At 47.4% G+C, this 57671-nt stretch carries 46 protein-coding genes and 1 CRISPR repeat array (2 of these 47 only partly in view); of the genes, 35 read left to right on the forward strand and 11 right to left on the reverse strand.

The genetic code is table 11. The features are described from left to right. From AB8599_RS18065 to AB8599_RS18150, 18 genes are all read left to right on the forward strand, one after another. A protein-coding gene (locus AB8599_RS18065) for a DEAD/DEAH box helicase (RefSeq protein ID WP_407334287.1) crosses the window boundary here: on the forward strand, positions 1 to 912 show its 3' portion. 453 nt of this gene lie to the left of the window's left edge; the window shows 912 of its 1365 coding nt (coding positions 454-1365); the start codon falls outside the window, past its left edge; its stop codon occupies positions 910 to 912. Positions 913 to 1023: 111 nt separating this feature from the next. Then, positions 1024 to 3492 (forward strand): EcoAI/FtnUII family type I restriction enzme subunit R, encoded by a 2469-nt coding sequence (gene hsdR, locus AB8599_RS18070; protein ID WP_407334288.1) that lies wholly within the window; start codon positions 1024 to 1026, stop codon positions 3490 to 3492. Positions 3493 to 3573: 81 nt separating this feature from the next. Beyond that, positions 3574 to 4896 carry an MATE family Na+-driven efflux transporter gene (locus AB8599_RS18075; RefSeq protein WP_407334289.1) on the forward strand — a complete coding sequence of 441 codons (1323 nt, stop codon included), beginning with the start codon at positions 3574 to 3576 and terminating at the stop codon, positions 4894 to 4896. A 42-nt stretch (positions 4897 to 4938) separates the two neighbouring features. Beyond that, the gene (locus AB8599_RS18080; RefSeq protein ID WP_407334290.1) at positions 4939 to 5298 is read left to right on the forward strand and encodes a hypothetical protein; all 360 of its coding nucleotides are present in this window, start codon (positions 4939 to 4941) and stop codon (positions 5296 to 5298) included. 94 nt (positions 5299 to 5392) lie between these two features. After that, complete coding sequence (locus tag AB8599_RS18085) at positions 5393 to 5746, forward strand: hypothetical protein (protein WP_407334291.1); 354 nt, start codon at positions 5393 to 5395, stop codon at positions 5744 to 5746. A gap of 280 nt (positions 5747 to 6026) precedes the next feature. Beyond that, the gene (locus AB8599_RS18090) at positions 6027 to 7541 is read left to right on the forward strand and encodes an N-6 DNA methylase (RefSeq protein ID WP_407334292.1); all 1515 of its coding nucleotides are present in this window, start codon (positions 6027 to 6029) and stop codon (positions 7539 to 7541) included. Beyond that, complete coding sequence (locus AB8599_RS18095; protein ID WP_407334293.1) at positions 7541 to 9283, forward strand: restriction endonuclease subunit S; 1743 nt, start codon at positions 7541 to 7543, stop codon at positions 9281 to 9283. The genes AB8599_RS18090 and AB8599_RS18095 overlap by 1 nt, the downstream gene beginning before the upstream one ends. Before the next feature lie 176 nt (positions 9284 to 9459). Then, on the forward strand, positions 9460 to 10170 hold the full coding sequence (locus AB8599_RS18100) for a DUF3800 domain-containing protein (protein ID WP_407334294.1): 711 nt from the start codon (positions 9460 to 9462) through the stop codon (positions 10168 to 10170). Further along, positions 10167 to 10646, forward strand: a complete 480-nt coding sequence (locus tag AB8599_RS18105) for a hypothetical protein (protein WP_407334295.1) — start codon at positions 10167 to 10169, stop codon at positions 10644 to 10646. Before AB8599_RS18100 ends, AB8599_RS18105 begins: the two co-directional genes overlap by 4 nt. Positions 10647 to 10811: 165 nt before the next feature. Then, a complete protein-coding gene (locus AB8599_RS18110) occupies positions 10812 to 11804 on the forward strand; it encodes a hypothetical protein (RefSeq protein ID WP_407334296.1) in 993 nt (330 codons plus the stop codon). Between the two features lie 21 nt (positions 11805 to 11825). After that, entirely contained in the window at positions 11826 to 12065 is a 240-nt protein-coding gene (locus AB8599_RS18115) for a hypothetical protein (RefSeq protein ID WP_407334297.1), read from the forward strand. 50 nt (positions 12066 to 12115) lie between these two features. Further along, entirely contained in the window at positions 12116 to 12553 is a 438-nt protein-coding gene (locus AB8599_RS18120; protein WP_407334298.1) for a hypothetical protein, read from the forward strand. Beyond that, entirely contained in the window at positions 12516 to 13034 is a 519-nt protein-coding gene (locus AB8599_RS18125; protein WP_407334299.1) for a hypothetical protein, read from the forward strand. The genes AB8599_RS18120 and AB8599_RS18125 overlap by 38 nt, the downstream gene beginning before the upstream one ends. 80 nt (positions 13035 to 13114) lie before the next feature. Next, on the forward strand, positions 13115 to 14332 hold the full coding sequence (locus AB8599_RS18130) for a TniQ family protein (RefSeq protein WP_407334300.1): 1218 nt from the start codon (positions 13115 to 13117) through the stop codon (positions 14330 to 14332). 437 nt (positions 14333 to 14769) lie between these two features. Continuing rightward, positions 14770 to 16413: a type I-F CRISPR-associated protein Csy2 gene (locus tag AB8599_RS18135; RefSeq protein ID WP_407334301.1), complete on the forward strand. Its 1644-nt coding sequence runs from the start codon at positions 14770 to 14772 to the stop codon at positions 16411 to 16413. A gap of 2 nt (positions 16414 to 16415) precedes the next feature. After that, a complete protein-coding gene (gene csy3 / locus AB8599_RS18140; protein WP_407334302.1) occupies positions 16416 to 17453 on the forward strand; it encodes a type I-F CRISPR-associated protein Csy3 in 1038 nt (345 codons plus the stop codon). 4 nt (positions 17454 to 17457) lie between these two features. Next, complete coding sequence (cas6f, locus tag AB8599_RS18145) at positions 17458 to 18060, forward strand: type I-F CRISPR-associated endoribonuclease Cas6/Csy4 (RefSeq protein WP_407334303.1); 603 nt, start codon at positions 17458 to 17460, stop codon at positions 18058 to 18060. 129 nt (positions 18061 to 18189) lie between these two features. Beyond that, positions 18190 to 18457: a CRISPR direct-repeat array (repeat unit 28 nt; unit sequence ATGAACCGCCGCATAGGCAGCTAGGAAA). A 987-nt stretch (positions 18458 to 19444) separates the two neighbouring features. Beyond that, complete coding sequence (locus AB8599_RS18150; RefSeq protein ID WP_407334304.1) at positions 19445 to 21436, forward strand: response regulator; 1992 nt, start codon at positions 19445 to 19447, stop codon at positions 21434 to 21436. Between the two features lie 54 nt (positions 21437 to 21490). Here AB8599_RS18150 and cqsA read toward each other — a convergent pair whose 3' ends face one another. From cqsA to AB8599_RS18165, 3 genes are all read right to left on the reverse strand, one after another. Next, positions 21491 to 22675, reverse strand: a complete 1185-nt coding sequence (gene cqsA, locus AB8599_RS18155) for an alpha-hydroxyketone-type quorum-sensing autoinducer synthase (protein ID WP_407334305.1) — start codon at positions 22673 to 22675, stop codon at positions 21491 to 21493. A gap of 365 nt (positions 22676 to 23040) precedes the next feature. After that, complete coding sequence (locus AB8599_RS18160) at positions 23041 to 24117, reverse strand: porin (protein WP_407334306.1); 1077 nt, start codon at positions 24115 to 24117, stop codon at positions 23041 to 23043. 449 nt (positions 24118 to 24566) lie between these two features. Beyond that, on the reverse strand, positions 24567 to 26456 hold the full coding sequence (locus AB8599_RS18165) for a sigma-54-dependent Fis family transcriptional regulator (protein ID WP_407334307.1): 1890 nt from the start codon (positions 26454 to 26456) through the stop codon (positions 24567 to 24569). A gap of 266 nt (positions 26457 to 26722) precedes the next feature. Between AB8599_RS18165 and AB8599_RS18170 the strand changes: the two genes are divergently transcribed. From AB8599_RS18170 to AB8599_RS18195, 6 genes are read left to right on the forward strand one after another with little or no spacing between them, the layout of a single operon-like run. Further along, on the forward strand, positions 26723 to 27802 hold the full coding sequence (locus AB8599_RS18170; protein WP_407334308.1) for an ABC transporter ATP-binding protein: 1080 nt from the start codon (positions 26723 to 26725) through the stop codon (positions 27800 to 27802). Positions 27803 to 27812: 10 nt separating this feature from the next. Beyond that, complete coding sequence (locus tag AB8599_RS18175; RefSeq protein WP_407334309.1) at positions 27813 to 28949, forward strand: ABC transporter ATP-binding protein; 1137 nt, start codon at positions 27813 to 27815, stop codon at positions 28947 to 28949. Continuing rightward, entirely contained in the window at positions 28939 to 29808 is an 870-nt protein-coding gene (locus AB8599_RS18180; protein WP_407334310.1) for a carbohydrate ABC transporter permease, read from the forward strand. The genes AB8599_RS18175 and AB8599_RS18180 overlap by 11 nt, the downstream gene beginning before the upstream one ends. Positions 29809 to 29811: 3 nt before the next feature. Continuing rightward, positions 29812 to 30609, forward strand: coding sequence for a carbohydrate ABC transporter permease (locus AB8599_RS18185; RefSeq protein ID WP_407334311.1), 798 nt, complete (start codon positions 29812 to 29814; stop codon positions 30607 to 30609). Between the two features lie 11 nt (positions 30610 to 30620). Then, a complete protein-coding gene (locus tag AB8599_RS18190; protein ID WP_407334312.1) occupies positions 30621 to 30893 on the forward strand; it encodes a DUF2160 domain-containing protein in 273 nt (90 codons plus the stop codon). A gap of 25 nt (positions 30894 to 30918) precedes the next feature. Beyond that, entirely contained in the window at positions 30919 to 32652 is a 1734-nt protein-coding gene (locus tag AB8599_RS18195) for an ABC transporter substrate-binding protein (RefSeq protein ID WP_407334313.1), read from the forward strand. 185 nt (positions 32653 to 32837) lie between these two features. On the opposite strand, the gene AB8599_RS18200 is transcribed toward AB8599_RS18195, so the two are convergent. After that, the gene (locus tag AB8599_RS18200) at positions 32838 to 35159 is read right to left on the reverse strand and encodes a response regulator (protein WP_407334314.1); all 2322 of its coding nucleotides are present in this window, start codon (positions 35157 to 35159) and stop codon (positions 32838 to 32840) included. Positions 35160 to 35241: 82 nt separating this feature from the next. On the opposite strand from AB8599_RS18200, the gene AB8599_RS18205 reads away from it, so the two are divergent. Next, on the forward strand, positions 35242 to 36024 hold the full coding sequence (locus AB8599_RS18205) for an amino acid ABC transporter (protein WP_407334315.1): 783 nt from the start codon (positions 35242 to 35244) through the stop codon (positions 36022 to 36024). A gap of 11 nt (positions 36025 to 36035) precedes the next feature. After that, the gene (locus AB8599_RS18210) at positions 36036 to 36716 is read left to right on the forward strand and encodes a flagellar brake protein (protein WP_407334316.1); all 681 of its coding nucleotides are present in this window, start codon (positions 36036 to 36038) and stop codon (positions 36714 to 36716) included. Positions 36717 to 36854: 138 nt separating this feature from the next. Here AB8599_RS18210 and hppD read toward each other — a convergent pair whose 3' ends face one another. The 3 genes from hppD to AB8599_RS18225 all read right to left on the reverse strand — a co-directional run bounded on the left by hppD (position 36855) and on the right by AB8599_RS18225 (position 39505). Further along, on the reverse strand, positions 36855 to 37928 hold the full coding sequence (gene hppD / locus AB8599_RS18215; RefSeq protein WP_407334317.1) for a 4-hydroxyphenylpyruvate dioxygenase: 1074 nt from the start codon (positions 37926 to 37928) through the stop codon (positions 36855 to 36857). Between the two features lie 201 nt (positions 37929 to 38129). Then, positions 38130 to 38489 (reverse strand): DUF2750 domain-containing protein, encoded by a 360-nt coding sequence (locus AB8599_RS18220; protein ID WP_407334318.1) that lies wholly within the window; start codon positions 38487 to 38489, stop codon positions 38130 to 38132. 113 nt (positions 38490 to 38602) lie between these two features. Next, the gene (locus AB8599_RS18225) at positions 38603 to 39505 is read right to left on the reverse strand and encodes a helix-turn-helix domain-containing protein (RefSeq protein ID WP_407334319.1); all 903 of its coding nucleotides are present in this window, start codon (positions 39503 to 39505) and stop codon (positions 38603 to 38605) included. A 187-nt stretch (positions 39506 to 39692) separates the two neighbouring features. On the opposite strand from AB8599_RS18225, the gene AB8599_RS18230 reads away from it, so the two are divergent. Further along, a complete protein-coding gene (locus AB8599_RS18230) occupies positions 39693 to 40592 on the forward strand; it encodes a DMT family transporter (RefSeq protein WP_407334320.1) in 900 nt (299 codons plus the stop codon). A 297-nt stretch (positions 40593 to 40889) separates the two neighbouring features. On the opposite strand, the gene AB8599_RS18235 is transcribed toward AB8599_RS18230, so the two are convergent. The 4 genes from AB8599_RS18235 to AB8599_RS18250 form a co-directional block, all read right to left on the reverse strand. Beyond that, on the reverse strand, positions 40890 to 41249 hold the full coding sequence (locus AB8599_RS18235) for a hypothetical protein (protein ID WP_407334321.1): 360 nt from the start codon (positions 41247 to 41249) through the stop codon (positions 40890 to 40892). Positions 41250 to 41449: 200 nt separating this feature from the next. Further along, positions 41450 to 42682 carry an ABC transporter substrate-binding protein gene (locus AB8599_RS18240; RefSeq protein WP_407334322.1) on the reverse strand — a complete coding sequence of 411 codons (1233 nt, stop codon included), beginning with the start codon at positions 42680 to 42682 and terminating at the stop codon, positions 41450 to 41452. A gap of 31 nt (positions 42683 to 42713) precedes the next feature. After that, on the reverse strand, positions 42714 to 43565 hold the full coding sequence (locus AB8599_RS18245; RefSeq protein WP_016959834.1) for a carbohydrate ABC transporter permease: 852 nt from the start codon (positions 43563 to 43565) through the stop codon (positions 42714 to 42716). Further along, a complete protein-coding gene (locus tag AB8599_RS18250) occupies positions 43565 to 44431 on the reverse strand; it encodes a carbohydrate ABC transporter permease (protein ID WP_407334428.1) in 867 nt (288 codons plus the stop codon). Before AB8599_RS18250 ends, AB8599_RS18245 begins: the two co-directional genes overlap by 1 nt. A 271-nt stretch (positions 44432 to 44702) precedes the next feature. On the opposite strand from AB8599_RS18250, the gene AB8599_RS18255 reads away from it, so the two are divergent. The 8 genes from AB8599_RS18255 to modF all read left to right on the forward strand — a co-directional run. Further along, positions 44703 to 45830 (forward strand): ABC transporter ATP-binding protein, encoded by a 1128-nt coding sequence (locus AB8599_RS18255; protein WP_407334323.1) that lies wholly within the window; start codon positions 44703 to 44705, stop codon positions 45828 to 45830. A gap of 132 nt (positions 45831 to 45962) precedes the next feature. Further along, the gene (locus tag AB8599_RS18260) at positions 45963 to 46979 is read left to right on the forward strand and encodes a substrate-binding domain-containing protein (RefSeq protein ID WP_407334324.1); all 1017 of its coding nucleotides are present in this window, start codon (positions 45963 to 45965) and stop codon (positions 46977 to 46979) included. 54 nt (positions 46980 to 47033) lie between these two features. Then, positions 47034 to 49181: an alpha-galactosidase gene (locus AB8599_RS18265; protein ID WP_407334429.1), complete on the forward strand. Its 2148-nt coding sequence runs from the start codon at positions 47034 to 47036 to the stop codon at positions 49179 to 49181. A gap of 49 nt (positions 49182 to 49230) precedes the next feature. After that, positions 49231 to 52350, forward strand: coding sequence for a beta-galactosidase (locus AB8599_RS18270; RefSeq protein WP_407334325.1), 3120 nt, complete (start codon positions 49231 to 49233; stop codon positions 52348 to 52350). Between the two features lie 116 nt (positions 52351 to 52466). Then, entirely contained in the window at positions 52467 to 52730 is a 264-nt protein-coding gene (locus tag AB8599_RS18275) for a glutaredoxin family protein (RefSeq protein ID WP_407334326.1), read from the forward strand. A 313-nt stretch (positions 52731 to 53043) separates the two neighbouring features. Next, positions 53044 to 53892, forward strand: coding sequence for a substrate-binding periplasmic protein (locus AB8599_RS18280; RefSeq protein ID WP_407334327.1), 849 nt, complete (start codon positions 53044 to 53046; stop codon positions 53890 to 53892). Next, complete coding sequence (locus AB8599_RS18285) at positions 53892 to 55970, forward strand: EAL domain-containing protein (RefSeq protein ID WP_407334328.1); 2079 nt, start codon at positions 53892 to 53894, stop codon at positions 55968 to 55970. The genes AB8599_RS18280 and AB8599_RS18285 overlap by 1 nt, the downstream gene beginning before the upstream one ends. Before the next feature lie 985 nt (positions 55971 to 56955). Continuing rightward, positions 56956 to 57671, forward strand: partial view of a molybdate ABC transporter ATP-binding protein ModF gene (modF, locus tag AB8599_RS18290; protein WP_407334430.1) — the 5' portion only. It continues 739 nt past the right edge of the window; the window shows 716 of its 1455 coding nt (coding positions 1-716); its start codon is at positions 56956 to 56958; the stop codon falls past the right edge of the window.

The following is a 57671-nucleotide window of genomic DNA, read 5'->3' on the forward strand; positions in this document are numbered from 1 at the left end:
CCGTGGCGTTCAAATGCATCCCCCATTGCATTAGCGGCCTATTCAAAAGCAGGTCACATACATTGTGACTTCACTTACGGCATGGCCGAAGCAATAGCAGACAAAATCTGTCGTCGTCCAAATATTGTATTGGTTGACAATAATGCATTAACCCTGACCCGCTCGGATGGAAGAACAGATCGCTTTGGCTCCATATGCGATTTTCTTGATGGTTCAGGAATGCCGTATCAAGCGCTTATTGGTAGCGAAAATATATTGCGCCATGTACTTAAGCTTGCAAGCGAAAAACTAGACCAGATAAGAGTAAGAACCCCTGATGCCGCTGGATTGGTCGTTGCTGCGAGCGTTCAACACGCAGAAGCTATTTCAGAATTACTGTGGCGTTCATTTAAGCAAAAGTCAGTCGTCGTCACTTATCGGCATGAGAAAGCGTCGAATACGATAAATAATTTCAGACACTCTGAAATACCATGGATAGTCAGTGTTGGCATGGTAAGTGAAGGAACAGATATCCCGAGGCTGCAGGTTTGTTGCCATTTAAGCCGCGTGAAAACTGAGCTGCATTTCAGGCAAGTACTTGGGCGAATACTAAGAATGAGAGTTGAAGACCAACCTGATGCTTGGCTTTACACCCTAGCGGAAAGTAACCTTACGCGCTTTGCCGAACAGCTAGTGGTTGATGTACCAGACTGTCACCTTCAGTTTGAGCGCGTGAACGACTTCCATGATGCTCAAGAGAACCGAAGTGGCCCTAAAACCCTTGAGAACCGAGGTGTCTTATTCGAAGAAATGCATGATGACATCACATTCGGTAACGGTCCGGAATCACCAAAATCGAGATATGACCCTATGACTCGGGATCTATTTGTTATGGGAACATTCAAACAGCGCGTGCTTGCCCATTATGTTTAGGGGCATCTTGTTTGGGTTCAATGTTTTAGAGTGACGCATGCATCAAACAGATCGCCTGACTAATAAACTTCGTTATAATGTTGGCATCCAGTAAGTTGTACAGTTGGCTTTATGACTCAAGGCTTCAAAAAATCAGCGCTTTCAGAAGCGGACATTATCAGCAAGTTCATTCTCCCTGCGGTTAAAAACGTCGGCTGGGATGACATGACTCAGATCCGTCAGGAAGTAAAACTTCGAGACGGAAAGGTCATTGTTCGCGGTCAAGCGGCAGCTCGGATGAAAGTGAAATCAGCGGATATTGTGCTCTATCATAAGCCAAGCATGCCGTTGGCCGTCATTGAAGCCAAAGCCAACAAGCATGAAATTGGCAAAGGGTTACAACAAGGGCTGGATTACGCCAGCTTGCTGGAAGTGCCTTTTGTCTTTGCCTCGAACGGTGATGGTTTTGTGTTTCATGACAAAACCAAACTGGGTACTCATGAAGAATCGCAACTAGAGTCAGCCATTCGCCTTGAAGATTTCCCTACGCCTCAACAGCTTTGGGATAAATACTGCCGCTGGAAAGGCTACAAATCGGAACATCTTGCTGTTATTACCCAAGATTATCATGATGATGGCAGTGGTAAATCGCCACGTTACTATCAGCTACAGGCCATCAATAAAACCGTCGAAGCGGTAGCGGCAGGTCAAGACAGAATTCTGCTTGTCATGGCAACGGGAACGGGTAAAACCTATACCGCCTTTCAAATCATTTGGCGACTTTGGAAAGCCAAAGCGAAGAAACGCATCCTGTTTTTGGCGGATAGAAACATCCTTGTGGATCAGACCAAGAATAACGATTTTCAACCGTTTGATACCGCAATGACAAAGGTAACAGGCCGACGTGTCGACCCTGCTTACGAGATCCACCTCGGTCTTTATCAAGCGTTAACGGGGCCAGAAGAACACCAAAAAGCCTTCAAGCAAGTTAACCCTGATTTCTTCGATCTCATCATCATTGACGAGTGCCATAGAGGTAGCGCGTCAGAAGATAGTGCATGGCGTGAAATACTGGAGTATTTCAGCTCCGCAACACAGGTAGGCCTAACCGCAACGCCAAATGAAAACGATGAAGTCTCAAACATCGAATACTTTGGCGAACCCGTTTATACCTATTCCCTGAAGCAAGGTATTGAAGATGGCTTTCTCGCACCATACAAAGTCATCCGTGTTGACCTTGATGTTGACTTAAAAGGTTGGCGACCAACCAAAGGACAAGTCGATAGAAACGGCGAGTTGATTGAAGATCGCATCTACAACCAAAAAGACATGGACAGAAACCTCATCATTGATGAGCGGACACAGCTCGTCGCAGAGACGATCACGAGCTACCTAAAGCGTACCGATCCCATGTCGAAAACCATCGTATTTTGTAACGACATTGACCATGCAGAGCGTATGCGTCGAGCGCTGGTAAATTGCAGCCCGGAACAAGTCGCCAAAAACGAAAAATACGTGATGAAAATAACGGGCGATGATGAGTTGGGCAAAGCGCAACTGGATAACTTCATCAACCCCAAGAAAAAGTATCCTGTCATCACGACCACCTCAGAGTTAATGACAACGGGTGTCGATGCCAAAACCTGTAAATTGGTGGTGTTGGACCAAGGCATTCAATCCATGACCAAGTTCAAACAGATCATTGGTCGCGGCACGCGTATTGATGACCGCTACGGCAAGTTGTGGTTCTCGATTTTGGATTTCAAAAAAGCCACAGAACTGTTTGCCGATGAACGGTTTGATGGCGAGCCTGTTCGCGTTAAAGAAGCGAATGCGAAAGACTTTGATGACGAGGTGGAGTTGGAAGACATCGTGAGTGGCGACGAAGCCATTGAAGATGCCAATGATCCCTTTGCGTCGGACGATATTGACCCAGACACAGTGGTGGATCCCACTCCGCCCTCTGGCTCGTACGATGAAAACACCGGTGATCCCCTTGACCCAATGGGCGGCGGTGATGAAATCTCAGAGCCTCGCGTGAAATATCATGTGTCTGGCGTTACCGTTGAGAAGATTGCAGAACGTGTTCAGTATTACGATACCGACGGCAAGCTCGTTACCGAATCATTCAAAGATTACACCCGCAAAACCATGGCAAAGCAGTTTTCCTCGTTGGATGAGTTCACCAAGAAATGGAACGACGCAGAGCGCAAGCAGGCCATTATTGATGAGCTCGCAGAAGAAGGCATCATTTGGGATGCCTTAGAGCAAGAAATTGGCAAAGAAATGGACCCTTTCGACATGATCTGCCACGTCGTTTACGACCAGCCAGCGCTCACTAGAAAAGAACGTGCAGAGAACGTCAAGAAGCGGAATTACTTTACCAAATACGGTGAAACGGCCCAGCAGGTGCTGAGTAATCTGTTGGAGAAATACGCCGATGAAGGGGTGCAAGAAATCGAGAATATCCATGTTCTCAAAGTGAAGCCATTTGATGAAATGGGCAGACCTTTAGAAATCATCAAAAAAGCATTTGGAGATAAAACCGCCTACCTTGCCGCCGTTAACGATTTAGAAGCGGCTATCTACCAAAGCGCATAAAAACCAACCCTTTTCTTCACAAGGCTGCATTTCACAATGCAGCCTTTTTCTGTCATATGACATTTAAAATAGGGAGATACAATGAACGTTCGAGCTGTAAGTGCTGTTAACTACAGATTGTTGTTCGTGTTGTTACTTTCAGGATTCATTCCCACCATTTATTCAACACTTAGGGTTCACTTTCTTGGCTCGTTACCTGATACATGGGCATTTAGTATTGCCGCTCAAATTGCTTGGCTTAATGTAGGGTATGAAGTCATCAACGAAGCCTTGCTGCTGCCGCTAGTATTCATACTTGGGCAAGTCATCAATGAAAAAATCAATGAACAGTTTTCACAACGTTTCTCTGGTGCAGCGGTCGTTTATTTAGCGGTGTACTGTTTGATGACGGTGGGCGTTTTCAGTTTTTCTCCTTGGCTGATATCAGCCATGCAACACAGCCCAGAGCTTCTCAAAGACACCACGGAATACATTCGTCTTGAAGCGGTCGCTATTCTTATTTCAAGCATTGCCGAGCTGTTTGTTTTAGCCTTGGTGCTCAAAGACGCGCAGAAGAAACTGTATGCATTTATTGCGTTAAAAACCGCGTTGATGATGGGTCTTGATACCTTATTTGTCAGCCAATTATCTTTCTCGCTTCAGCTTGGTATCAATGGCATTGCTTATACAAACATTCTGACCAACAGCATTTTATGCGCATTGGCGTTGTGTTGGTTCTACAGGCAAGGGGCAATAAGCCTTTCAATGGTTTTTCGTGACACTGCATGGATGAGATCATGGCTTCGAATTGGCATGAAGTCTGGGTTGGAATCTTTTGTCCGAAACGCCGCATTTATCATCATGGTTTTGCAGCTCGTCAATCAGGTTAAACAAGCTGGCACATTTTGGGTCACCAACCAGTTTATTTGGGGTTGGCTCCTGCTACCTGTCATCGCTCTGGGGCAACTAGTAAGACAGGATGCTGCATGCTCAAAGGGGCTTACTATAGCGAAAGTGAATGCTTATCTTATGCTGACTGGTGTCATCACTGTTGTATGGTTGATGAGTATTCCACTTTGGGAAGGGTTTATTGAGCATGTCATGGGAATTAGTGATTACCAGAACGTCTATCAATTGGCATTGCTTATGTTGGGCTTTTACGTGGTGTTTGCCTTCAACAATGTGATTGATAGTTATTTTTATGGCATGGGACGGACAGATCTCATGTTATATCAATCGCTGGCGGTAAATACGTTATTCTACGGCTCAGCCTTTATAGCTTACGTTCAAGGCATTTTCATACCGAACTTGCAGAGCATCGCGATGATGTTTGGGATGGGAATGACATGTGATGCACTCATTACGTTTGGTCTTTATCTTCATGTAAGGAAAAAGGAGACAAACCTGAAGTACAGCATGACGTAGGTTTAGTTTGCGAAAAAGTTCCGTTAAAGGTATCTGATTAAAATGAAAAAAATACTGAAAATATCACTGTTTTTCTTACTCTCAGTGTTTGTGGCCTTAGTGATTTTCTTTTTTGGTTTTTTAAAAATTGCGCCCGTGGAACATAATGCCGACGCGCAACTTGTTGGGGATATGATTTGGTACGAGGCACCAGATGGTGGCATCGGGTTTAAAATCCTTGAATCAGCCCACCCCAAATATCGGATAAAAATCACCATGAACTCGCCGGATGAGATTTATTACGAAGGTAAGTTTATTTATAAAGGCTCAGAACTCGATAAGGTAACGTTGATGGATCTTGGATCCTATTTTGGTGAAGATATCGACTTAACGAACGGTGAAAAGATGGTCCCCGCTCAATGACCACGAAGAGAGAGTTAGTAACTTTCATGCTTCTATCTGACTTGATCTATCTTTACTTCACCCACCTCACTTCACGCTAGATATACCAAATAACATGAAGAAAATACTAAAAATAGCGCTGTTTTTCTTGCTGTCGGTGTTTGTAGCCTTAGCGATTCTTTTCTTTGGTTTTTTTGAGGTTGTCACCTTACCCTCGTCTAATGCTCAATTGCTCGGTGACATGCTTTGGCTGTCTGAACCTGACTCTGTTGGCTTTAAAATCATTGAGTCTGCTCACCCTGATTACAACATAAAAATTATGATGGGCTCGCCCGACCAACTTCTTTATGAAGGGATGTTTACCTATACAGGTACAGAGTTAGATGAGGTTCAATTAACAGATATCTATTCTTATCTGGGTGAAGAGATTGGCTTAGCGAATGGCGAGGAGCTGCTTCCTGCTCAATGATCACAAACCGCGAGCGCCACTTCTCACGCACGCTTTTCCGCCAATGCGCGTGATGTGTTCGACAAATTCAGCGCTGTGATTTGTCATGCAATATGGACATTCAATAACCACCTGAATGTCCATGCCTTAATTTTTCTATCAATATCATTGATATATACCGCTTTCTTTGCCTGCGATGCTGCTATTTCAGGCTGTTTTTTCAACACGAATTCTCCTCTCAATGTGTCCCCGTTTTCGCTATAATTCCCCACAATTTCCGCCTTATAAAAGCAGTTAACTCATGTCTATCAGTTCCGTAATCAAATCTATTCAAGACATCATGCGCAAAGATGCCGGTGTCGATGGCGATGCACAGCGCCTTGGGCAAATGTCATGGCTATTATTCCTCAAAGTCTTTGATGCGCAGGAAGAAGAATTAGAGCTAGAACTGGATGACTACAAAGCGCCAATTCCAGAGAAGTACCTCTGGCGCAACTGGGCACAAGATGCGCAGGGCATTACGGGCGAAGCCTTGCTGGAATTCGTGAATGATGACCTATTCCACAAGTTGAAAAACTTCACCGCACCAGTGGATACCAACCCTCGCGGCTTTGTGGTGAAAGAAGCGTTTAGCGACGCATTCAACTACATGAAAAACGGCACCTTGCTGCGCCAAGTGATCAACAAGCTCAATGAAATCGACTTTACCGATTCAAAAGAACGTCACCTGTTTGGTGACATCTACGAGCAGATCCTGCGAGACTTACAAAGCGCAGGCAACGCGGGTGAATTCTATACACCTCGCGCCGTGACGCGTTTTATCGTTGACCGCCTAGATCCTAAGCTTGGCGACAACATCATGGACCCCGCGTGCGGCACAGGTGGCTTCTTAGCGTGTTCGTTTGACCACGTGAAGAACAACTATGTCGAAACAACGGCTGATCACCATACGCTGCAAAAGCAGATCCACGGTGTCGAGAAAAAACAGCTTCCGCATTTGTTGTGTATCACCAACATGATGCTGCATGGCATTGAAGTGCCGTCGCAAATCAAACACGGAAACACACTTAACAAACCGCTTTCAAGCTGGGACAGCAATATTGATGTTATCGCGACCAACCCACCGTTCGGTGGCACGGAAGAAGACGGCATCGAAAAGAACTTCCCCGCAGAAATGCAAACCCGCGAAACTGCAGACCTGTTCTTGCAACTCATCATTGAAGTGCTGGCTGAGCCTTCAGGTGACAAAGACGGCGGTCGTGCGGGCGTGGTATTGCCAGACGGCACCTTGTTTGGTGAGGGCGTAAAAACCAAAATCAAAAAGCTACTGACCGAAGAATGTAACCTGCACACCATTGTGCGCCTGCCAAACGGCGTGTTTAACCCTTACACGGGCATTAAGACCAACATTCTGTTCTTCACCAAAGGCAAGCCAACTAAAGACGTGTGGTTCTACGAGCACCCATACCCAGAAGGCGTGAAGAACTACAGCAAAACCAAGCCGATGAAGTTTGAAGAATTTCAGCAAGAAATGGATTGGTGGGGCAAAGAAGAAGACGGCTTTGCCAGCCGCGTAGAGAACAACCACGCGTGGAAAGTCTCGATTGATGAGATCATCGCCCGTAACTTCAACCTCGATATCAAAAACCCATATCAAGGCGAAGTGGTTAGCCATGACCCAGATGAACTGCTTGAAAGCTACCAGACTCAACAGCAAGAAATCACCGAGCTACGCAACCAACTGAAAGACATTCTGGGGAATGCCCTTTCTTCGTCGCAAGCAGTTTCATCGCAAACTGCGGATGAGGTGAAGTAATGTCTGCAGAAAAACTGATCACCGACCATATCGACATCTGGACGTCAGCCATCAAAGCAAAATCTGCTTCTGGTCGTGGCAGCAGCAAAAAGCGCGAGCTTTACGGCATTAAGAAACTGCGCGAGCTGATTTTGGAGTTGGCGGTGCGCGGGAAGTTGGTGCCTCAAGATCCAAATTATGAGCCAGCTTCAGTGTTGCTTGAGCGAATTGCCTCTGAAAGAGCTCGACTAGCAGTAGAAGGAAAAATCAAGAAGTCAAAGATTTTTAGTCCTGTGACAGAGCAGGAACAGGCATTTGATATCCCATCAAGCTGGCGTTGGTTAAAGTTAGGCTCTATTGGATACGATCATGGTCAGAAAAAGCCTGACTGCTCGTTTACCTACATTGACGTTGGTGCAATCAACAAAGAGATGGGTTTGATCGAATCTGCTGATATTCTTGAAGCAGAAGCGGCTCCCTCACGAGCAAGGAAGTTAGTAAAAGAAGGTACTGTAATTTACTCAACAATTAGACCTTACCTCCTTAACATCGCAGTTGTTGATAGGACTATATTTCCTGAGCCCATCGCGAGTACTGCATTTGCAATAATTCATCCGTTTGAAGGTATCTTAAGTTCTTTCGTATACAGATACCTGAGATCTCCAAGTTTTGTCAGCTATGTTGAGAGTGTCCAAACAGGTGTTGCATATCCAGCAATAAACGACAAGCAGTTCTTCAGCGGTGTTATTCCGATTCCTCCAACTGAAGAACAACACCGCATCGTCGCTAAAGTCGACGAACTGATGGCACTGTGCGACCAACTAGAGCAGCAAACTGAAGCCAGCCTTGATGCCCATCAGGTATTGGTAGAAACCCTGCTAGCGACGCTCACCAACAGCCAAGACGCCACCGAGCTGATGGCGAACTGGGCACGCATCAGTGAACACTTCGATACCCTGTTCACCACAGAGCAAAGCATCGATCAGCTAAAACAAACCATCTTGCAACTGGCAGTGATGGGTAAGCTGGTACCGCAAGACCCGAATGACGAACCTGCTGCAAAACTGCTTGAGCGCATCGCGGAAGAAAAAGCGCAGTTGGTGAAAGAGAAGAAAATCAAAAAGCAAAAAGCCCTGCCGCCAATTGCTGAGGATGAAAAGCCGTTTGAACTACCGAAGGGGTGGGAGTGGATTCGGCTTGGTGCGCTGACTTCGCTGGTAACGAGTGGCTCGCGAGGGTGGAATAAATACTACTCAGATAGTGGAGCAACATTTATTCGCTCTCAGGATATTAAGTACGATCGAGTCGAATTTGATAACCGGGCTTTTGTCGAGCTACCGCAGTCCACGGAAGGAAAAAGAACCAAGGTGGATCTTGGCGATATACTGGTCACTATTACCGGGGCCAATGTGGGTAAAGCGGCCGTAGTTGAACAAGAGCTGCCAGAGGCATACGTGAGTCAACATGTATCTCTAATCAAGCTGATGGACCAACGATTGTCGCCATACATTCATTTATGGTTGACCGGTTCGCATGGTGGTCGGCTGCACCTTCTAAGCCAAAGTTATGGCGACAAGCCGGGCCTGAACTTACAGAATATCAACGAACTTATAGTACCTGTAGCCCCCGAGGAACATCAGTTATTAGTCCTGACTAAAGTCGACCAACTGATGGAGCTTTGCGAGCGGCTAAAACAGCGCCTTTGCGATAGCCAGCAAACCCAGCTTCAGCTTACCGATGCGATTGTTGGGGAGGCGTTGTAGTACCTCCTTCGCATCAGCGAAACGGCAGCCACAAGGCTGCCGTTTTAGCTTTCTAATAAAAAACACTTCAACACCTTGATACTATGAATGTTAGCTACTTTTGATGAAGATGCATTGCCCATTTCGTGATACCTTATATGCATTCAAAAGCACACATTTTAATCTCTGGCAAAACGATGAGCGAAATCTACAACGTCTACTGCGACGAATCCTGTCATCTCGAAAATGACGGAATTGGTGTCATGGCATTGGGCGCACTTTGGTGCCCGCTTTCCAAACGCGCTGAAATCGCCAAGCGAATTCGGGAAATTAAAGTCCGACATGGATTAAAAGCAGAGTTTGAGATCAAATGGACAAAAGTCAGCAACAGCAAGCTGGCGTTTTACCTGGATATCATCAACTACTTTTTCGACGACGATGATTGTCACTTTCGCGGATTAGTTGTGCCAGACAAAACAGTTTTAGATCACCCTCGATTCGGCCAAGATCATGATGACTGGTACTACAAGATGTACTTTTTCATGCTCAAAACCATCTTCGACCCCCAATCAAAATATCGCGTATACATTGATATAAAAGACACGCTAGGCCACGAGAAAATTGAAAAGCTCCATGACGTTATGTGCAATAGCCATTACGATTTTTCCAAATCAATTATCGAGCGGATGCAACGAATTCATTCCCATGAGGCTGAGCAGCTTCAAATGGCGGACTTGCTGATTGGCGCATTAGGTTACTTGCATCGTGGGCTTGAAGGCAACAAGGCTAAGTTAGCCCTTATTGAACGAATCAAAGAGCGCAGCGGCTATAAGCTGACGCAAAACACCTTGTTACGAGAAAACAAGTTCAACCTGTTTGTCTGGACTGGACAAGGAGGCTTTGTATGACAACAGCATGGCTCCCAGATTTGGTCATGATGGAAGATTGCAACCACAACTGGGAACAGTACTTAGCAGCCATATACGGTTTCTTCGAAGCAGATTTTGTTCACTCTAAACCCGAGTTTCAGGGTAGGCGATTGGGCCTGAAGAGATACCCAGAATACGACGGCAAATCGGCGACATTCTGGCATATGACCAGTACTGGTGATGATGAAACAGAAAGGGTGCCAGATTTTAGGCGCTGTGAGCGCATTCGTTGGCCAAAACCCATCATAGTGAATGATCAACATGAAAGCCTGAAAGTATGGGCAGAACCCAAAGGCAAGAATCAACGGGTACACATTTGGTGTGAGGAAGAAGGTTATCTTGTGGTATTAGACGATCGCGGAGAATACATTTTACCTTGGACGGCATTCTATATAGAAAGAGAACATCAACGGAAAAAATACAATAAGCGCTGGGAAAAGTATAAAGATAAGTAACGATTTGAGAGGCTGGCCTCGCCCTCTGATGAGGACGGAGCCGTAACTCCTTCTACGCTTACACTCGCAAAGAGTTGGTAGATGAGATACGCGAAGTATAGGTACCGGCCCCTCCACAGTCAATCAGATTCGTGCTAATTGGTGCGAGCTCTCGAAGATAAAACAATGAGCCTCTATAACATATCAAACAAAAACCTAACCGCGTTAACCCAAACCACTTTTGCAGCCGAAGGGCTGCAAGAGCGTCAGGATTTACAAGAAGCCCTTAAAGGTTGCGTTGATGCCATTGCCCCTGACTGTTTGGTGATCTCTGAGGAGTTTTCCGACTGGGAAGATAGCCGTCGTCGTATTGATCTGCTGGCAATCGATCGCAACGCGAACTTGGTGGTGATTGAGCTGAAACGCGACGAAATCGGCGCACACATGGAGCTTCAAGCGCTTCGTTATGCGGCAATGATATCTACCATGACGTTCGATAAAGCCTGTGAGTACTTCGAGCAGTACATTGCCAAGGAAAGGCTGGAAATCAATGCCCGCGAAACCATTCTTGAGTTCGTCGATTTAGATGAAAACAGCCTTGATGATTTCGGTAACGATGTGCGAATCATGCTGGCATCTGCTGATTTTGGTAAAGAACTGACTACATCTGTCCTTTGGCTCCGCGACAAGGGCATTGATATCAGTTGTGTCCGCCTCACACCTTATCGCTATAAAGACGATGTGTTGATTAACGCAGAGCAGATCATTCCTGTGCCGGAAGTTGAAGCTTATCAAGTCAAATTCCGCGAGAAACAGGCAGAGCAGCGTACCAGTAAGAAAGGCCAGCGCGACTATTCCAAGTACCGCTTTAATGGTCAGGTTTATAACAAACGTAAGCTGGCTTTAGCGGTTATTACTCATTGGATTGAAGACCGTCGACCAGCTAGCCTCGTCGACATTCAAAATCACCTTTCTAGATTTAACCTTCCCAAAGCGGTAACGTTAGCGGATCTGATTGCAGAGAAGCATTTGAACCGTTACCACTCTTCTGAAGATGCTCTACTGACCCTCGCTTCCGATGAAGTCATCGCGATTTCTAACCAATGGGGCGACAATATCCCGAACTTGCTACAAGCCATGGCGCCATTTGGTTACGTGATTGAAAAGGTAGACAGTTAGCAAGCAGAAGGAAGGATGTTGATGTCTGAAACCGAATTTAAAAGTGGCACTCGACCGACGACTGTCATCGGATACCTCAATCGCAACAACCAAAAGAACCTTGGCACTCGCGGCGTCGCTGGCAATGATCATATGCAGGTGGCTTATAAGATGGCATGCGAGCAAGATGGTTGTGAGGCGGTGTATGGTGCCAATGGGTCTGACATTTTCCAACGTAAATGCCCTCGCTGCCAAGGTGGTAAGCCGGGGATTTCTTTTTAACCTTAATGGTTACAAACACCGTGTATTTAATAGGATATAACGCGTGGCAATTGAGCAAGGCATTTGGAAAATTGGCGACCGTTGTGATTGAGCTAAAACGGGATAAAACACCACGCGATGTGGTTGCCCAAGCAATGGACTATGCCTCGTGGGTGATTGATCTCTCCCATGATCGAATTGAAGACATCTACTTAAGTTTTGCCAAAGCCAATGATTTACCTAATCAAAGCTTAGAGTTGGCATTCCAAGAAAAGTTTGGTGTCGATATCAGTAATGTAGAGTTGAATAATTCTCACCATCTGGTGATTGTGGCCTCAGAACTCGATGCAAGCACGGAACGCATTATCAATTATCTCAATACCTACTCTCGTCTCTCCATCAATGCCGTTTTCTTTAGTGCGTTTGAGGATGCTGGAAACCAGTACCTAAGCCGTGCATGGTTTATGGTTTATGGACCCAGGGGAAACACAAGAGCGTGCTATTTCTAAGCAAGCAAAAGAACCTTGGAATGGAGAGTTCTATGTGTCTTTCGGGCATGACTATAACCGACACTGGGACGACGCGAAAAAATATGGATTTGTGGCCGGTGGTTATGGGCTTTGGTATTCCAATACCTTATCAATGCTGTCTGAGGGCGACCGCGTTTGGGTGAATGTTCCAAAGACAGGTTATGTTGCGGTGGGTGTTGTGACGGGTGAGAAAACCCGTTTAGAAGCATACCCGTTCCCTGAACATGGCGGCAAAACCCTTATTGAGTTGGATACTGCTGGAGATTATTCGGAGTGTGCTTCTCTGGATGATGACACTGCGCAATATCTGGTGCCTGTAAAATGGGAAAAAACGTTGCCATTGACCGCCGCTTTTTCTGAAGTCGGCTTGTTTGGCAACCAAAACACCGTGTGTAAACCTCGCGCTGCAAAGTGGGTGCATACAGTCGAACGCCTGAAGCAACAATGGGCAATTGATTAAAAATATCCGTGCTTCATTTGACAACACACCATTCTGTACCACACTCATAAACTTAGATATTCTAAGTTTATGAGTGTTCAATGGATTGGATAAATACATCTCCCCCGTATCCCGATGAAGCGCTGGAAAGCTATCTTCTGCGTTTGAGCCAAGAATTGGGCTTTCCAGAATATGCTGATTTTTCTGAAGAAACTTGGGCATTACTCGTTGAAAGCACTCCTGATGCTTTTGGCAGTTATCCGCTATCTCTCCATCAAGCCAATATCTACCACGCGAAGGTCGCCAGTAAGCTCCGAGCGCAGGGGCTATTGTTCATTGGGAGACAAAGAGGCGTCGAGGAATCAGAGCTACTTAAACTAGCGTTGATGCATTCCAAAACCGAGTTTTCCCCCAACTACAAAGCGGTGTTTCGGAATGGGATCGATTACCCCTTTGCACTCCTTCGGAAAAAGCACACGCCAGTTTGCCCTGAATGTCTTGCTGAAACCCCCTATATTCGTCAGCACTGGCAGTTCCTACCTCATCAGGTATGTCATCAACACCAAACGCGATTACTCTCTCACTGTCCTTCCTGTCACGCGCAGCTCGATTATCAATCCTCTGAGTCCATAACCTATTGCGAATGCGGGTTTGACCTTAACACAGCCAAAACGACCAAAGCAGAGCAAGATTTGGTGACGCTCAGCCAATGGTTAATGGGTGAGTACCTTGCCGAAGAAGGGATGTTTGCTTTACCGCTGGATATTTCGGCGCGTTACGGGTTACTACTTTGGTATACGCATCGCTATGGAGACGAGGAACACGTTGACTTAGCCGAGTGCTTTACCTATTTCAAAGCTTGGCCTGAACCACTTTATACGGAACTGGATCAGGCGTTGCAAAAAGCTGAAGCGGTGCGTGTTCAACCTTGGAATAAAACGCCACTGTCAGTGGTGTTTGGCAACCTGATAAAAGAAGCCCGTAACCTGCCGAGTCGTGATGTAAGCCGGAACCCCATCCTAAAAGCCATTGCTGCTTACCTTTCAACACTCGTTAATGAGCATGCTGGTCAACACGCTGATAACCCTTCCAATACGCTAGTCAGTACGTTAGAGGCATCAACGCTTTTAGGCTGCACGACAGATGAAGTGAACCGCTTGAACGATCATGGTTACCTTCAAACGGCTTTTCGACTGAAGCTGCATGAGAAAATCGAATCGTATAAGCCTATTTACCATTTGCGTGACGTGATGACGCTCAGGCTCACACACATGCAATCTTCAACCGATGGTCTCAATGTCTTTTTGCCGGAGTGGTAAGCATGGAAACGCTGCAATCTCTTCTATCTGAAGAAAACCTCAAGGCGAGAAATGCGCATATCAAAAAAGCATTCATGCCTTACACTGCGCCGATATGCGTTGATGGCGCTGAAGAGCAAACCGCTGTGATACTGCTCAATCTCGCTTTGTTGAACGCGAAGTGTGAAGACTATTTAGACGCTGATACCGCTAGACAGTTCCTGAAGAACGAAGACAACATAGGTAGGTCGCTCACGGCAATTTCCTGGTTTCACACCCATAACCTCAAGTACCCAGATTGCCGTGTAAGCGAACAAAAACTCCTATGCCTAAAGAGCAGCGAATACCCAAACTTGGTAAGCCACTATTCATCCACAACAGAGTTGGGCTGGGCCAACAACAGTAGTCGATACCAATATCCTCTTTGGCTACTGTCGAGTTTTATCTGGCAGGGGCAAGTGAGCTCTTTGCTCAATTTGATGATAGAAAATGATCCAACTTGGATGCCCTTGCTGGCCAAACTCGGGCTCACCAAAAAGAAGGCGTCTTTGTTCAGAAAAGTACTTGAGGAAAAGCTATCCCAATCATCTTTTCCTGAGTCGGTTCACCCGCTTTCAAAAAGGTTGCGTTTCCCTTGGAAAGGCGAAGAACTCACTATCACGCCGGTTGTTAATCATGGTTTCCAAACGGTGTTAGAACGCTATATTCGCTCACCGGAATGCAGATTCAACACAGCCAAAATATTGCTGCCGAATTCTGCAGCGATAGGGAGTCTTGCTGGTGCTCTTGGCGGAAACATGCGGCTGCTCAACTATCCCTTGGGCGTTCGTCCTCATTCAAAAAGAACGTTATCTTCGAGCCGGGAAAGAACACATAGCTTCTTTGACCACTTTGCCATGGTGAACAAAAAGACCAGTGCTTTGTTAGGTCGCCTGTCAGGGGAATCTCAGCTTGCGACACCCAAAAAGCAAATGCAGGTGAGGCGATATCAAATTCGGGCACTTCGGCGTCAGATTGGTGTTTGGCTGATGCCGTTAGTTGAGTTGAGAGACCACATCGAGGAAAGTGGAGAAGATTTCACCACAGAAGATACGCTAGCACAGGCTTTCGTTTTCAATGACCTCTCTGAGTTAGAAACACTGGCGTCTGGGTTAAACCAACGCCTTCAACTCACGTTGCAGGAAAGCAAATTCGGCTGGCGATATGCTTACCATCAAAAGTTGATGCCGCTAATGAAAAGACAGTTGCGGTGGATAATCAGAAGGCTAATTCAAGCACCGGATGGTACTCAAACAGATCAAGATGAGCAGTATATTTGTCTTTCAAGAATGCGGGCATTTGATGCCTCAATGATGGGCTCACCTTATCTCGCCGGAGCACCGTCCCTTACAGCTATCTGGGGATTCATGCATGCTTATCAGCTTAGGTTTATAGAATTACTTGATGCCAACCAAGATTGCCTGTTTGAGAGCTTTGCTATTTTCTTTCGAAGTGAATCTCGACATTACACCACCAAACTCACTGAGCTTTCGAAACCCCTCCATAAAAGAAACGTTTCTCCCATCAAGCGAACAACCCTTCGCTCTGAGTATGTGGCTGATCTTGAGTTTGATATGGTGATCAAGGTGAAATCTGAGGTTCGGATTTCAGATTACGCTAAGGCACTCAAAGCCGCTTTGCCCATCAACTTTGCAGGTGGCGGCTTGTTTCCTCCAGAGCTGGATATTTCTCGGGACTGGCTTTCTACATATCCCGAACGATCATCTCTTTTTCATCGCATTAGCCGTTTACCGAGCAGTGGTTGTTGGCTTATACCCGCCAAGGAAAGGCCACAAACACTTTCTGAACTGGATGCTTGCTTAAGCGCCGACCATACCCAACTCCCTTTGCACTGCGGATATGCGTTTTTGGAAAACCCCAAAGCGCGTCTCAACAGCCTCACAAAGCTTCATTGCTATGCGGACAATGTGATTGGTTTAGGGAAGCGCTTGAACCCCGTTGAAGTTCGTTGGGGCAAGCAGGATAACTTCTTTCGTCTTGCCTTCTGGACACTTACAGAAAATGACGCAGCTATTCTGATTGAAGGTGTAAAGGAGGACTAACTATGGAACGGTGTGAAAATTTATCTTATACGCGCTCACTTTCATCGGGAAAAGCGTATTTCTATAGACTTGGCGAGAAAGGAGAAATGTTACCTATCGACGTGGAGCAAACACGTATTCTTGGGCAAAACTCTGACTTCCAAAAGGGATACAAACCCGACTACAGCCCAAAACCAACCTCAGCGAGAGATTTTGGGTATGGCAATCCTCAGTTTATTGAAGCCTGCTATGTTCCCGTTGGGGCGGATGACATCTACTGTAGGTTTTCTTTGCGCGTACAAGCTAACACCTTGAAACCAAATGCTTGCTCTAACGACTCAGTTCGACAGGTGCTTGAAACGCTCTCAAAGCAATACAGCAAGTTCGGGGGCTTTAATGAGTTGGCGGAAAGGTATGCCAAGAACCTTTTAATGGGAACATGGCTCTGGCGAAACCGAGATTTTCGGAACGTTGAAATCGAAGTGAAGTGCGGCGACGATTCCGTTTTTTCTGTCAATCGAGCGCATCGTTTGCAGTGGGCTGAAAAGTGGCCCAAAGAGGCGCAAAGTGCCTTGAAAAAACTGACCAAATATATCAGCAAGGGCTTGAGCGATAAGTCAGACAGTTACTACATGGATGTAAGGGCAAAAGTCTCTGTGGGATGGGGAGATGAACTTTACCCAAGCCAAGAGTACTTGGATGAAAAAGTCGAGGGAAAACCAACCAAGCAGTTAGCGAAAACCCTTCTCCCTAAAGGGCAGCAAACCGCCTCTTTCCATGCTCAAAAAATTGGAGCTGCCATTCAGAGTATTGATGACTGGTGGGCACCTGACGCGGATGTTGCCATACGCATCAACGAATATGGTGCGCATCGTGAATACGGAACATCCCGCCGCCACCCGAGCACGCAACAGGATTTCTATGCATTACTTAAAGACGCAGACCTGTGGCTGGAAAAGCTCTCTGACACCGACAATATTCCTGATGAGGTTCACTACCTGTTAGCTGTAATGGTCAAAGGTGGTTTGTTTAATAACGGTCAGCCAAAGAAAAAGGGGTAGAACCATGAGTAACCGATACTTCTTCACTATTAAGTTTCTTCCAGCCCAGGCTGACTGCGCGCTTCTTGCTGGCCGATGCATTAAGACTCTGCACGGCTATATGGCAGTCAATGAAGCTGCGGCAAACAAAGTTGGTATCTGTTTCCCCAAGTGGAATGACAGAAACATCGGGAGTGTAATCGGGTTTGTCTGCAGCGATGAAACGACGCTAACAGGACTTTCCTATCAACCCTACTTCACGCTGATGCGTTCAGAAGGATTGTTCGAGATATCGCCAGTAAAAACGGTTCCCGAAGCAGCACCAGAGGTCAGGTTTGTCAGAAACCAAACTATCGACAAAAGCTTTCTGGACTCAAAAAGACGCCGTTTAAGACGCGCTGAAAAACGCGCAATGGAAGCAGGCCGAGATTTCACACCCGTCTCAGAAGAAGAAAGAACGTTCCTGCCATTTCACAGCATCCCCATGGGAAGCAAATCATCCGGAAAAGACTTCGTTCTTCAGGTTCAGGTTGAAGATGAGGAGAGGCCAAGCGTGGGTGGCTATAACATGTATGGCCTCGCCACCAACGTCGACTGGCGAGGAACAGTACCGCTAATCGAGGTGTGACCCTTTTCTTTGAGGACATACGACAGTCAAATAAAATCAGGAGGTTACAGAGGTGTCTCAAAAAAGGGTTTTTCAAGGAAAATCGCCCTTATGCCAGAAAAAACGCGGTGTCTGGGTCTATAGTTAACGATGAACCGCCGCATAGGCAGCTAGGAAATTTGTGTAAAAGAGAGCCCGTTGTAGTCCGTTATGAACCGCCGCATAGGCAGCTAGGAAACATGAGCGAGGTGGCTGGAAGGTTGTTGGCATATGAACCGCCGCATAGGCAGCTAGGAAAAACTGCAGAGAATATTGATATCGCCCCGCACTGTGAACCGCCGAGTAGGCAGCTAGGAAAGAACGAACCGACCCGACATCATTCCATAATGAGTGAACCGCCGAGTAGGCAGCTAGGAAAAAGGATCGCCGAGAAATCAGCCGTCAAATTAACGGAACCGCCGGGAAGGCAGACAGAAGACAAGACCACCATTTTGGTGGTCTTGTTGTTTTTATACTTCCGTAGCCCCTAAAAACTTTAGTGATACGTTTGTTTAAGTTTTAAACTGGCATTAGGCGCGTGTTTTCACCCCTCGAAATGATGTTAGAGAATGACCTGCAACTCTCAAATGGTCTCGCGCCACCGAAAATCTTGTAAATTTACTACTCGCAATTTGCCTTGGACTAATTTTATGAAGGCTTTTACATCAAACGCATGCAGACTTATGTTGCAAGCACTTAATTAAACCACTGTTTTATAGTGTGTAATTATGCTAACTTATTCTGCAAGCATCAATGCTTATCAATAGCACCATGCGCTGACATTTCTCTCGCACAAAGTGCAATGGTGAAGGTCTACAACAAAGTGGCCTATGTCGACTTGCTATTGTCAATGTCGAGGTGGGCCACTTTCATATCCCAGTAGCCTGAAATATTCCAAGTCAAGCGGTAAACCTATACGAAAACAAACATCAGGAACCAATGTGCGTTGGACATTTTAGATGATGCGAACCTGCTCAACGTGCCTCACCTTCCGACTAAATTGTCAGTACTTACTTTCACCTAACGCGCCAGTTATCTTGGCTAAAATGAAAAGGCAATGATTGTATAAATAATAAGACATCATTGCAGTCGCCGTTTGTATAGAGTTTCATCCATATGCCGAATTCGCATCTAACAAATTTTCGGCACATTTATATGAATTGAAATCAATTTTACGCCAGCACACTCACCATCGAAATGGTTAATTCAACTTCCCTGATCTATCAGCTAAGTCGATGAGAAAAAGAACCAAAAATTGTTGGCTGTTTTACGTTTGGACTAGGGCAGCATTTTTATCAAAAGCACGGAATCGTCATTTCGCAAAGTATATCAATACGCAGAGCCAAACCTGACGCTAGTGAGTTGGATGGGGTTAATTGGCTTTCCCGCTTATTACTTCATTTGGAGTTACTTATATCCGCAAGCGTACGAGAACTTGCCTCTGCGGCTGTTTTGCTGCCTGTTTTTCATCATTGTATTGGTGAGAAATAAATTAGGCTCTCCGCTGCAAGAGCATATGCACTGGTTCTATCAAATCGCGATTACCCTTGTCCTCCCTTTCTTCTTTTTCTATATGCTCCTGATGAACAATTGGTCGACCGTATGGCTACTTTCCTTTATGGCGGCAATATTTCTTCACATATTACTGGTTCATATTACTTGGGTGATGTTTGCACAAACACTCGCAGGCATCTCCATGGCAATACTCGGCGCATGGGCATCCAAGGGGTATCATCTCGAATTTTCAATGGATTGGACCTATATGCCCGTGTTCCTTTTCATCTATCTTTTCGGCAATCTGTTTTTCTTTCGCAATCAACAAGAGCACGAAACCAAAGTCTCCATTGCCAAGGTATTTGGAGCAGGTATCGCACATGAAATGCGCAACCCCCTAAGTGGCCTTTGCGCGACGATTGATTTAATACGCTCCACGATCCCAGACCCAGCAAACAGCAGTAAACCTATTTACCAACTTCGAGAGGAAGACGTACTGTTGCTCCGTGAAATCAGCAATGACGCGATGGATATCATTCGTGCTGGCAACGAAACCATCGACCTTCTGCTGACATCCATCGATGAAAACCGTGTATCTCGCGCAACATTTAAAAAGCACTCTGCTCAACATTTGCTAGCACATGCTGTCGACAGTTTTGGCTACAAAAGCACGACTGACAAATCGGCCATAGCGATAAAAAACACAGATACCTTTGAGTTTCTCGTCAGTGACACCCTATTTAAATACGTTATCTACAACCTGTTTAAGAATGCTTTTCATCACCGGTGTGGCGAGGCTTTTGCGATTGACGTATTTGTGGAGACAGATTCCGCTGAAAATCGAATTATCATTCGAGATAATGGCCAGGGAATACCTAAAGATGTCATCGACCAAATTTTTGAAGATTTTTACACCACAGGAAGAACGGGCAATTACGGCCTGGGGTTGCCATTTTGCCGGAAGGTGATGCGCTCCTTCGGTGGTGAGATAAGTTGTGATTCAGAATTGGGGAAATGGACGGCATTCACCTTGACGTTTCCCGCCTTACACACCGCAACTGCTCAGGATATAAAGCACAATCTGATAAAGCTCAAATCAATGCTGATGGTGAGTGATGAAGCTGACTTGCTCCAACGTGCAATGAAAATCAGCCGTTCAATGGGCTTTAAATTGCAAACCATGGATGTGTTACACGTCTTGCAAAAAAGCGAGTTCGAGTTCGAATATGATGTCATCGTCATCGACTTGGAAAGTGTCAAAGCCAATGGTGATATACTCAGTCATATTGAGCCTTTGCTTTCATTCTCTGAAGCAAAAATCGTCTACCTCCACCACGGCATGGCGATGGAACATCAATCGCACGCTGTTTACAACCCAAGATGGATTGAAGGGCTGGTATGGCGTTTAAGCGCGCCAGTCGTGATTGATCAGTTGCTCTTCGACACCGTTATTCCAGAAGCTAAGCCCTTGCCAAGCGAGGAAAAGCCTCTCACTCAAACCATCATGGTGGTGGATGACAGCGAAACACTGCGGCAACTCACGTCGATCATCTTGGAGAAACAGGGGTTTAACGTGATTCAATGCGCCAATGGAGACTGTGCCATCAAAACACTGACACAAGGTGAGCAAGCGGTAGATTTGATTCTCATGGATATCGAAATGCCAGTGATGGATGGTCTGGAAACATCGCGACGTATTCGCCACTCCACCCACGACTATGCAAATGTTCCTATCATTGCCCACACTGGCGACAATTCTGAAACCACATTGGAAAAGATCATCTCTTCAGGCATGACAGACTTCATTGTAAAACCGTCCGATCAGCACCAGCTCAGGGATAAAATTTCAGTCTGGCTGTCATAAAAAGCCCTGCTGAAACAGAGCTTTCTATCTGTGCCCGCTTGAACCACCGCCGTCTCAATAGAAACTGAGGCTCGGGTTCTCATAAGCCGCCTGACAGACTGCCAGGACATGATCGACTTCCCTAGAGGTCATCTCAGCACTCAAAGAAAAGCGGATAATCGCCTTATTCTTAGCCGTCGCGGGAGCACAGAAAACCGCCCCGAAAACGCCGTTGCTTTCCAGAAAATCCCTCACGTGTTCCGTGTTTTGCTCATCACCACATTCCAGCGAAATGATTTGTGATTCACTGCGGATCGTAAAGCCAATCTCCTGAAGACCGGTACGAAGTACATCTGAGATCTCAAATAATCGCCTTCGCTTTGCATCGCCTGTTCGTATCACATCCAATGTTGCATCAAGCCGTGCTACCTCCTGTGGCAATATCGTGGAACTGAATATCGCCGGAAACGACACAAAGGGCAGCGCAGTGATCAAACTCTTTGGGCCGAGCACTGCGCCTGCTCGGTAAGCAAACGCTTTTGCAAGGCTGGTCGTGACGAAATCCACTTGGTCACGCACTTCCATTTCATTAATTAAGCCTGAACCGTCTGGCCCATGCGTTCCGAGCGAGTGCGATTCATCGACCACCAGCGCACAATCAAACGCCTGAGCCACTTCGTAGATGGCGCGAAGCGGTGCGACAGTGCCAATAGTGCTATAGACCGAATCAACCAATATGATGCCAGGCCCGTGCTTTTTTATTTGTCGCTTCAAATTAGACACGCTGTTATGGATAAATGGGATGATCTGAGCACCCGCGATCCGTGCACCTTCCCACAAAGACATATGCGCGAAAAAATCAATATAGACGCGAGTGTTCGGTTCACAGATGGTTTGCAATAAGCCAATATTCGCCGCCCATCCTGATTGAGACAGTACACAGCCATCCATCCCCATAAACGTCGCTAGGCGATTTTCAAAATCCGGTTTGTGGTCTGCATCCTGAAGAAAAACGGCTGACATCACTACATTTTCATTGGACGCAGCGATGGCATCCAAATGGGCTTTCTGAATGTTTTTATCTAGGCTCAATGACAAGTAGTCATTACTTTGCATGATCACCGCCCCTTCTCCTGGTCGACGACTGACAGGTAATGGCCGGCGATTTTCATACGGCTCTGTCATATCACGTAAAAATGAGTTCAAACGTGCTTCGACGAAAGAAGGGAGTTTTTTTTTAATGATTGATTGATTTTCCATAAGCCTAGCCTCTTCCTGTTAAAGAAAAACGCCGAGTACGGCGCTTACTTATACCCAAAGCAACATAGAGATGCCGTAGATAAAAATGTGAGGCATCTTGGCATTGCCTGAATATATGGCTGATTATGAGTGAGGCTTGATTTCCAATAATTTCTAAGTTTGCGAATTTTCACATTTAATTGATAGAAGGGCTGTACGCTTCAGTAGGCAACAAAGAATTAGGTGGCCTTTGGTAACAATGTTTTTAGATTTTTAAACCCTTGGTTGAAATGATTTTACAATAACGTTATTTGCAACGAAAAAAGCCCAGCGCGAGGCTGAGCTTTAAAGACAGTGTGAAGTTTAAGCGTTGTTAAAGGTATGAATTACCAGTAAACACGAGCACCGATTGCGTATTTCATTTCGCTGTCAGCCGTTGCACCCGCCTTCACTTCCCAATCATTCTTGTTGTTTGTGAAACCAGCGGTTTTACCATCAGCAAAAGCCATTTCACCGTAAACACGGAAGAATGAGTTAAACTTGTGCACACCACCCAAGTAAACATTCGTTCCATCATCACTTTCGTCAATAGATTCATTCGTGAATTTAGCATCATATTCACTAACTTCATAACCACCATAGACTGATGATTTTTCAGATAATGCGTAGCTAAGGGCAACTGCGTAACCAGTGCTGTCTAGCTCAAGGTCGCTTACATCACTTTCGATGTTACTCACACCGTATTGTACACCTACGTATAAATCACCGAAGCTACGTTCAACCCAAATAGAAGTATACAGATCCTCTAAAGCACCAGAGGTAACTTCATACTTAAGGTCCTCTGTAACTTTGCCAGCGTCATCTTTCTTATATACTTTGAAAGAGCCATGACCTTGCTCTGCTCTAGAAACACCGGCTGTTACATCGAAGCCGGCAACATTCACTCGACCAAACAGTTCAAATACTTCTGGGTTAGTATCATCTTCGGAAAATGCATAACTTGCATCTACATAGAACGCTTCATTTTCATAGGTATATCGAACTGCACTATCATGCTTACCACCAGAGATCTTCCCTTGGACAACATGGCTACCGCCGTAAAAATATGAGTTATCAACACCAAAAAGATCATCGGCAGTTAAGTATTGCTTACCAATCTTAACTGTACCCCAATCACCGGTTGCACCGATGTAGCTGTAACGGTTTTTGAACTCGCTTGCTAGGCTGTATTCCAGAGCAGCAAGAACATCGAAATCTTCAGTGACTTTATATTGCGCTGCAACACCAGCTCGTGAGCTACCGTCATCCAATTTAATGTCTTTGTCTTCTTTCTTTTCTAGCTTCGCACGAAGCTGACCGAAAACTTCTACTGAACCTTCTTCAGTGCTCAATACTTCATAAGCGCTTACGTTACCAGCGAAAAGTACTGCTGGGATGACTACTGCCAAAAATTTCTTATTCATATACTACATCCTGTAATTCTTATCATCATTCCACTTGCAACGATGCTGCGAGATGAAAATTAACATCCTAGAAACACAGGGATCAACGATACATTTCCTTACAATCACAACGAATAGCAAACATATTGATTAAATTTCAATCAATATGAAGCAACTAATGAAGAGACACAGAAATGCATAAACAGTCATAGCTATGAGACTAATGGCTTATATCTAACGCATTTAATTCACTTCACACCAAAAGGTTATTCGGCCACACAAACAGCAAAAACGAACAAAAATTAGCCACAATGCGTAAATTTGCCTGAATAGATATTTGCGACTCACTTCTAGTATTTATAACTTTGTTAACGGAACTTTTTATCTAAACACGCGAGTAAGTACATGAAATACGTGCAACAAGGCACGAAAAAAGAAAGGAAAAAGGGGGATAACTCTCACCACAGCGACTATTTCAAGCCCAATGAACGCAATCGCTTGTAAATAGTATTTCGACTCACGCCTGTCAGTTGCGCGATGCGGGAGATATTGCCATCCGTTGAGGTATACAGCGCAGGAAGGCTATCGCGCCAGTTTGGCGGTTGCTCTGTCGGACGAACGACGTCATGTTCTGGCTTTAGGGAAACAGAAGGTGTTTGCACATCTAAAAAGAAATCATCCGGCAGATGTTGAGTCTGAATACGCTCACCCTGTGACAAAGCCAAAGCCACACGAAGTGTGTTGACCAATTGGCGAATATTTCCCGGCCACGGGTGCTGAGCAAATAACTTGAACACGGCACGATCGATATCTACATTGTGATCCGCAGAAAGCTCTGGCAACAATGCGTTAACCAAGGGTTCAATGTCTGAGCGTTCACTCAACGCAGGTAAGAACAAGGTTAATCCGTTTATACGGTAATAAAGGTCATCTCGGAATCGTTTCTCGGCTACCGCTGATCGCAACGACTCGTGGGTTGCACATATCACACGAAAATCGACAGGATAGCTTTCTGTGCTGCCCAGTGGGGTGACGGCTTTTTCTTGCAATACTCTCAACAATCGAGCCTGTACATGCAGCGGCATGTCACCAATTTCATCCAGCATCAAGGTGCCCCCATCTGCTTGACGAATATAGCCCATGCTGCCTTTCGCATTGGCACCCGTAAACGCCCCTTTTACATAACCAAATAGTTCTGATTCCACCAATTCGGCCGGGATCGCGGCACAGTTCACCGCCACCAGCTTTTTCTTGGCTCGGTTTGACGATGCATGAACAGCTTTCGCAAACACCTCTTTGCCGACACCCGTTTCCCCCTGAATCACCAATGGAATATCGCTGTTAACCACACTGAGTGCCTGCCGTATGGCCTTTTGCATTTGAAGGTCGCCGAGATCAAGGTGTGGCAACTGGCGCTCGTTTGGCGTAATGGCTTCCTGTTTTGCCGTTGGCGCAGGCGGAGCGGCCGAAAATGCCGGCGCGTGCACTGGAATGGGGGAACGTATTGCGCGCGTCATGGGCTGCTTTATCGCGCCAAACAGTCGGTATTTAGACAGACCAATAAAAGAAAGAGGGTGATTCTCAGGGTGCACAGACAGTTTCAGCGCGGAAATTCCCGTCACGTCCTCAATACTCAAACCTGCCAATGTTTGCCCCACGAGAAGATCAGCGCGTCGATTAGCAGCCACGATGTCTCCGCTTTCGTTAAACACCAATAACCCCGCCCATTGGCTCGTAAGGTTGTCGCTACTGGTGTTGAAAATAAGCATATGGTGATGATGACGATAAGTTGCGATGATCAGCTGGTTCTCAACCGCCTGTGTCATCACCTTTACCATGCCGTTAACATGAGAGGTGGGCAGATAGGCATCTGATGATATGTTTAATACACCTACAAGATGACGATCGCTGTTGTAAATAGGCGCTGCAGAGGCCGTCATATAACGGTTGGCGATCAAATAGTGTTCATCGCGCCCCACTGCCACGGCTTCGCCCGTTTGCAAAGCCGTTCCCACGGCATTCGTGCCATTGTACTTCTCTAACCAGCTTGTCCCTTGGTCAAACAGATGCTTTTCCATTTGGCTAACAAAACCCGGCCGTCCCCAGCGGCTCAACAAATTGCCATCGTTGTCTGCCAGCAGCACAAGGCTATTACTGTTCACCAAGATATTTTCATAGAAAGGCAGGACTTGCTCTTGAGTGGTCGAAATCAGGTCATTAGATCGATCACGGGCATCTTGCCACTGCCCCTGATCCAACTGAACGATTTCTGGCGTGCTCTTTGGTGACAGCCCAAGAGACTGACAACGACGCCAAGATGCCTGAATAATCTCATCATGAGAGTGAGCTATATCGCTCATTACAACTTCCTTCCATGCGCATTCGAACAGAAAAAGAGCGTTAAGCATTGTTCACATTTTGTTAACAGTCAACACAATGGTTAACACTTTTTCCACACAAAAAGCGTCCTCTCTTCTTTAAAGAATCTGAAAATCAATTAGTTAACAATTATTTAACTATTGGCATGGTTCTAGCGTATGTCATTCGGAATGTGATGAAGATGCGCGTTTTCGCAAAACGGTTTCTGCGCAACCGCATCAACCCAAACACGTATCAGGGAGCCTTCATGTCACTTGAACTAAAGAATGTCACAAGGATAAGTAATAACGAAGTGTGGCTGGACAACATCGATCTGCGTATCGAACCCGGCTCATTCAACGTTTTACTTGGTAGAACCTTGGCAGGTAAAACCAGCTTAATGCGATTAATGGCAGGGTTAGATAAGCCGTCTTCTGGCAAAGTGTTATTCAACGGCCAAGATGTCACGGGCGTGCCTGTTCGCGAACGTAACGTGTCTATGGTGTACCAGCAGTTTATCAATTACCCCAACATGACGGTGTATGAAAACATCGCCTCGCCGCTGCGCTTAGAAAAGCAACCTCAGCACATCATCAAAGCGCGCGTCCAAGAAATTGCTGAGATGCTTCACATAGAGACTTTTCTTAATCGCCTGCCGCTTGAACTATCAGGCGGCCAGCAACAGCGTACAGCCATGGCGCGGGCGTTAGTGAAAAATGCCGATTTGATATTGTTCGATGAACCTTTGGTGAACCTCGACTACAAGTTGCGCGAAGAGTTGAGACAAGAAATGCGCGAGTTGTTTGCAGAACGCAACACGATTGCAGTGTACGCCACCACGGAACCAAATGAAGCCTTGGCGCTGGGCGGCAATATTCTGTTAATGCATGAAGGTCAGGTGATCCAATCTGGCCCGACGGCAGAGGTTTACCACCACCCCGCATCCGTCACCAGTGCAGATCTGTTCGGCGAGCCACCCATCAATCTTATTCGAGGCAGCGTCGGTGACGGCAATGTCTCCTTTGATGAGCATATCCATTTCCCGCTTAATACCGATTTGGGCGAATTAAAAGACGGTCAATATCAGTTTGGCATTCGCCCTAACCATCTCAGTTTAGTTCCGCACAATGACGACGATCTCGAACTTTCCGTTGACGTTGAGCTCGCAGAGATCAGTGGCAGCGAAACTTTTCTTCATGTTCGCAACCGCGACATCAACATGGTGCTGCACCTACCCGGTGTTCACGACTACGCCGTAGACGCAAAAATCAGCATCTATGTGCCCACGCATAAGCTCTATGTCTTTGACCAGTCACAGCAGCTCATTCAATCTGCGCGCCGTTTGTGAGGAGCTAAACATGGCAGAAATTATTCTCGATTCACTGGCGCATTCATACTCGCCCTCACCGCAGGGACGAAGCGACTACGCCATCAGAAAAATGACACACACTTGGCGAAACGGCGGAGCCTATGCCTTGCTAGGCCCATCAGGCTGCGGTAAAAGCACCATGTTGAATATTATTTCCGGTTTGTTGACGCCTTCCGAAGGAAAAGTTGTGTTTGACAAGCAGGATGTTAGCCAACTTGCACCGCAGGAAAGAAACATCGCGCAGGTATTCCAGTTTCCCGTGGTGTACGACACCATGACGGTATACGACAACCTCGCCTTTCCCCTTCGCAACATGAAAACCCCCGAAGCCAAAGTGCGATCGCGTGTCAGTGAGGTCGCAGAGCTTCTCGAACTCACGCCCGTGTTAGACAAACGCGCCAGTAATCTCACGGCGGATGAAAAGCAAAAAGTTTCCATGGGGCGCGGATTGGTGCGCGAAGATGTCTCGGCGATTTTGTTTGATGAACCCCTCACGGTGATCGACCCACACCTGAAATGGAAACTGCGCCGCAAGCTACGCCAGATTCACGAGCAGTTCCACATCACGATGATTTACGTCACGCACGACCAGCTTGAAGCCGCCACCTTTGCCGAAGAAATTGCCGTGATGTATGACGGTACGATTGTGCAATTTGGTACTCCTCGCGAGTTGTTTGAATCTCCCAACCATACCTTTGTGGGCTTCTTTATTGGTAGCCCGGGCATGAACTTATTGCCCGTGAAAAGAACCGCTGATGGCAATGTCAGTTTTGAAGATATCTCGCTTCCGCTCACGCCAGAGCAACGCGATGTATTGGCCGCGACAGACAGTGACAACATCAAAGTGGGTATTCGACCTGAGTTCGTGCATTTGTGGCAGGAAAAGCGCGAGCATGCGTGGCAAGTGCCCGTGCAATACGTTGAAGATCTGGGCACCTACAAGATCGTCACCGTACGCTTTGGTAGCCAGACACTAAAACTGCGTATCGCAGAAGAAGCGCCCGTTCCGAAAGACCAGGCCTACATTAGTTTCCCCGCACAATGGCTAAAGCTGTATGTGGATGAATACCTGACGGGAGAGCCGCAACACGTGGCATTGGAAACGGGAGATCAAGATGCAGACTAAAACTGAAAACAACCGTGCGTGGTTGCTTGTCACACCCGTGTTTTTGCTGGTCGCCTTCTCTGCCATCATCCCATTGATGACGGTGGTGAACTATTCCATTCAAGACATTTTTGACCAAAACACTCGCTATTTTGTCGGCACAGAATGGTATAGAGAAATCCTCAATGATCCGCGCCTACACGATTCGCTAGTTCGCCAGTTTATCTACTCTTTTTGCGTATTAGCGATAGAAATTCCACTCGGCATCGCCGTGGCATTGACCATGCCCGCGAAAGGCTTGAAAGCCTCCATTGTGTTGATTGTTCTGGCTGTACCGCTGCTGATCCCTTGGAACGTAGTGGGCACAATTTGGCAGATTTTCGGCCGTGCCGACATCGGCTTGCTGGGCTGGTTTCTCAACAACATTGGTGTGAGCTACAACTATGCATCCGACCCCATAGACGCATGGATCACCGTGCTCGTGATGGATGTGTGGCATTGGACATCCTTGGTTGCCCTGCTGTGTTACTCGGGGCTTCGCGCCATTCCTGATGTGTATTACCAAGCGGCGAAAATCGACCGTGCATCCAACTGGGCGGTATTTCGCTATATCCAACTGCCCAAGCTAAAAAGCGTGTTGCTGCTGGGTGTTCTGCTGCGCTTTATGGACAGCTTTATGATCTACACCGAGCCCTTTGTACTCACGGGCGGTGGCCCCGGAAACTCTACCACCTTCTTGTCGCAAGCCCTGACCAAAATGGCAGTCGGTCAGTTTGATATTGGCCCTGCGGCGGCGTTCTCTATTATTTACTTTTTGATCATTTTGCTGGTTTGTTGGGTGTTCTACACCGCCATGACCCGCATGGACGCGAGGAATTAAGCCATGACAAAAAAATCGATTGGCCTCTCTGCCTATATCCTCTTTTTAATGCTGCCTATTTATTGGTTGCTGATGATGTCGTTCAAAACCAACGAGGAAATATTGGGCGGTCTCACCTTCTGGCCACAGGCTTTCACCTTAGATAATTACATCATTATTTTCTCAGACCCGAGTTGGTATAACGGGTACCTGAACTCACTCACTTACGTCACCATGAACACCGTGTTGTCGTTATCGGTTGCCTTGCCCGCCGCCTATGCGTTTTCACGCTATCGGTTCGTTGGCGACAAACACCTGTTCTTCTGGCTGCTCACTAACCGCATGGCGCCACCTGCTGTGTTCCTGTTGCCATTTTTCCAGCTCTACAGCTCGGTGGGCTTGTTTGACACCCACATCGCCGTTGCCCTCGCACACTGTTTGTTCAACGTGCCATTGGCCGTGTGGATCTTGGAAGGCTTCATGTCTGGCGTACCGAAAGAAATCGACGAAACCGCCCAAATCGATGGCTACAGTTTCCCGCGTTTCTTTGTGCTGATCTTTCTTCCCATGATCCGCTCTGGCATCGGTGTCACGGCATTTTTCTGCTTTATGTTCAGTTGGGTGGAATTGCTCCTGGCACGAACGCTCACGTCGGTAAACGCCAAACCCATTGTTGCCACCATGACCCGCACCGTGAGTGCGTCAGGTATCGACTGGGGCGTGTTGGCTGCCGCCGGCGTGTTAACCATCGTTCCCGGTTTATTGGTGATTTGGTTTGTTAGAAACCATGTCGCTAAAGGTTTTGCATTAGGACGTGTTTAAGGAGAAATACAATGAGTTGGATGGCCTGGACACTCCCAAGCGCCCTGTTTTTTATCACCATCGGCTGCATGTTGACAGCGATGACCGTACTCGAAGTACTTCGGCCTTGTGTAGAAAGGAAAGGATTTTTGCCTATCAGCACAACCCGAGGTGATCGATTATTTATAGGCCTGCTCAGCAGTGCTTATATCCACCTTTTCTTCATCGGCATGACAGACCTACCCATCTGGTATCCCTTCGGGATTTCCGTCGTATGGTTAGTGGCTGTGATCCGCTGGGGTTAGGGAAAAACGACAAAGGAGCGAAACTATGAAGCAATTGTCTGCTGTATCCAAGTGGACCCCTCTCGGGTTCATGATAGGGTTGTTACTGGCACCGGCGGCGCTCGCCGATCAGTACAGCGACGCAGCAACGAAGTGGGTTGATGATGAATTTACCCCTTCTACGCTTAACAAAGATGAGCAGCTGAAGGAAATGGCATGGTTCACGAACGCAGCCAAACCCTTCCGCGGTATGGAAATCAAAGTCGTATCCGAAACCATCACCACTCATGAATATGAATCGAAAGTGCTGGCAAAGGCTTTTGAGCAGATCACGGGTATTAAGGTCACTCATGACCTGATCCAAGAAGGTGATGTGGTTGAAAAACTGCAAACTGAAATGCAATCAAACCGCAGTATCTATGATGCTTACATCAACGATTCTGACCTGATTGGGACACACTTCCGTTACGGCAAAGTGTTCCCTATCAGTGACTACATGGAAGGCGAAGGCAAAGATGTCACACTGCCAACGCTGGATCTGAATGACTTCATTGGCCTCAGTTTTACCACTGGCCCGGACGGAAAACTTTACCAACTGCCTGATCAGCAGTTTGCCAACCTTTACTGGTTCCGCGCCGATTGGTTTGCTCGCGCTGACCTCAAAGCCAAGTTCAAAGACATCTATGGCTACGATCTGGGCGTCCCTGTGAACTGGTCAGCCTATGAAGACATCGCTGAGTTCTTTACCGTTCATGTTAAAGAAATCGATGGCGAGCGTGTTTATGGCCACATGGATTACGGCAAGAAAGACCCCTCCCTTGGCTGGCGTTTTACTGATGCATGGTTCTCCATGGCAGGGGCCGGAGACAAAGGCATTCCAAACGGTATCCCTGTTGATGAGTGGGGCATTCGTGTCGATGGTTGCTCACCGGTAGGGTCAAGCGTAGAACGTGGCGGTGCAACCAATGGCCCAGCGGCCGTATTCGCGACCACCAAATACGTGGATTGGTTACAGAAATATGCACCACCAGAAGCACAAGGCATGACTTTCTCTGAGGCAGGCCCCGTGCCCGCACAAGGATCGATTGCACAGCAAATTTTCTGGTACACGGCGTTTACCGCTGACATGACTAAGCCTGGTCTGGCGGTTGTGAACCCGGATGGCACGCCAAAATGGCGCATGGCACCATCGCCACGCGGTCCATATTGGGAAGATGGCATGAAGTTGGGCTATCAAGACACAGGTTCATGGACACTGATGAAGTCTACCGAACCTAAACGTCGTATGGCAGCTTGGTTGTATGCGCAGTTTACGGTTGCTAAAACCGTGTCACTGAAGAAAACCCTCGTTGGATTAACGCCAATTCGTGAGTCTGATATTAACTCTCAGGCAATGACCGATGTTGCACCGACACTTGGCGGTCTGGTGGAGTTCTACCGCAGCCCAGCGCGTGTGCAGTGGACGCCAACGGGCACCAATGTGCCTGATTATCCAAAACTGGCACAGCTTTGGTGGCAATACATTGCTGAAGCAGCAAACGGTGAGAAAACACCACAAGAAGCATTGAACGGTTTGGCCGCTGCACAAGACAAGGTGTTACAACGTCTTGAACGTGCCAACGTACAAGGTGAATGTGGACCTAAACTGAACAAACCTCGCGACGCAGAATACTGGCTGAACTTGCCAGGTGCACCGAAAGCGAAACTGCAGAACGAGAAGCCACAAGGGCAAACCATCAATTACGATGCACTGCTTGAAGAGTGGAAATCCGCGCTTTAACCGCATGATTGAGACCTCTCTTCGATAGAGTAAAGGTCGCAGCTAGAAACTAGAAACTAGAAACGCCCCAAGGGTTTTATCTGGGGCGAACAAAAGCAAAAACGCCTGCGAATTCGCAGGCGTTTTTTTGTTCATGATCACGGTTCAAACTCGTCACGAATGCGCGTGACTATCACTCGCCACCATTAGCTCGTTTGGGCTTTCTCTTGCATAGAGCCAGGCATGTACAATTTGATCATTTTCTCCAAATCGGCTTTTCTCACTGGTTTGGCAATGTAGTCATCCATACCGGATTTCAAACATTCATCCCTGTCTTGTGCTGTTGCATTGGCCGTCAGCGCAACAATGGGCGTCTGCGGCGCATAACCGTGCTCTCTCAACAACCTAGAAGCTTGATATCCATCCATGATGGGCATTTGGCAGTCCATGAAAATCAGATCAAAGCTGTCTTCTTGGCACATATCCAACGCCACTTTGCCATTTTCAGCCACAACAACGTCAACGCCTAAGCGTGATAACATCGCCTGAACAACACGCTGATTAACCAAGGTATCTTCCACAACCAACACACGACCGTCATAAGAATCCGATACTTCTACTTGTCGCGCGGGTAGCGTCTTATCCGTTTTCTCCCCCGTCATTGAAATCACACCAAACTGCGCTTGCTGATTTCGCAAAATGCGCGCCAAAATATTCTTCAAATCATTAAATTTATAAGGGCGTGATAAATAGCCTTCAATGTGAAAGCTCTCAAGCTTGACGCTGTCGTGCATCTCAGGTGCAGCCGTAATCATCATTAAGCTTGGGCAACGCTTACCAAACCGGTTACGCAATTTCGATGCGATAGAAAATCCGTCGGTGTTCGGCATTAATTTATCGAGAATGACGATCTTATATGGCCTTGACGTTTCAATACGCTCGGCGATCATCTCTTCTGCATCTTCAGGGTGTACACAGCAAGAAACCTGACATCCCATATTGCCGAGTTGCGCACTGGTAATACGCATATTCAGACGGCTATCATCTACCAGCAACATGGCGGAATCCGAAAACAGAAGAGAATCAACAGGAGTACCTTCAGGAATCGAGGCTCGCTCAAAAGACAGAGTAAAGTAGAAACGGCTTCCTTCGCCTTCCGTGCTTTCAAGCAATAAATACCCTCCCATCAATTCGACGATCTGACTTGAAATGGCCAACCCTAAACCCGTACCGCCAAAGGTACGGCTCATGCTGCCATCCGCTTGTTCAAACTTTTCGAAAATGGCGTCTTGTTTATCCGCGGGAATACCAATCCCCGTATCGCGAACTTCAAACAATACCGTGCATTGTCCACCCACATCATCTTGCTGCTTGATAGACACATGAATACTGCCGCGTTGGGTGAATTTCACTGCATTCCCCACCAAGTTAATCATGACCTGACGCAGACGCGCTGCATCTCCTATCAGAATGGGGGAAAGACTTTCATCAACATGGCAATCAAATTCGAGGTCTTTTTCTTTGGTTCGCAAGCGGAACAGGTGTTCAATGTCTCGGTTGAGCTCAAACAGATTGAGTTCAAGCATTTCAAGCTCAAATTTTCCCGCTTCAATTTTCGAGAAATCCAGAATGTCATTAATGATGTCGAGCAACGACAGCGATGAGGTTTCGAGCATGTCGATAAACTCTTGCTGCTCTTCGTCGAGCGTGGTGCCCTTTAGCAACGACGCCATGCCAATGATCCCATTCATCGGTGTGCGTATCTCGTGACTCATATTGGCAAGGAATTCACTTTTTTTCAGGTTAGCGTCTTCAGCGTGGGCTTTGGCTTCATGGAGATCTGCGCTGTATTCGCGCATTTTTTCTACTGTGGTGTTGTACTGAGTGTAAAGCGTGACCAACTCCTCACCGACTTTACTTTTGGGCGCATCGATGAGTTTGGGCATGTTGTCGATGTCAAACTTGGTCACGCCCTGAGAAATCCAAATCAATGGCCTCACCACATCGACGTAAACAATGAAGAACACCGTCCCCCCCAGAATTAAGGTCGAGCCACCTAAAAACAGTAGCAGCATGACAAAGCGTTCGGTAAGTGCGTTGTAAACACCTTGCAAACTGACTTCAATCTGGACAAAACCCAGTTCGTATTCGTTGCCGAACTGATTCTTAGTCAGTGGCCATTGATAGGAAATTTTAGGGTCTGGCGGACTTTTTCCTTCTTCAGCCACGAGCCGATCCGCATCAAAAACCCGAATATAGGTGATGTCGGGGTGTTGAAATATCCCCTTGGTAATCACGCGCACTTGGTCTAAATCTTCTTGCCACATACTGCCAACAATACTCGGCAGGTCCGTTTCTTTGACCAATAATGCATTTTCTCGTAGCTGCTCAGTACGAGATTGATAATCCAAATACAACGCAAATGCTGCCACTAAAAATGCCATAAGACTGCAGACAAATAGAATTCTGCCAACCAATCTGGCGGCCATACTGGAAGGCTGATGAAGATTCTCTTTTTGATTCAACATAGTCTAGGCTTATGGGTGTCTTATATATGGCTCATTGTTCTCTAATAATAGTCATAAATCACAAACTTGGATGACGATTACTATGTCCAGAAAAAATGTGTTTGCTTCTCTTCTGTTCTTAAAGCCCTTATGCATCTTGGCGGGTCTTCTACTCAGCACCAATGCCGCTGCATGGACGCTAGATTATTACGTTGTTCAAGACCAAGCTGAGCCGCTACAAATTCAAGACAATGGAAAACAGCACCGCGGCATTGTGACGGATATACTCTACAAAGCCCTCGAAGGGACAACGCATGAACTTCGTATCCATACCTATCCCTTCAACCGTATGATTGTTGAAATGACCCAGAACCAAGATACAAATTGGGTCAGCTATGGCAGCCCCCTGTGGGGTGACATGCAAGCAGCAAACCTGTCGTCACAACCTCTTTTTGAGGTTGAGCACAGCATTGTCAGCAATGCCAAGAATGTTTTGCCCTATCACTCCCCAAACGATCTCGATGGAAAAATCGCAGTATTACTGTTTGGGTTCAATTACCCAGGCTTAGATACAAAAATCGATAAAGGGGAAGTAAGTGAAGTGAGGGTGAAAAACCATGCCGCGGCATTTCGTGTGGTCGACCGACTCAAAGACACTGGTTTTTTTGTCGAAATGGACATTCGTATCAAATACCATTTGAAACGTCTCGGTTTTACCAATAAAGACTATACGCTGCAGACAATGAATAACCTGATCCCTAACTACAACATTCACTTAGCTTATGCTCCGGGTATTGACCCCGCAATAAGCAACTTCCTCGATATGCGCCTAAAGCAAATGGCGCAGAACAATGAGATAAAGCCCATTATCGACAGCTACCTGTAACGGAAACCGCTATGCAATCGTTAAAAACCGAAGGTTCTGACAATTTCTATCGACTGCTCGCCGTCGGCGCTAGATTGAACATTGAACTTTCTGATGACCCACGAAAAATGCAGGTAGCCTCTCGGCTTGTCGGCTATCGAAAAGACCAGTTTCTACTGATTGACTGCCCAACGGGCAATGACCCCATCATTGAGCGCTTTTACATTCCCAACAACGAAATCATTGTTCGCGCCATTACAGATAGCGAATTCAGAGACGTGATTGCCTTTCGTTGTTTTGTAATGGGAGTCATACAAAAGCCCATTCGATTGCTGATCATTTCCATTCCCGAAAACATTGCACACCGACAGATCCGACAAGAACCACGCATCGACACCAATATGCCGCTTCGCATCCAATGCAGTGAAGGTACTTTTAGCGGGAAAATGACCGACTATTCCGTATCCGGATGTTGCCTTGAAGTGACCGCCGACGAACACCTTCTCTTTGAAGATGAAACGCTAGAGATCTTCATTGATTACGGTAGCGACCTGAAAGGAAAAATCCAAGGCACTGTGGTGGCGGTGAATAACGATAGAAGCCCACCAACGGCGGGTGTTCGATTTGATGAAAGCGGATCAGCGCTTCGAAAAGAGTTCTTCTATCAATTGCTGTTTGATATCCGCAAGAATGACAAATCGTTGGATGTTTAACGTAACGTCAACGATAAGACACCAAACTTAGCGTAAACAGGCTGCCGGTTTCGACGAAACTGACAGCCAAATCCTCTTTTCTCGGCGTTCTAGCCGTTCTCGTTTCTCTTGTTTTCCGTATCGACTTCTTAAATGCGGCTAGCCCGCATCCAATACACCTCGACGGATTTGATCCAGTTCAATCGATTCAAATAAGGCCTGAAAATTCCCTTCACCAAACCCTTGATTGCCTTTACGTTGAATAATTTCAAAGAAGACAGGGCCGATCACGGTATCAGTAAAGATCTGAAGCAGAATGCCTGTACTCACATTGCCATCAATCAACACACGAAGGTCACGAAGTTGTTCAACACTCTCGTTGTGGCCTTCTACGCGCGCATTCACTTTCTCGTAGTAAGTGTTGGGCGTATCCATAAAGCGCATCCCACGTGCACGGAGAGTGTCAACGGTTTGATAAATATCATCGGTGCTTAACGCGATGTGTTGAATGCCCTCGCCGTTATAGGCGTCAAGGTACTCGGCGATCTGAGATTTATCGTCACTTGATTCATTGATAGGGATCCGAATTTTCCCGCAAGGGGCTGTCAGAGCACGAGACTTCAGCCCCGTCAGTTTTCCTTCGATATCGAAAAAGCGGATCTCTTTAAAGTTGGCAATTCGCTCGTAGAAATCTGACCATACATCCATGTTGCCTTTTTCGACATTGTGCGTGAGGTGATCAATCACCTTCAACCCAGCATCTGCGGCTGTCAATGTCTCCTGCCAATCTGGATAATAGTTGAAATCAATGTCGTAGATTTCACTGTCACCATAGCGATCAACTAGATATAAATACGAGCCCCCAATGCCATGAATGGCTGGAATGTTCAGCTCCATTAAGCCAACACGGGGCTCACAGGCTTGCGCACCTTGCTTCACCGCATAGTGCATCGCGTGGGCAGAATCTTTCACCCGAAACGCCATCGCATTCACACTAGCGCCATGCTGCTTCGCAAAACCTTCGGCTTGTGAATCATGTTCGCCGTTAACAATAAAATTAATGTCCCCTTGGCGATAAAGCCACACGTCTTTATGTTTGTGTTTGGCAATTTCAGCAAAACCCATCAATGAGAACAGGGTTTTCAGCTCAGCAATACCCTTAGGATTGGGTGCTGTGTATTCAACAAACTCGAAACCGTCCGTCCCCATTGGGTTAATGGTTGTATTCGTCATGCTCATTCCTCCAGCCAAGCTTGCCATTCGGCACATCGTTTGCCCTTTCAGTCGGCACCATGCCAAAAACTCGCCAACAAATTCACTAAAAGGAATAGCAGTCGGTAAGCAGAAACAGCAACGCAAGCGGGCGCTCCTGAAATCAACACGCTGTAAAGGAGGTTTTGTACAAGGAGATTGACAGTGCGCAGTCACGCACTGTTAATTGGGTAAGCTGGCCTGTAAATATCGTGCGACCATATCTGCCGCTTCGACTTCTTCACCGCAAAGATCGGTTCCCCAATCAGGCCCCAGCATCACCGCATCTTGCGCGAGATCCACCAGCCATTCGTCGATAAATTCAGAGATGGAAATAGACACGGGCGAGAAATCTTCCCACTCATCAACACAATGAATGGCCGCCGCCTCTCTTGAAGACCAAAACGGCATGACGTCAGTCTCTTCATAAATGGTCGAGTCACAAATCACCCAGCCATCTTTACACTGTAAACCCCATACCTCTCCGCGAGAGCGGGAAGTGGCAACGAACTGCTCTACGGGCGTCGCTTCAATGGTTGTCATGCCCTTTCTCCTGATATGCGCAAAGTCTTGTATTGAGCCTACAAATGGCAAGCTAACACTTCAATTTATGCAGTAGAAATGGGGGGTTGTGTATCAAGATTGAGGATTTGGTGTTAGTGGCGGCTAGATTGCTCTCGACGAAACGCAGCAGGCGTAGCGCCCACTCTTAATTTGAATTGTTGAGAGAGGTGTTGTTGGGATGAAAAGCCACATGCTGACGCCACATCAACCAGTGACAAGCTGTTTTGAGTAAGCAGGATTTTGGCCAACTCTACGCGACGAAACAGCACATATTGGTGCGGCGTACAGCCAAAACTGGTTTTGAACATGCGCGCAAAATGAAATTCACTTAGCTGAGTGAGTGTAGCCAAATCATTCAACGAAAACGCGGTTGACAGGTTTTCTTCCACATATTCAATCACTCGTCGCTGATTTTGAGGCGATAGCCCACCGGACGCAACAGCCAGTTTTAACGGTTGATGACAATATTGCCTGACCATATGCAGCAGCAACATTTGCTGCGCATGAGACAACATCAGCCTATCGGTGCTTTGTGACCAATCCAGTTTCAACATAGTTTGGCGAACCAGTTGACTGACAAACGGATCGTCAACGAATGTGCACTCTTTCAGCTCAATGTGGCGACCTTCTTTGTCGAACACCTGTTCAGCGAAGCGCTGCAAATGCGATTGTTCGAAATAGAAATGAAAGAAGCGAAAAGGGTCAGCGAATGCCCAGTCAGAGCGGTGATCTTTAGGCATCAAACACAGTTTGTCTTCGCCACCATAAAGATCGCCCGCGCCAGAGCAGCGCTTAGTGTTCTGACCACCGGAAACATAGAAACTCAAGGTGTGATGACCCGGCTTGTCATAGCTCGCACTGCCGTGGCTATTGCTCCACACGGCCGCCCCCAAACCATTATCCAACCAGACATCGCCATGCAACTTCGCCGTATTATTACGTAACACGTTGTAAACACGTTGCCTTTTCATTCCCTGAGGAGAATCTTTATCCATACCGCCCCTACTCCGTTATCTGTTCAATATATCTGCTGTTTTCCTCTATGGGTACTGAGTGCATGAGAAAAGCGCAAGAATCTATAAAAGCAGCAGGAATATGAAAGTCACCACGCTGACTTGGCGTTAGTGTGAAGGCATAAAAACAACAATGTCATCTGGCTAGTAAGAAAAGGAGTAGTGGCAAATGAATGCAATATTGTATGCAGTAACTGTGTTTATTTGGGGGTCAACCTGGCTGGCTATCGCATACCAGATCGGCGACACACCTGTCGCGGTCTCTGTTGGCTGGCGGTTTGGGTTGGCTTCCCTCGCCCTATTTTTCGTATTAATTGCGCGTAACGCACTTCCTAAACTCACCCGTGAAAACCACAAAATGGCGGCGCTGCTGGCCTTGTGTCTGTTTTCCAACAATTTCCTGTGCTTTTACGCCGCAACGCAATACTTGCCCAGCGGGTTGAATGCCGTGGTGTTTTCATTAGCACCCATCTTGAACGCATTGAATCTTTGGTGGCTTGAAAAACGTCGCCCGACAGGCACCTTTGTACAAGGCGCGTTAATGGGCTTTATTGGGGTTGTGCTCTTGTTCGGTTCGCAATTCCTAAGCGCAGACATGGATACCACTATTTTCGTTGGCCTGGGTCTTTCTTTGGTCGGCACTTACTTTTTCTCTATGGGCAATATGGTGTCCGCCCGCGCCCAGAAAAAAAGCATGCCGCTGTTGCCAACAACAGCGTGGGCAATGGGCTACGGCGCGATTTACTTGTTTACTATCGCACTGATTATGGGAGATTCGCTCGCCATCTCCACCACTCCCCTGTACGTTTCTGCACTGATATATCTCGCGATCATTGGCTCTGTCGTTGGCTTCAATACTTACCTTGCTTTAGTAGGGCGCATCGGCGCCGACAAAGCCGCTTACTGTACCGTGCTGTTCCCTTTGGTGGCCCTTTCTCTGTCTACCGTGTTTGAAGGGTATGAATGGACGTGGATGTCGATACTGGGCGTCGTGTTGGTTATTGCCGGAAACCTGCGTGTGTTCGGCCTACCTGAGCCTGTGAAGCGTTGGTATCTCGCCCACCGATAACCATACCCAAACGATCTGGAGTCGCTCGCACGGAGCGAGCTACTCTGCCGCAAGCTGAATCACCCACACCATACTGATCAACACAGGCCAAAGCCAAGTCGGTATGCCAAGTGTAAATCGGTTAATCGCGTGGGTGCTTTGTTCGTTTTGATTGTCCATGCGTTTGTCCTCGTTCTGTTCAACAAGGACAATTAAACCCGATCAAGCGGGTGTTAATGAGGAGGTTAAGTGGCATTGTGGTGAGCAATTGTGGCGAATTAAGGCAACCGCCGTGTTGGTTGGCAAAGAGTGTTACCACTACACCTTAAAATCGTAACTGCGTTCGCCATTTTGTGGTGTGATGGTTTTTTCTACTTGCTTCAGTAGTTGCTGTTGACCTTGGGTGTAGGCGGAAAACTTGGCCATTTTGGCTTCTTGATCAGCAACACGATCAATCAGACCACGATAGTCACCGCGCTGCGGGGCATCTTGCTCTGCTTTCTCCGCCCTCATTTTCTCAACACGTTCTTGGCGAAGCGTCTCAGCGCGTTCGCTCATCGACTGCTCTTTGGCTGACGTCACACCGTCATTACGCGCAGCATTGGCATCATCGCGTTCTTTCTGGCGAGATGTCATCAAGCTATTGTTCGAGTAACTGGTATTAATCAGATTTGGCATTGCATTTCCCACTTTCTAAGTTGCTGGCTATGTCGATGAATATCGGCTGTCAGCATTTTTGCCAACGTAATCTTAACTCTAGTACAGCCCCTTTCGAGTGGAAGCATTTTTCTGCTTAACATCACAAAAAAATAAGCAAGCATCGAGAGACTGATGCTTGCTTATTGCTATTAAAAACCCTTTATCTATCTGAAATATTTCTATTTAAAGGTACGCTGACGCGTTTTCTCTAACTTCTCTAAAATGGCATCAATGCGATCAGGGTGCACCATATATTGTTGGAAACCTTTCATGCCTTCTTTTGCCATTGCAGGGTCGGTATCACGGTCATAGAACTGTGCGGTGCCCTCAGCCGCACCCAACATCACCACCCCCGCGTTAAGGTACTCATCGTCTTTTGGCGTGGCTTTGTTGTTGGTCGGGATTTGCAGCATCGCTTCATTGATCATGGTTTGGATCTCAGGCGTTGCGACAAAGGCGAGGAACTTACGCGCATCTTCTTTATTTTTGGCTTTGCTCGGAATGTGCAAGGTATCCATTGGCGCATCTTCTGCCATGGGCACTTTCGGGTCGATCACCGGGAATTGGAAGAAACCCATGTTAGGACGCACTTCATCAGTGAAGTTTGCCGCTAAGAAATTCCCCATCAAATACATCGCCGCTTCACCGTTGTATAAAAATGGCTGCGCTTCTTGCCAAGAGTAAGAGGCGTGATTTTTAAGGTAGTAACCCGGTTCAACCAAATCATTCCACTTGGTAAACACCGCTTTTACTCGCGGATCAGTGTAAGGAATTTTGCCGTCCATCAGGTCGATATGAAAATCCAAACCATTTATGCGCATGTTCAAATAATCAAACCAGCCCGCCGCCGTCCACAAGTACTTAGTCCCGATGGTAAATGGCGTGACACCGTTGTCACTCAGTGTCTTCGATGCAGCCACCAGATCTTCCCACGTTTTCGGTACAGCGATACCGTATTTGTCGAACAGATCTTTACGGTAGTAGATGCCCCATTGGTAATAAGTATAAGGCACGCCATATTGTTTGCCTTTTATGGTCATGGCTGGCACTGCGCTGGCAAAATCTTTTTTCATGCCGTTAGCTGCCCAGAGATCACTGACATCTTCAAACAAACCGCGATCGACAAAAGTTTTCATCCGGTTACCCGCGTACCAAAACACCACATCCGGCGGAGAGGTCACCAGCCAGTTACGGATTGTCGTCTTGTACGCCTCGTGATCATACAGGTTATATTTCACCTCTATGTCTGGGTTTTCTTGTTCAAACTTGGCGATCACTTCTGCCCACGCTTTTTTCGGCGCGGGATCAGAGGCATCCGAATTGATGACCAGCGTCCCAGCCGCAACCGAGCCACTTAGCACAAGCAATAGGGAGCACAGTGCGCCCAACCCTTTTTTCGTAAGTGTTCTCATTTTTGTCTTCCTTATTGTCGTCAAACCGAGATCAGCCTTTTGTCGCACCCAGCGTTAACCCGGCAATAAAATGTCGCTGCATGGTGAAGAACAAAGCCACAGGAGGAAGTGCAGCAATGACCGCCCCCGCTGACATGTATTGCCACGATGCGAGCCACTGTCCTTGCAATGCATTTAGCCCTGCAGTAACCGGGCGAACCTCATCGCTTTGCACCAGCACTAACGCCCAGAAAAAGTCGTTCCATATAAAGGTAAAGACCAAAACGGACAAAGCAGCCAGTGCGGGTCTCACCAAAGGGAGAACCACATACCAAAAAATGCGCCATTCACTCACCCCTTCAACACGTGCCGCTTCAATGAGCGCATCAGGAATGCCGACGATGAAATTGCGCATAAATAGGGTGCAAAACCCTGCTTGAAAGGCGACATGGAAAAATATCAGCGCCCAATGCGTGTCATACAAGCCGAGGTCAATAGTCAGGTCTCGCACAGGGATCATCAGAATTTGGAAGGGAACAAAGTTACCGCCAATGAACAGGGCAAACAGCCACACATTGGCGCGAAACTTATACTTGGCTAACGCAAAACCGGCCAAGGTGGAAAGTGCTACCGCCCCCGCCACCGCTGGAATGCTGATCAGCAAGCTATTGAGCAGGTAGCGCCCCATTGGGGTGGCGATAAAGACTTGAGTATAATTTTCAACCAGTTGCAGCTCATCGGGCATACCCCAATAGTTGCCAGCGTTAATGTCGGCAATCGATCGCACTGAGGTCATCAACACGGCGGCAAGTGGGATCAACCACAAGCAAACCGCGACATACAAAGCGATACGATACGTAACGTTAGCAACCGCGCCACGATTCTCTATCGGTCTTGGAAACATTAGCGCTCTCCTTTCAACATGCGCCACAAAAACCAGGCGATATAAACAAGCATGATCAGGAACAGCACGACAGCAACCGCAGCGCCGTAGCCCATACGGTAGTTAAAAATAGATTCTTCATACATAAGGTATGCAAGAACCGTGGAACTGCCCCAAGGACCGCCCGCAGTCATGGTTGCCACCAAATCGAACGAGCGCAGTGCGCCAATCACAGTGACGACAACGGCAATAAAGGTTGCTGGTTTCAGCTGTGGCACCACCACGTACCACAGCATCCGCCAGCCTTTTGCGCCATCTAGTCGTGCTGCTTCTAACTGTTCGGGATCGAGATTGTTGAGGCCCGTGAGATACAAAATCATGCAATACGCGATTTGCGGCCATAGCCCTGCGGCGATAATGCCGTAGGTCACCAGATCTTCATCAGCCAAGATGGAAACAGGATCAAAGCCCAGTGCCACCATCATCTGTGTCAGCAAACCAAAAGAAGGGTCATAGAACCACGCGAACACCAAGCCAACGACCACTTGCGAAATCACGAACGGAAAGAAAAACAGCGCTTTGATGAGCCGAATACCCGTCACTTTCTGATTCAAAAAAAGCGCGATCAGTAAGCCAATTGGCGGGGCAAGCATGAACAGAATCATCCAAAGAAAATTGTTATACAACGCGGTGTAAAACGCTTCCGAATCGAATAATTCAGCGTAATTCCCCCACCCTACCCACGTTTTTTCGCCCAAACCATCCCATTCGAAAAAGCTCAACCAAACGCTTTGAACGATCGGGTACAACACATACAAAGAAAAAATGAGGATGGCAGGAGCGAGAAACAACCAAGGTGCCGCGATAAGCCGGCTCCGCTTAGGCATTGTAGAGCGAGATGCAGTAGAGGAAAGCCCTGTCATAGTACGTCCTGTCCTGTTGATCCCTTAATGAGAAGAAGGGAGAGAAGCACTGAAACACACCAAAAATCTGTTGCCGGAATGTAACAGTGTTGTTGTATTTAAATTTAATCTAGTTGAAAAAATATCCCATGTAAACGTTTCCATTGCACAAAAAAAGCACTATTTTAATTTAAGGGTGACGTGAACAACGAAATCCAAATTCATCAAAAGCAACTCGTAGCATAGGACTTGCAGCATGGCAGACATCACACTTAGAAACGTGACTAAACGCTTCGGAAAGGTAGAAACAATTCACGGCATTGATCTAGATATCTCGGGCGGGGAATTTGTGGTTTTTGTTGGGCCATCCGGCTGCGGCAAGTCAACGCTTCTGCGTTTGATCGCCGGATTGGAAACCATATCTGACGGAAAGATCTCCATTAACGGCGTTGAAGTCAACGATGTTGATCCTGCCGATCGCGGCGTCGCCATGGTGTTTCAATCCTATGCTCTGTATCCACACATGACAGTGCGCGAGAATATGGGCTTTGGCTTGAAAATGAATGGCGTCTCTCAAGACGTAATTGCTAAACAAGTGAATCGCGCCGCTAAAACCTTGCAACTCGACCCTTTGCTTGATCGCAAACCAAAAGCTTTGTCCGGCGGTCAGCGTCAACGCGTGGCTATTGGTCGTGCCATTGTGCGTGATCCTAAAGTGTTTTTGTTTGATGAACCCCTTTCCAACCTCGACGCCGAATTGCGCGTGGAGATGCGACTGCAAATTGCCAAGCTCCATCAAGAGCTCAAAAACACCATGGTGTACGTCACTCACGATCAAGTCGAAGCCATGACGCTCGCCGACAAAATCGTGGTACTGAGAGACGGCAACATCGAACAAGTTGGCTCACCGCTAGCGCTTTACCACAACCCCGCTAACCTGTTTGTCGCTGGGTTTATTGGCTCACCAAGAATGAACTTTGTATCGGGTACGGTTTCGGTCACTAATGGTTCCGAGGCGACCATCACCATGCCTGACGGCCAATCATTAACGGTGCCAGTGGCGAAACCTGTCAACGAAGGTGAAGCCGTCACTGTGGGGATCCGCCCCGAGCATATTCAGATTGGCAAAGGCCCAGGGTTCAACTTTGAATTTCACAGTGAAGTGGTTGAGCGACTCGGCAATAGCACCTATTTGTTTGGTCAATATAGCGGCGTAGATAGCTTCAAAGTGCACATTCCAGGCGACAATGCAGTTAAAGCGTTCCAAACTGTGGCCTTGCATTGCTCACCTGACGACATTCATCTGTTTGACAGCAACGAACAAGCATTAACGTTTCGTGAACCCACGGTCACCAACAGCGCCAACCTGCAATCTGACGCTTAGCGTCGGATGCCAAAAGGATGATCAATCTCATGTATAGCCGATGAATAGTGGGGGAAGCGATGAAGCCCTTAATCCATGTCATGGCGTTAACTGGCATACATTTTCAAGAAAGACCAACAAAGGGAACAGCCTATGGCAACCATTAAAGATGTCGCCAAACATGCAGGTGTTTCGGTTGCTACGGTATCACGGGTGCTCAATAGTTCCCCCCAAACGCGACCCGATACCGTTTCGTTAGTGAAGCAGGCCATGGCGACATTGGGTTATCGTCCTAATGCTGCGGCGCGCACACTAGTGAGTAAAAAAAGCCTCACCATTGGTGTGGTGGTGGCGGATGTGTCCGACCCCTTTTTCGGCACACTGGTAAAGCAAGTCGATACCATTGCGCATCAACGGGGCCATCAATTGCTGATTGGCAACGGCTATCACGATGCAGAGCGAGAAAAGCAGGCCATTGAATCGCTGATCCAAAACCAAGTGGGTGCCCTGATCGTGCACAGCAAAGCACTGGACGACGACACCCTGCGCGCATACGCAGCCGAACTGCCCGCCATGGTATTTATTAATCGACTGATTGAAGGGTTAGAGGATCAGTGCGTGTATCTTGATAACTATCGAGGTGCGTTTTTAGCGACTGAACACTTAATCCAGCTTGGGCATTCTCGCATTGCTTACATCGGTTCTGATCATTGCATTGAAGATACACAGCAACGAGAGCGAGGTTATCGCGACGCATTAATCGCGCACGATTTGGGTAAGCACAGTGGCAGTGACACCACACAAGGTTGGATGGCTTTCGCCCCGCCTAACGAACAAGGTGGCGAAACAGCCATAAAAGCCTTGCTCTCGCACAATGAACATATCAGCGCCGTGTTTTGCTATAACGATGGCATGGCCGTAGGTGTGATCACGGCATTAATAGACAGAGGCTTCCAGATACCAGAAGACGTCTCTGTGATTGGATTTGATGACAGCCTTGTTGCTCGATATTTGCACCCTAAACTTTCCACCGTACGCTATCCCATTGCTGAAATGGCCACAGAAGCGGCTGAAATTGCCATTGCACGGCTACTCAACAGTGAAGCGCCAACACGCAACGGTAGTTACCAACCTGTATTGATAAAGCGTGATTCTGTCAAACATAAGTAATGAGATGCGATGGCGCAAACAACGAAAACTGCGCAAGTTCAAGGAATGACAAACATGGTGACAACCCCGACTTCATCATCAAATAAAGCGCCAACGGAGCGTTTCTTGCATTTACAGTCTGTTAAAAACAGTCTGATTGTGCAGCTGGATCCCGCCCCCGCTATTGTCTACTGGGGCAAAAAATTTAGCCGTGAACAACCGCTTTCCGCCGCCTTGTTTGACGCCCCCGTTGGACAAGCCCGTTTAGACTGCCATATCCCGCTTGCGCTTTGTCCCGAGCAAGGACGCGGTGATTTCGGCAGCCCGGGGATTGAAGGCCACAGAAACGGTCAAGATTGGGCGCCCGTATTTACGTTAATTTCCATCACCCAAAGCTTGTCTTCCGCACGTTTCACCCTTTCCGATCCTCGTGCTGCGCTCGACATCGTGATTGAGCTCGCCTTGGATGAAGCGAGCGATGTATTGACACTTAAACAGCGATTAATCAACACGGGCAGCACCGATTACACCGTTAACCGTTTTGCCTTGACCTTGCCATTGGCTGAGACCTTTTCCGAGCTCATCACCTTTCATGGGCGCTGGTCACATGAATTTCAAATGCAGAGAACGCGACTCGAACACAGTGGCTTTATTCAAGAGAACCGCCGTGGTCGCACGTCACACGAGTCCTTCCCCGGGCTGATTGCCCTGCACCCAAACAGCAATGACCTAAGCGGCGACGTCATAGGAATGCACTTGGGCTGGAGCGGAAACCATCGCCTTCAGGCACAAGTAAAAAGCGATGGACGACGCTACTTCCAAGCCGAAGCCTTGTTAGCGGCGGGGGAAGTGATTTTGCCACCGGGTGAAGCCTTTGATACACCCACCTTGTATGCCGTTTTCTCCGCAAGCGGCCTCAACGGCATGATGCAGCGTTTTCACCAATACGTGCGCTCCTCGCTGCTGCAATTCTCGCCATCTAGCACTCGCCCAGTGCATTTCAACACATGGGAAGGCATGTATTTTGACCACCAGCCACAGCGCATCATGGCCATGGCTGATGCGGTGGCACGATTAGGCGTAGAACGCTTTATCCTTGATGATGGCTGGTTTACCCATCGTGATGATGACAAGCGCGCCCTTGGCGATTGGCAGGTGGACAAGCGTAAATACCCTAACGGCCTCAAACCCTTAGTCGAGCATATTAACCAGCTCGGCATGACGTTTGGGTTGTGGGTAGAACCCGAAATGGTCAGTAAGGATTCTGAGCTGTTCCGCGCGCATCCCGATTGGATGCTGGGGTTAGACTCGCTCGGCTATCAGCAGCCTTCAGGTCGCTATCAATTTGTGCTCGATCTACAAAATCCTGATGCCTTTAGTTACTTGCTAAATGCGTTGGATGCCTTACTCACCGAGTACAACATTGCCTACCTCAAGTGGGACATGAACCGCGAGCTTGTTCAAGCTGGCCATCAGCTGCATCCCGCTTATCACAGGCAGACGCTGGCGCTTTATACACTGATCGATGCATTGCGAGCACGCCATCCCTACGTCGAAATTGAATCTTGCGCCTCTGGCGGTGGACGCATTGACTACGAAGTGCTCAAACGCACTCATCGTTTTTGGACATCCGACTGCAACGACGCTTTAGAACGACAGTGGATCCAACATGGCATGCAGTTGTTCTTCCCGCCAGAAGTGATGGGCAGCCACATTGGCCCGCGCCAAAGTCACACCACCCGCCGTTGCCACGATATGTCACTTCGCGGCATTACCGCTTTGTTCGGTCACATGGGCGCAGAGCTTGACCCCGTGGGGCTGGAAGACAACGAACTACGCGCCTTTGCCCGTTATATTGGGTTGCACAAACAATACCGCCCGCTCTTGCATCACGGCAAATGCTTCAACCTGCCATCACACGACCCGAACACCCACATTTATGGGGTATTCGATGACTCCGTCACCCTGGTCGCTGTCGCCCAACTTGCCATGCCACAATATGCCCTTGGCGGACAATTGCGGCTTCCAGTGTTGTGCGCCAATAAGCGCTACCGCGTCGAGGTGCTTGATTCTCCAGCGGCGTTTTCCCTCACCATGAAGCACAAGCCCGTCTGGATGGATAAGCCATTGACGATTCACGGTGATCAGCTGATCCAAATTGGACTAAGCTTGCCAGTAATGGACCCGGAAAGTGCCATGCTATTGTCCTTCACCCTCGTGTGAATATCTCCGAACCTTCGCCTGACTGGTCATCAACAAAGAGAAATGCAGTATGAGCCGATATACAGAGTTGATACGTCATCGTCACTGGGAAAACCCGTCAATCACTCACCTGAATCGGTTGCCGGCCCATTGCCCCATGGCTTCCTATCCCAGCGTAGAGGCCGCCCTAGACGACCAAGACAATCCCATCCCCGTTTCTCGTAACCGAATATCACTTAACGGAACATGGAAATTCGCGCTGTTTGATATGCCTGAATCGGTGCCGTCACTGTCCGTTAGCCGCGAATTTGACGACACAGAATGGCGAGACATGCCCGTGCCATCGAATTGGCAACTTCAAGGCACGGAAGACATTCCGATTTATACCAACGTGCAATATCCCTTCCCCCCTCATCCGCCCAAGGTACCCGAGCACAATCCGACTGGGGTCTATCGCACCCACTTTACGTTGTCGGAATCATGGCTGAAATCTCAGGTTATCGTGTGTTTTGAAGGTGTCAGCGCGGCTTTTTATTTATGGTGCAACGGCCATTTTGTGGGTTACAGCCAAGACAGCCGTTTGCCTGCTGAATTCGATTTAGGCCCACACGCAAACTCTGGGGAAAACCAGCTTACCGCTGTGGTGCTGCGTTGGAGTGATGGCAGTTATCTTGAAGACCAAGACATGTGGTGGCTGAGTGGTATTTTCCGCGACGTGACTCTGCGAATAAAACCTTTTGACCAGATCCTCGATTTTGATGTAAAGACCCGTCTCGACCCCACCCATCAAATCGGCACATTATCCGTCACCACCACCTTGCGCGGCGTACACGATCGTGTCGCCATTCAACTGTTTGATGAAGGCGTGGATATTTCAGGCCCTGTGACAGCGCGCTGCGGGGAGCGGCCCATGGATGAACGAGGCAGTTGGTCGAATCGTGTTGAACATCAAATCACCATTTCTTGCCCTCGGTTATGGAGCGATGAAGACCCCCACCTGTATAGGCTGGTTGTCACCTTGCTGGACGAAGACGACAAAGCCGTTGACATTGAAGCGTGTAACCTTGGTTTTCGTCAGGTTGAAATCCTCAATGGGCAGCTCATCATCAATGGTCAACCTGCGCTGATTCGTGGGGTAAACCGTCATGAGTTTCATCCTGAGCATGGCTACGTACAACGCGTTGAAGACATCGAAAACGACATCAAACTCATCAAGCAATTCAACTTCAACGCCGTTCGTACTTCGCACTACCCCAATCACCCCGCTTTTTATCAACTGTGTGATAAATATGGTTTGTACGTGGTCGACGAAGCCAACATCGAAACACACGGTTTAGTGCCCATGTGCCAGTTGTCCGACAATACCGAATGGCTTAGTGCTTACATGGAGCGCATGACTCGCATGGTCGAGCGCGACAAAAATCACCCCTGCATCATCATCTGGTCATTGGGCAATGAATCCGGCATTGGCACCAATCACCATGCCATGTACCAATGGGTGAAGCACCGCGATCCTAGCCGTCCCGTGCAATATGAAGGTGGCGGCGCGAATACACAGGCCACCGATATTCTTTGCCCTATGTATGCGCGCGTCGAACAAGATCAAGACCAAATCACCCTTCCCAAATGGGCTTTACCGAAATGGATCGGATTGCCAAACGAAGAGCGCCCGCTGATCTTGTGCGAATACGCCCATGCCATGGGCAACAGCTTAGGCAGTTTCGGTAAATATTGGGACGCCTTCCGGCGCTATCCCCGCTTACAAGGCGGCTTCATCTGGGATTGGGTCGATCAAGGGCTTTCACGGAAAGATGATCAAGGCAAATTTTGTAAGAATGATCAAGGACAGCCGAATTGGCTTTACGGCGGCGATTTTGGCGACACACCAAACGACAGGCAGTTTTGTATCAATGGCTTAATGTTCCCAGACAGAACACCGCATCCTGCAGCCTTTGAAGCCAAATACCATCAGCAGCGTTTTCGCTACACACTCATCAGCGCATCGCCCCTGAGCATTGCTGTGCATCATGAATACCTGTTTCATCCTCCGGAAACCCTGACGCTTCGCTGGTCATTGCAAGAAAATGGCAAGCAAATCGCTTTCGGAGAAGAAGCCCTTCATCTCCACATCGGCGAACATAGCCAGCACACCCTGCTAGATCAGGTGCCTGATGCCAAACCAGGCAAGGAGTATTTTCTCAACCTCGACGTGCTACTTGCCAACAGCGAGCTGTGGGCAGAAAAAGGCTTAATGATAGGCTGGGGTCAACTGGCGCTACCTGTTAACTCAAGCCTTCCACTGCCCGATATCAGCCCAGACAGGTTACCGGACGTTCACGAAGAAGAAGACCACTGGACCATTCGCGGTGAACATTTTGAACTCGGGTTTGACAAACAAAGCGGTCATTTAGTGCAGTGGCTGATTGATGGTGAAGAGCAACTTCTGGATGCACCGAAAGACAATTTCATTCGTCCTCCTATCGACAATGATATCGGTGCGAGCGAAGCCGATAACCCTGACCCCAATGCTTGGCGCAATAAGTGGCAAGATGCCGGGCTATTTTCGCTACGTCATGAAAACCTGTTTAACACCGTTGATGTATTAAGCGATCAGATTCAGATCCGCTCTCATCATGGCTATTTCTCTGGCGACACTATGGTGATCACCACCCTGTGGCGCTATGAAGTGAATGTGTCAGGGGAAATATTACTGACCGTTGATGTGAACGTCGCACCGGGTATGCCCGCGCTGCCTCGCGTTGGTTTAGAGCTGGCGTTACCGCTTACCGATTCCGTGGCATGGTTCGGTCGAGGCCCCTTTGAGAATTACCCCGACCGTCAATCCGCCGCCATGGTTAGCCGATACCTCGCCCACATTGATGACATGCATACACCGTATATTTTCCCAACGGAAAACGGGCTACGCTGCGATGTACGCCAAATGGATATCGACAATCTGCGGATTCTCGGCTTGTTCCATTTTTCGATCAGCCGTTACAGCCAAGAAAATCTCACGGCGGCTAACCACCAAGAAGAGTTGGTGAAAGACGATCATTTGTATTTGCGCATAGATGGCCATCACATGGGCGTCGGCGGGGACGATTCTTGGAGCCCAAGCGTGCACCCAGAATACTTGCTCAATGCGCTGCATTATCGCTATTCACTGACGCTCACCATGAAACAGGAATAGCGATGGCAAAGGCGTGAATATAAAATGCTCGATAACAGGTCTTTTAATCAGCACAATGCTCAACGGCTCCATTGATAGGTAGCCAATTTACACAAAAAAAACAATAAGGATAAAGAATGCCAAATCTAAGTGCTCATAGCCTCTATCATCGTACCCACTGCCCTTACTGCCTAAAAGTGCGCGCGGCACTGAAGCTGATGAACCTTGATGTTGAATTGGTTGACGTAAGTGCAAACCGCGACGCATACGATGCGCTCGTGTCAGAAGGTGGTCGTAGCATGGTGCCTTGCCTGCGCATTGCCCATGATGACGGTTCAGTTGAATGGATGTATGAGTCCGACGACATCATTGATTATTTCAGAGAAAACTTTTCAAAATAGCCTAAAAACAGTCGGGGTTATGAGGTTTTCATAACCCCGATGTCTCACACTCTTTAGTCATCTGCTTCAACTAAATCTTGCCCCCAAACTCACTATGTCACATCAGCACTGAAAGAAGTTTCAACTTTAAGGGCCGCGGCCTACCGACTTCTATCGCGACGTAAATTAAGTGCCCTGAAGTACCACATATAAGACAACCCTGTCCCTTCATGAACCTTACTATTGGTTTGCATGAAAATTTGAAGAGCAAAATAACGCGCAAGCCAATCAGAGATATTGCTCATTCACTAACAGGGACTGACAAGCAACTTATATGAAAATTTTTCTCTCAATGACCACTATTTTCTTTTCAATGTTAGTAAAAGCAGAGACTCAACCCCTTCGCGTTGTATCTGAGATACTTCCGCCTTTTCAAATGATTAATGTGAACGGTGAATTCAAAGGAAAGGCTGTCGATATGGTTAACGCCATATTGAATGAGGCAGGGCATGACGATATTGAGATAGAAGTCATGCCATGGGCACGCGCCTACAAAAAAGCACAAAGAGAACCCAATGTTGCCATTTTCTCTCTCGCATACTCCCAAAAGCGCGCAGAACTTTTCAACTGGATTGGCCCCTTATATGGGCTGGAGCGCTCTTCGTTAATTGGATTGAAAAGCCGCGCTGAACTCGATGTTCCAACCCTAGAAGAAGCCAAAAAATTTCGCGTCTGCTCTGAGCTTGAAACCCACTCCTATCAGTACCTAAAAAGCTTGGGTTATGAGCCAAATAAGAATTTGCTGTCTGTCAGAAGCGTGCTTGCTTTCTATCACACCAACAATGGCGGCATCGCCAGGCCTGCACAAAACCTCACCCTGCTTAACGCCAAAAAGTGTGACTACGTAACAGGACTTTGGTCGATTTATGCTTACAGCGAAAATGCCAATCACAATCTCAAACCGTATTTTTACCTCGGTCAGCCGGATAAACCGTTGCTGCTCAATCTGGCTTTAAGCCTACATTCCGATCCCGCCATGCTCGATGGCTTGAAAAAAGCTTACAACACCTTGAAAGACAGCGGTGAGCTTTACCGAATCTGCATGGGTGACGACCGAGAAAAACTCTACGAACGTTCTTGTAAAACACTATTGCCAACAAAAACAATAACGGCGGTGCACTAATGCAAAAAAGATCGAATGCTCGCACACCCCTGATTAGACGGTTTGTTGCATCCGTGATGTTGGTCAGCATGATTGGGGGAACTCTGTTAAGCGTGATCATCGCGTCAGTCCAACTTAATCAGCTTAATGACCAGAAAGAAGAAACCGCGCGTTTACGGCTAGAAAATGTACTAGAAAGTGCCGCTTATGCCGCGTTTAACCTTGATTCTGCACAAGCCTATTCCCTATTGAAAGGCTTTGAAAATGACCCGCTTTTTCAAGAGATCACCCTGTTAGATAACTACGAAGATACCATCGCTTCAATTGCGCAGCCCACCCATTCTGCAGAACGTGAGGCAACATGGACCAATGTTTTGTTACCCGCACAGCCTAATACAGCGTTGATATATCCCTTAATGTTTCATGTTCACCGCAACAACGAATATATCAAAGAGCAAGTGGGCTACTTGGTGGCCAATATTAACTTTGAAACCTCTCAGGCCGAATTTCTTCAATTGATGTGGACGATCGGACTCTCAACCTTGGGCGAGGTGTTATTAGTTGCCATTATATTGACCATATTTTTTCACAAACACATTGGTAGGCCGCTTTCTAATATCATTGAATCCATTGATAAAAGTGCTCGTGTTGGTCGCAAAAAGAACACGACTATCGAGAAAGTAAAAGGCCATGATACAGATGAATTCGGTCGCTTGGTGGACGCTTATAACAACTCCGTCATGCAAGCAACGAGCTACATGATGGATCTGGAAACCGCGAAATCCGAATTGAAATCGTTGTCGGAAATTGACCCTCTGACTAACGTATCAAACCGACGCGCACTTATTGCGGAACTTAACATGCGATGCGAACAAGAATCGCCGTTTGCTATCGTGACGCTCGATATCGATGATTTTGGCAGTTATAACGATGCCTACGGCCATCAGACTGGCGATGCCCTCCTTGTCACTCTTGCCAATGCGCTCACAGAGCATTTGCCAGAAGGCACTCCCATTAGCCGCTCTGGCGGAGACGAGTTTGTCTTTATTTTACCCAACAAAAAGCACCAAGACGTGGTGTTAAAGCTCTTATCACCGCTGCTTAACATTGTACTCAGCGAGGAGTTACCTGGCGGCACGCACAGTATTTCTTGCTCATTAGGGGTCGCATTCTTTCCGACTGATGGCCAAACCCCACAAAAGCTTTCTCATGCCACTGACGTTGCGCTTTATGTGGCCAAAGATGCAGGTCGAAAGTGTATTCGCTTTTATGATAAGCAATCCGACCTTGCCAGAACACAACGAGAAGAAGTGCGAAGGGCACTGCAGAAAACCATAGAAAACAAAGCATTCACCCTGCTCTACCAACCCAAGGTCAACATGAAAACAGGCAGTGTCACCGGCTGTGAGGCGCTGCTTCGATTGAACCATAGCATTGACACAACACACTCCCACGTTGAGATCATCGAAGAGGCGGAACGCAACGGTTTAATTGTGGCGCTAGGAAGAGAAGTGATGCATCGCGCGTTTTCTGATATGAGCAAAGTTCTCGATAAGCTGCCAGAAGGCTTTCGGTTCAGCGTCAATGTTTCCCCAAAACAGCTGATTTCAGAGGGCTTCATTGTTGACCTTCTCGCCACGTCAGAAAAATACGGCGTCCCACTTCGGTATCTGGATATTGAAATTACTGAGTCGACCCAAATGTTCGATACTGCTTCAAGCAGCCAAACCCGCCAATGGCTTAAGAACGCCGGTGTCACGGTGACACTAGACGACTTTGGTACTGGGTTCGCCTCGCTCGAATACTTGCTAACCTATGGGTTTGACCAAATCAAAATCGACAAGCACTTCACTAAAGCATTGCCGATTGATGAAGACGCCAAAGCGATTTTCAATGTCGTGCAGTACCTTGCTGATAGGCTCAACATGGCCGTCGTTGCGGAAGGCGTTGAAACGCCCGATCAAGTGGCCTATTTGCTTAAACACGGTTTTGACTGTGCGCAAGGCTACTTCTATTCCACCCCCCTTCCCGTTCGTGAGCTGTTGCTGTTTATTGTCAAACGTCAGCTTTCCAGCCAAATATGTGTTGATATGACCTAAAATCGGCTTGCTTGCCCGCAGCAAGCCGTTAATCATTAAAAATCATTAAGATAGTTAACATCTTCCCTTTTAATTATTAAGGGAGAAACGCCCTACTATCAGAAAAAGTATTAAATATTCCGACAGTCATGTTTCACTATATAAACACTATCACTAGGTTGAGATAAATATCGCTTTTAAAAGTTCGCGAATTGAATAAAGATTAACCCATAGCAACAAAACATGAACCACAAAGAAAAACGCTGGCGGAGAAATTGTCGTAACAGCTAACTGTATATGTTGTACCGGTATTCTGTATTTTGTAGTAACAGTTAATCGGGTTTGTTGTTGCAGTTATCTGTATTATTTTTTCGCTGGCAACCCTTTACGTAAAGCGCGCACAGCTCGTGCCTTTACTGGCGATGACATCGCCCTTCATGCTTAAAGGAATTAACCATGAAAAGTAACATCAAATTTTCGTCTACTTGCTCCATGCAAAAATAATCGCTGACGTTGATACCAAATCAACATCCGTGATTGAACATCAATGATTAATTAGCAAAAAAGCGCGACGCGACGAAACAAGTAATGAATTGGCACATTCCATTCATTACCAAAAAGAATTTACTGACATCATGTTGTACCTTGATGACATTTTGGTAAATCCACAGGGAAGTCCTTTGCAACAAGCAAAACTTTTAATGCACTTTGCATTTAGGACAGGCAAGGGTTTTTATATGCGAACTCTATCTTGCCTGTCCTTTTATTTTTTCCTTTTATTTTTCTCGCCCACCCCTTTCTAAACCTCTCTCACTTTATTAACGCAACAAACCCACCACAAACAGGCCATTTTGCAGCACGACTAAAAATCGCTATGATTGCCCGAGGAAGCGCAATACACACCTTTGATATGCAGTCGCCGTCATTGCTCAACACCAAAGTCCATCAGGCAGCAAATAGGCAATTACCGCTATCAACGCTGGAACAACAAGGATGCTCTATCGCCATGGAAATCAGGTTTAAACAGGTTCACGCACAGAGTCTAACATCGACATTGAACATCGGCAGTTGGGTGATTGACGCTCTGCAATCCTGGGCCGTTTTCAGCACAGAGGGCGACATTGGCTCACTGCTCGGCAGCTTACTTTGTGACGAATTGCCTTTTTCCGGCACGCTAGAAAAAGGGGCAGGCAACATCGCCCAAGTTTCGTTGGTCGCGCAGCAGCGCTTGCTGGATGACGAGATCGCCCACGACGATACTGATTTCCTAGACCGCATCGACACAGGCACCACAGTGTACGATCTGATCTACGCCAACAGCCTGAATAATAAAGTGCTGACGCAGCAACTGATCGACGATTTGGATCTCAACCATCTTGCAGACAGCGGCTTTCGGGTATTGTCGACCGGAGAAACCCGACGCGTGATGCTGGCGCGTGCACTGGCAACCCAACCTGATTTTCTGATATTGGATAATCCTTTCAGCGGCCTAGATGTGGCCCATCGCGCGGCATTAGCACACTACCTCACAACCCTGTCCCAAACCGTGCCAATGATGGTGACATTTTCACGCGAAGAAGACATGCCAGAATGGGTCGACCACATTGCCCTGTTCAACCACGGCAAGCTAGAAGGCCTAATGGACAAGAACGCGTGGAACACTCACCCGGTGATCACGCAAATCAAGGCCCAATCGAAAGAACAAAGCGATGACATGATGAC

The organism is Enterovibrio litoreus, assembly GCF_045679545.1.
Taxonomy (GTDB): Bacteria; Pseudomonadota; Gammaproteobacteria; order Enterobacterales; family Vibrionaceae; genus Enterovibrio.

What these genes read in the sequence shown, in the direction of transcription:
- hsdR (WP_407334288.1), top strand. Translation starts at nt 1,024, where the DNA reads ATGACTCAAGGCTTCAAAAAATCAGCGCTTTCAGAAGCGGACATTATC.
- AB8599_RS18075 (WP_407334289.1), top strand. Translation starts at nt 3,574, where the DNA reads ATGAACGTTCGAGCTGTAAGTGCTGTTAACTACAGATTGTTGTTCGTG.
- AB8599_RS18080 (WP_407334290.1), top strand. Translation starts at nt 4,939, where the DNA reads ATGAAAAAAATACTGAAAATATCACTGTTTTTCTTACTCTCAGTGTTT.
- AB8599_RS18085 (WP_407334291.1), top strand. Translation starts at nt 5,393, where the DNA reads ATGAAGAAAATACTAAAAATAGCGCTGTTTTTCTTGCTGTCGGTGTTT.
- AB8599_RS18090 (WP_407334292.1), top strand. Translation starts at nt 6,027, where the DNA reads ATGTCTATCAGTTCCGTAATCAAATCTATTCAAGACATCATGCGCAAA.
- AB8599_RS18095 (WP_407334293.1), top strand. Translation starts at nt 7,541, where the DNA reads ATGTCTGCAGAAAAACTGATCACCGACCATATCGACATCTGGACGTCA.
- AB8599_RS18100 (WP_407334294.1), top strand. Translation starts at nt 9,460, where the DNA reads ATGAGCGAAATCTACAACGTCTACTGCGACGAATCCTGTCATCTCGAA.
- AB8599_RS18105 (WP_407334295.1), top strand. Translation starts at nt 10,167, where the DNA reads ATGACAACAGCATGGCTCCCAGATTTGGTCATGATGGAAGATTGCAAC.
- AB8599_RS18110 (WP_407334296.1), top strand. Translation starts at nt 10,812, where the DNA reads ATGAGCCTCTATAACATATCAAACAAAAACCTAACCGCGTTAACCCAA.
- AB8599_RS18115 (WP_407334297.1), top strand. Translation starts at nt 11,826, where the DNA reads ATGTCTGAAACCGAATTTAAAAGTGGCACTCGACCGACGACTGTCATC.
- AB8599_RS18125 (WP_407334299.1), top strand. Translation starts at nt 12,516, where the DNA reads ATGGACCCAGGGGAAACACAAGAGCGTGCTATTTCTAAGCAAGCAAAA.
- AB8599_RS18130 (WP_407334300.1), top strand. Translation starts at nt 13,115, where the DNA reads ATGGATTGGATAAATACATCTCCCCCGTATCCCGATGAAGCGCTGGAA.
- csy3 (WP_407334302.1), top strand. Translation starts at nt 16,416, where the DNA reads ATGGAACGGTGTGAAAATTTATCTTATACGCGCTCACTTTCATCGGGA.
- cas6f (WP_407334303.1), top strand. Translation starts at nt 17,458, where the DNA reads ATGAGTAACCGATACTTCTTCACTATTAAGTTTCTTCCAGCCCAGGCT.
- AB8599_RS18150 (WP_407334304.1), top strand. Translation starts at nt 19,445, where the DNA reads ATGGGGTTAATTGGCTTTCCCGCTTATTACTTCATTTGGAGTTACTTA.
- cqsA (WP_407334305.1), bottom strand. Translation starts at nt 22,675, where the DNA reads ATGGAAAATCAATCAATCATTAAAAAAAAACTCCCTTCTTTCGTCGAA.
- AB8599_RS18160 (WP_407334306.1), bottom strand. Translation starts at nt 24,117, where the DNA reads ATGAATAAGAAATTTTTGGCAGTAGTCATCCCAGCAGTACTTTTCGCT.
- AB8599_RS18165 (WP_407334307.1), bottom strand. Translation starts at nt 26,456, where the DNA reads ATGAGCGATATAGCTCACTCTCATGATGAGATTATTCAGGCATCTTGG.
- AB8599_RS18170 (WP_407334308.1), top strand. Translation starts at nt 26,723, where the DNA reads ATGTCACTTGAACTAAAGAATGTCACAAGGATAAGTAATAACGAAGTG.
- AB8599_RS18175 (WP_407334309.1), top strand. Translation starts at nt 27,813, where the DNA reads ATGGCAGAAATTATTCTCGATTCACTGGCGCATTCATACTCGCCCTCA.
- AB8599_RS18180 (WP_407334310.1), top strand. Translation starts at nt 28,939, where the DNA reads ATGCAGACTAAAACTGAAAACAACCGTGCGTGGTTGCTTGTCACACCC.
- AB8599_RS18185 (WP_407334311.1), top strand. Translation starts at nt 29,812, where the DNA reads ATGACAAAAAAATCGATTGGCCTCTCTGCCTATATCCTCTTTTTAATG.
- AB8599_RS18190 (WP_407334312.1), top strand. Translation starts at nt 30,621, where the DNA reads ATGAGTTGGATGGCCTGGACACTCCCAAGCGCCCTGTTTTTTATCACC.
- AB8599_RS18195 (WP_407334313.1), top strand. Translation starts at nt 30,919, where the DNA reads ATGAAGCAATTGTCTGCTGTATCCAAGTGGACCCCTCTCGGGTTCATG.
- AB8599_RS18200 (WP_407334314.1), bottom strand. Translation starts at nt 35,159, where the DNA reads ATGTTGAATCAAAAAGAGAATCTTCATCAGCCTTCCAGTATGGCCGCC.
- AB8599_RS18205 (WP_407334315.1), top strand. Translation starts at nt 35,242, where the DNA reads ATGTCCAGAAAAAATGTGTTTGCTTCTCTTCTGTTCTTAAAGCCCTTA.
- AB8599_RS18210 (WP_407334316.1), top strand. Translation starts at nt 36,036, where the DNA reads ATGCAATCGTTAAAAACCGAAGGTTCTGACAATTTCTATCGACTGCTC.
- hppD (WP_407334317.1), bottom strand. Translation starts at nt 37,928, where the DNA reads ATGACGAATACAACCATTAACCCAATGGGGACGGACGGTTTCGAGTTT.
- AB8599_RS18220 (WP_407334318.1), bottom strand. Translation starts at nt 38,489, where the DNA reads ATGACAACCATTGAAGCGACGCCCGTAGAGCAGTTCGTTGCCACTTCC.
- AB8599_RS18225 (WP_407334319.1), bottom strand. Translation starts at nt 39,505, where the DNA reads ATGGATAAAGATTCTCCTCAGGGAATGAAAAGGCAACGTGTTTACAAC.
- AB8599_RS18230 (WP_407334320.1), top strand. Translation starts at nt 39,693, where the DNA reads ATGAATGCAATATTGTATGCAGTAACTGTGTTTATTTGGGGGTCAACC.
- AB8599_RS18235 (WP_407334321.1), bottom strand. Translation starts at nt 41,249, where the DNA reads ATGCCAAATCTGATTAATACCAGTTACTCGAACAATAGCTTGATGACA.
- AB8599_RS18240 (WP_407334322.1), bottom strand. Translation starts at nt 42,682, where the DNA reads ATGAGAACACTTACGAAAAAAGGGTTGGGCGCACTGTGCTCCCTATTG.
- AB8599_RS18245 (WP_016959834.1), bottom strand. Translation starts at nt 43,565, where the DNA reads ATGTTTCCAAGACCGATAGAGAATCGTGGCGCGGTTGCTAACGTTACG.
- AB8599_RS18250 (WP_407334428.1), bottom strand. Translation starts at nt 44,431, where the DNA reads ATGCCTAAGCGGAGCCGGCTTATCGCGGCACCTTGGTTGTTTCTCGCT.
- AB8599_RS18255 (WP_407334323.1), top strand. Translation starts at nt 44,703, where the DNA reads ATGGCAGACATCACACTTAGAAACGTGACTAAACGCTTCGGAAAGGTA.
- AB8599_RS18260 (WP_407334324.1), top strand. Translation starts at nt 45,963, where the DNA reads ATGGCAACCATTAAAGATGTCGCCAAACATGCAGGTGTTTCGGTTGCT.
- AB8599_RS18265 (WP_407334429.1), top strand. Translation starts at nt 47,034, where the DNA reads ATGGTGACAACCCCGACTTCATCATCAAATAAAGCGCCAACGGAGCGT.
- AB8599_RS18270 (WP_407334325.1), top strand. Translation starts at nt 49,231, where the DNA reads ATGAGCCGATATACAGAGTTGATACGTCATCGTCACTGGGAAAACCCG.
- AB8599_RS18275 (WP_407334326.1), top strand. Translation starts at nt 52,467, where the DNA reads ATGCCAAATCTAAGTGCTCATAGCCTCTATCATCGTACCCACTGCCCT.
- AB8599_RS18280 (WP_407334327.1), top strand. Translation starts at nt 53,044, where the DNA reads ATGAAAATTTTTCTCTCAATGACCACTATTTTCTTTTCAATGTTAGTA.
- AB8599_RS18285 (WP_407334328.1), top strand. Translation starts at nt 53,892, where the DNA reads ATGCAAAAAAGATCGAATGCTCGCACACCCCTGATTAGACGGTTTGTT.